Source organism: Sanguibacter gelidistatuariae (genome assembly GCF_900096585.1).
Classification (GTDB): domain Bacteria; phylum Actinomycetota; class Actinomycetes; order Actinomycetales; family Cellulomonadaceae; genus Sanguibacter; species Sanguibacter gelidistatuariae.
In genome coordinates this window covers 1-57,671 of record NZ_FMYH01000004.1, presented here as the reverse complement: position 1 = coordinate 57,671, position 57,671 = coordinate 1, and the positions used below count along the sequence as shown (strand labels likewise).

The 57,671-nt window shown below is 70.6% G+C and carries 44 protein-coding genes and 1 tRNA gene; 20 read left to right on the top strand and 25 right to left on the bottom strand.

From position 1 onward, the window contains the following. Positions 1-33: 33 nt before the first annotated feature. Entirely contained in the window at positions 34-1,272 is a 1,239-nt protein-coding gene (locus tag BLQ50_RS10240; RefSeq protein ID WP_093183435.1) for an EAL and HDOD domain-containing protein, read from the top strand. 5 nt (positions 1,273-1,277) lie between these two features. On the opposite strand, the gene BLQ50_RS10235 is transcribed toward BLQ50_RS10240, so the two are convergent. From BLQ50_RS10235 to BLQ50_RS10220, 4 genes are all read right to left on the bottom strand, one after another. Beyond that, complete coding sequence (locus tag BLQ50_RS10235) at positions 1,278-4,460, bottom strand: hypothetical protein (RefSeq protein WP_093183433.1); 3,183 nt, start codon at positions 4,458-4,460, stop codon at positions 1,278-1,280. After that, positions 4,457-5,350 (bottom strand): DUF3027 domain-containing protein, encoded by an 894-nt coding sequence (locus tag BLQ50_RS10230; RefSeq protein ID WP_093183432.1) that lies wholly within the window; start codon positions 5,348-5,350, stop codon positions 4,457-4,459. The genes BLQ50_RS10235 and BLQ50_RS10230 overlap by 4 nt, the downstream gene beginning before the upstream one ends. A 5-nt stretch (positions 5,351-5,355) precedes the next feature. Further along, positions 5,356-5,739 carry a cold-shock protein gene (locus BLQ50_RS10225; RefSeq protein ID WP_093183430.1) on the bottom strand — a complete coding sequence of 128 codons (384 nt, stop codon included), beginning with the start codon at positions 5,737-5,739 and terminating at the stop codon, positions 5,356-5,358. Between the two features lie 158 nt (positions 5,740-5,897). Beyond that, positions 5,898-7,214 (bottom strand): UDP-glucose dehydrogenase family protein, encoded by a 1,317-nt coding sequence (locus tag BLQ50_RS10220; RefSeq protein ID WP_093183788.1) that lies wholly within the window; start codon positions 7,212-7,214, stop codon positions 5,898-5,900. Positions 7,215-7,299: 85 nt separating this feature from the next. On the opposite strand from BLQ50_RS10220, the gene BLQ50_RS19215 reads away from it, so the two are divergent. From BLQ50_RS19215 to BLQ50_RS10200, 4 genes are all read left to right on the top strand, one after another. Next, positions 7,300-9,660, top strand: a complete 2,361-nt coding sequence (locus BLQ50_RS19215; protein ID WP_093183428.1) for a helicase-associated domain-containing protein — start codon at positions 7,300-7,302, stop codon at positions 9,658-9,660. A 20-nt stretch (positions 9,661-9,680) separates the two neighbouring features. Beyond that, positions 9,681-11,345 carry a DNA repair helicase XPB gene (locus tag BLQ50_RS10210; RefSeq protein WP_093183426.1) on the top strand — a complete coding sequence of 555 codons (1,665 nt, stop codon included), beginning with the start codon at positions 9,681-9,683 and terminating at the stop codon, positions 11,343-11,345. A 295-nt stretch (positions 11,346-11,640) separates the two neighbouring features. Further along, the gene (locus BLQ50_RS19210) at positions 11,641-13,632 is read left to right on the top strand and encodes a TPM domain-containing protein (RefSeq protein ID WP_093183424.1); all 1,992 of its coding nucleotides are present in this window, start codon (positions 11,641-11,643) and stop codon (positions 13,630-13,632) included. A gap of 130 nt (positions 13,633-13,762) precedes the next feature. After that, positions 13,763-14,536: a PspA/IM30 family protein gene (locus BLQ50_RS10200; RefSeq protein WP_093183423.1), complete on the top strand. Its 774-nt coding sequence runs from the start codon at positions 13,763-13,765 to the stop codon at positions 14,534-14,536. 185 nt (positions 14,537-14,721) lie between these two features. Here the strand turns inward: BLQ50_RS10200 and BLQ50_RS10195 are convergent, their stop codons facing one another. Next, positions 14,722-15,447: a type 1 glutamine amidotransferase gene (locus BLQ50_RS10195; protein ID WP_093183421.1), complete on the bottom strand. Its 726-nt coding sequence runs from the start codon at positions 15,445-15,447 to the stop codon at positions 14,722-14,724. Positions 15,448-15,639: 192 nt separating this feature from the next. Here BLQ50_RS10195 and BLQ50_RS10190 point away from each other — a divergent pair, with 192 nt between their 5' ends. The 5 genes from BLQ50_RS10190 (at position 15,640) to BLQ50_RS10170 (ending at position 20,042) form a co-directional block, all read left to right on the top strand. Continuing rightward, entirely contained in the window at positions 15,640-16,221 is a 582-nt protein-coding gene (locus BLQ50_RS10190) for an NYN domain-containing protein (RefSeq protein WP_093183419.1), read from the top strand. A 119-nt stretch (positions 16,222-16,340) separates the two neighbouring features. Further along, positions 16,341-17,069 (top strand): response regulator transcription factor, encoded by a 729-nt coding sequence (locus tag BLQ50_RS10185; RefSeq protein WP_093183417.1) that lies wholly within the window; start codon positions 16,341-16,343, stop codon positions 17,067-17,069. Then, complete coding sequence (locus BLQ50_RS10180; protein WP_245701088.1) at positions 17,066-18,772, top strand: sensor histidine kinase; 1,707 nt, start codon at positions 17,066-17,068, stop codon at positions 18,770-18,772. The genes BLQ50_RS10185 and BLQ50_RS10180 overlap by 4 nt, the downstream gene beginning before the upstream one ends. 43 nt (positions 18,773-18,815) lie before the next feature. Next, the gene (locus BLQ50_RS10175; protein ID WP_093183416.1) at positions 18,816-19,532 is read left to right on the top strand and encodes an HD domain-containing protein; all 717 of its coding nucleotides are present in this window, start codon (positions 18,816-18,818) and stop codon (positions 19,530-19,532) included. Positions 19,533-19,754: 222 nt separating this feature from the next. Further along, on the top strand, positions 19,755-20,042 hold the full coding sequence (locus tag BLQ50_RS10170; RefSeq protein WP_093183414.1) for a WXG100 family type VII secretion target: 288 nt from the start codon (positions 19,755-19,757) through the stop codon (positions 20,040-20,042). 87 nt (positions 20,043-20,129) lie between these two features. Here BLQ50_RS10170 and BLQ50_RS10165 read toward each other — a convergent pair whose 3' ends face one another. Further along, positions 20,130-21,875: a glycoside hydrolase family 13 protein gene (locus BLQ50_RS10165; protein ID WP_093183413.1), complete on the bottom strand. Its 1,746-nt coding sequence runs from the start codon at positions 21,873-21,875 to the stop codon at positions 20,130-20,132. A 316-nt stretch (positions 21,876-22,191) separates the two neighbouring features. Further along, positions 22,192-23,826, bottom strand: a complete 1,635-nt coding sequence (gene groL, locus BLQ50_RS10160; protein ID WP_093183411.1) for a chaperonin GroEL — start codon at positions 23,824-23,826, stop codon at positions 22,192-22,194. Between the two features lie 259 nt (positions 23,827-24,085). On the opposite strand from groL, the gene BLQ50_RS10155 reads away from it, so the two are divergent. After that, positions 24,086-25,528: a glycoside hydrolase family 15 gene (locus BLQ50_RS10155; protein ID WP_139185797.1), complete on the top strand. Its 1,443-nt coding sequence runs from the start codon at positions 24,086-24,088 to the stop codon at positions 25,526-25,528. A 287-nt stretch (positions 25,529-25,815) separates the two neighbouring features. On the opposite strand, the gene BLQ50_RS10150 is transcribed toward BLQ50_RS10155, so the two are convergent. The 3 genes from BLQ50_RS10150 to BLQ50_RS10140 are packed head-to-tail and all read right to left on the bottom strand — an operon-like array spanning position 25,816 to position 28,437. After that, complete coding sequence (locus BLQ50_RS10150; protein WP_093183408.1) at positions 25,816-27,387, bottom strand: phytoene desaturase family protein; 1,572 nt, start codon at positions 27,385-27,387, stop codon at positions 25,816-25,818. A gap of 7 nt (positions 27,388-27,394) precedes the next feature. Next, positions 27,395-28,042: a LytR C-terminal domain-containing protein gene (locus BLQ50_RS10145; protein WP_093183407.1), complete on the bottom strand. Its 648-nt coding sequence runs from the start codon at positions 28,040-28,042 to the stop codon at positions 27,395-27,397. Positions 28,043-28,092: 50 nt separating this feature from the next. After that, complete coding sequence (locus BLQ50_RS10140) at positions 28,093-28,437, bottom strand: DUF3263 domain-containing protein (RefSeq protein WP_093183785.1); 345 nt, start codon at positions 28,435-28,437, stop codon at positions 28,093-28,095. 237 nt (positions 28,438-28,674) lie between these two features. Between BLQ50_RS10140 and BLQ50_RS10135 the strand changes: the two genes are divergently transcribed. Next, entirely contained in the window at positions 28,675-29,442 is a 768-nt protein-coding gene (locus tag BLQ50_RS10135; RefSeq protein ID WP_093183405.1) for a uracil-DNA glycosylase, read from the top strand. 33 nt (positions 29,443-29,475) lie between these two features. Next, positions 29,476-30,342 (top strand): SGNH/GDSL hydrolase family protein, encoded by an 867-nt coding sequence (locus BLQ50_RS10130; protein ID WP_425424094.1) that lies wholly within the window; start codon positions 29,476-29,478, stop codon positions 30,340-30,342. 109 nt (positions 30,343-30,451) lie between these two features. Here the strand turns inward: BLQ50_RS10130 and BLQ50_RS10125 are convergent, their stop codons facing one another. From BLQ50_RS10125 to BLQ50_RS10100, 6 genes are all read right to left on the bottom strand, one after another. Then, positions 30,452-31,528, bottom strand: coding sequence for an ABC transporter ATP-binding protein (locus BLQ50_RS10125; protein ID WP_093183404.1), 1,077 nt, complete (start codon positions 31,526-31,528; stop codon positions 30,452-30,454). After that, positions 31,525-32,640 carry an ABC transporter permease gene (locus BLQ50_RS10120; RefSeq protein WP_093183402.1) on the bottom strand — a complete coding sequence of 372 codons (1,116 nt, stop codon included), beginning with the start codon at positions 32,638-32,640 and terminating at the stop codon, positions 31,525-31,527. The genes BLQ50_RS10125 and BLQ50_RS10120 overlap by 4 nt, the downstream gene beginning before the upstream one ends. Positions 32,641-32,643: 3 nt before the next feature. Next, entirely contained in the window at positions 32,644-33,624 is a 981-nt protein-coding gene (locus tag BLQ50_RS10115; RefSeq protein WP_093183400.1) for an ABC transporter permease, read from the bottom strand. Further along, a complete protein-coding gene (locus tag BLQ50_RS10110; protein ID WP_093183398.1) occupies positions 33,621-34,739 on the bottom strand; it encodes an ABC transporter ATP-binding protein in 1,119 nt (372 codons plus the stop codon). The genes BLQ50_RS10115 and BLQ50_RS10110 overlap by 4 nt, the downstream gene beginning before the upstream one ends. A 157-nt stretch (positions 34,740-34,896) precedes the next feature. Next, complete coding sequence (locus BLQ50_RS10105) at positions 34,897-36,579, bottom strand: ABC transporter substrate-binding protein (RefSeq protein WP_093183396.1); 1,683 nt, start codon at positions 36,577-36,579, stop codon at positions 34,897-34,899. An 80-nt stretch (positions 36,580-36,659) separates the two neighbouring features. Continuing rightward, on the bottom strand, positions 36,660-39,197 hold the full coding sequence (locus tag BLQ50_RS10100; protein ID WP_245701086.1) for a beta-glucosidase family protein: 2,538 nt from the start codon (positions 39,195-39,197) through the stop codon (positions 36,660-36,662). Positions 39,198-39,295: 98 nt separating this feature from the next. Between BLQ50_RS10100 and BLQ50_RS10095 the strand changes: the two genes are divergently transcribed. After that, positions 39,296-39,991, top strand: coding sequence for a TetR/AcrR family transcriptional regulator (locus BLQ50_RS10095; protein WP_093183395.1), 696 nt, complete (start codon positions 39,296-39,298; stop codon positions 39,989-39,991). A 12-nt stretch (positions 39,992-40,003) separates the two neighbouring features. On the opposite strand, the gene BLQ50_RS10090 is transcribed toward BLQ50_RS10095, so the two are convergent. Further along, complete coding sequence (locus BLQ50_RS10090; RefSeq protein ID WP_245701084.1) at positions 40,004-40,591, bottom strand: NUDIX hydrolase; 588 nt, start codon at positions 40,589-40,591, stop codon at positions 40,004-40,006. A gap of 118 nt (positions 40,592-40,709) precedes the next feature. Here BLQ50_RS10090 and BLQ50_RS10085 point away from each other — a divergent pair, with 118 nt between their 5' ends. After that, positions 40,710-41,129: a GIY-YIG nuclease family protein gene (locus BLQ50_RS10085; RefSeq protein ID WP_093183393.1), complete on the top strand. Its 420-nt coding sequence runs from the start codon at positions 40,710-40,712 to the stop codon at positions 41,127-41,129. Positions 41,130-41,159: 30 nt separating this feature from the next. Here BLQ50_RS10085 and BLQ50_RS10080 read toward each other — a convergent pair whose 3' ends face one another. The 4 genes from BLQ50_RS10080 to BLQ50_RS10065 all read right to left on the bottom strand — a co-directional run bounded on the left by BLQ50_RS10080 (position 41,160) and on the right by BLQ50_RS10065 (position 46,146). Next, positions 41,160-43,022 (bottom strand): KUP/HAK/KT family potassium transporter, encoded by a 1,863-nt coding sequence (locus tag BLQ50_RS10080; protein ID WP_175559099.1) that lies wholly within the window; start codon positions 43,020-43,022, stop codon positions 41,160-41,162. 256 nt (positions 43,023-43,278) lie between these two features. Continuing rightward, positions 43,279-43,354 (bottom strand) — tRNA-Thr (locus BLQ50_RS10075). Positions 43,355-43,474: 120 nt separating this feature from the next. Beyond that, positions 43,475-44,323, bottom strand: a complete 849-nt coding sequence (locus BLQ50_RS10070; RefSeq protein ID WP_093183390.1) for a DsbA family protein — start codon at positions 44,321-44,323, stop codon at positions 43,475-43,477. A gap of 44 nt (positions 44,324-44,367) precedes the next feature. Continuing rightward, entirely contained in the window at positions 44,368-46,146 is a 1,779-nt protein-coding gene (locus BLQ50_RS10065) for a protein kinase domain-containing protein (protein ID WP_093183389.1), read from the bottom strand. A 98-nt stretch (positions 46,147-46,244) separates the two neighbouring features. Between BLQ50_RS10065 and otsA the strand changes: the two genes are divergently transcribed. The 4 genes from otsA (at position 46,245) to BLQ50_RS10045 (ending at position 51,208) form a co-directional block, all read left to right on the top strand. Next, positions 46,245-47,711 (top strand): alpha,alpha-trehalose-phosphate synthase (UDP-forming), encoded by a 1,467-nt coding sequence (otsA, locus tag BLQ50_RS10060; RefSeq protein ID WP_093183387.1) that lies wholly within the window; start codon positions 46,245-46,247, stop codon positions 47,709-47,711. Continuing rightward, positions 47,708-48,547, top strand: a complete 840-nt coding sequence (gene otsB, locus BLQ50_RS10055) for a trehalose-phosphatase (RefSeq protein WP_093183385.1) — start codon at positions 47,708-47,710, stop codon at positions 48,545-48,547. The genes otsA and otsB overlap by 4 nt, the downstream gene beginning before the upstream one ends. Before the next feature lie 151 nt (positions 48,548-48,698). Further along, on the top strand, positions 48,699-49,829 hold the full coding sequence (locus tag BLQ50_RS10050) for an ABC transporter ATP-binding protein (RefSeq protein ID WP_093183383.1): 1,131 nt from the start codon (positions 48,699-48,701) through the stop codon (positions 49,827-49,829). Between the two features lie 137 nt (positions 49,830-49,966). Beyond that, positions 49,967-51,208, top strand: a complete 1,242-nt coding sequence (locus BLQ50_RS10045) for a DUF4032 domain-containing protein (protein ID WP_093183381.1) — start codon at positions 49,967-49,969, stop codon at positions 51,206-51,208. A gap of 170 nt (positions 51,209-51,378) precedes the next feature. Here the strand turns inward: BLQ50_RS10045 and rlmB are convergent, their stop codons facing one another. The 4 genes from rlmB to BLQ50_RS10025 form a co-directional block, all read right to left on the bottom strand. Beyond that, positions 51,379-52,416, bottom strand: coding sequence for a 23S rRNA (guanosine(2251)-2'-O)-methyltransferase RlmB (rlmB, locus tag BLQ50_RS10040; RefSeq protein ID WP_093183379.1), 1,038 nt, complete (start codon positions 52,414-52,416; stop codon positions 51,379-51,381). Continuing rightward, positions 52,416-53,849 carry a cysteine--tRNA ligase gene (gene cysS / locus BLQ50_RS10035; protein ID WP_093183378.1) on the bottom strand — a complete coding sequence of 478 codons (1,434 nt, stop codon included), beginning with the start codon at positions 53,847-53,849 and terminating at the stop codon, positions 52,416-52,418. The genes rlmB and cysS overlap by 1 nt, the downstream gene beginning before the upstream one ends. Before the next feature lie 116 nt (positions 53,850-53,965). Beyond that, positions 53,966-55,258 carry an alanine racemase gene (locus BLQ50_RS10030; protein WP_093183376.1) on the bottom strand — a complete coding sequence of 431 codons (1,293 nt, stop codon included), beginning with the start codon at positions 55,256-55,258 and terminating at the stop codon, positions 53,966-53,968. Next, positions 55,255-55,848, bottom strand: coding sequence for a TetR/AcrR family transcriptional regulator (locus BLQ50_RS10025; protein WP_093183374.1), 594 nt, complete (start codon positions 55,846-55,848; stop codon positions 55,255-55,257). The genes BLQ50_RS10030 and BLQ50_RS10025 overlap by 4 nt, the downstream gene beginning before the upstream one ends. Before the next feature lie 132 nt (positions 55,849-55,980). On the opposite strand from BLQ50_RS10025, the gene BLQ50_RS10020 reads away from it, so the two are divergent. Beyond that, positions 55,981-57,363 carry a D-arabinono-1,4-lactone oxidase gene (locus BLQ50_RS10020; protein ID WP_093183373.1) on the top strand — a complete coding sequence of 461 codons (1,383 nt, stop codon included), beginning with the start codon at positions 55,981-55,983 and terminating at the stop codon, positions 57,361-57,363. Positions 57,364-57,671: the final 308 nt, after the last annotated feature.

Here is a 57,671-nt window from a genome sequence, read left to right as displayed (position 1 = left end):
CGCCGGCCCGGCGCCACATCACCCGAGGAAATCATGGACCACACGAGATCGCTGCCACAGTCCCCGACCATCGACCTGGGAACCCGGCCCGCACAGCACGCCGCCGCATCCGCCCCGGTCTTCAGTCGGTTGGCGATCGTCGACCGACGGCGTCAGGTGCTCGCGTATGCCCTGCCCATCGTCAACAGCCTCGATGCCTCCCCCAAGGAGATGACTGAGGCGCTGCACCTGGCCTATCGCACGGTCGATCTCGCGAAGTATGTCGCCGACCGCCCGGCCTTCATCTGGGCCACGGTCGACATGCTCTCCGGCGAGGCCTCCATCCCGCCCAGCGGCGGCGGCGTCGGACTCCTCATCCACCCGAGCGAAGCCCTTCGAGCGGACGGTGCGGAGAACATCATCGCGCTGTCCGAACGCTCGATCCGCACGATCCTTGTCGACTTCACCGACCAGCCAGGCCAGCGCGCCCTGCTGCCCTTCGTGTCCCACGTCATGATCGACATCGGAGTCAAGGGCCTGGACGTCGCCACCCTCGTCGAGATCGCCCACAACGCCGGTGTGTCCGTCATCGCCGAGAACGTTCATGGCAAGTTGGGCCCTGCCCGCGCCTGGGACCTCGGCGTCGACTACATCATGGGGTCGATCTACCAGCACGAGAAGCCTCAGCAGAAGCGCAACCTCGACGCCGGAGAGATCCAGTGCCTCGAGACCGTCCGACTGCTCGCCGCCTCCGACGTCGACACCGGCCGGATCGCCGAGGTGCTCTCGAGCGACCCCGAGATGACCGTCCGGGTGCTGCACCTGGTGAACTCGGTCGCGATCGGCCTGCCACAGCGGGTGGACTCGCTGCACCGCGCGATCATCATGCTCGGACCCACCCGCCTGACCACCCTGGTCATGGCGTCGCTGATCAGCTCGCGCGTGCAGCAGATGGACGCGTTGTGGTACCTGCTCGCCCGCGCGGCAGCCTGCCGGGAGCTCATCGGGGACGACACCGGGTACACCGTGGGCCTGCTCTCGGCCTTCTCCGAGGAGACGGGGATCCCGGTGGGCGTGCTCGTGGAGAAGTCTCTCGTCTCGGCCGAGGTCGCCGACGCGCTCGAGAACTACGAGGGGCCCCTCGGCGCGGCTCTGGCTGCCGTCATCGCTCACGAGCAGGGCGACATCGCCGCCATCGTCGAGACCGCCTGGACCCCTGACCAGGTGGCGCGTGCCTACCTCACGGCCCTGCCGTGGGCGCTCGAGACGGTGCGCCAGCTCAACCTCACCTGAGCGGGTCAGCGCCTCTCGTCCCAGACCCGCTCAGCCATGAGCTCGGCGCTGCGCGTCACGTCGCGCAGCGCCAGCTCGATCAGGTATCGATCGCCCCACCGTCCTGCTGCCTGAGCGAATGCCTGGGCCCGGGCAGCGGGCGGGGCGCCGGCTCGCACGTGCACGGCCGAGTCCGGGCTGACCCACCAGTCGACGTCACGGCCGTCCACGCTCAGCTCGGTGTGCTCGGTCCAGGTCGCCGGGAGCCCGGGCACCAACGCAGGGATCCACGCCGGGACCGGGTGCTCCGTCGAGGGTGCCTGCGGGTCGAGATCGCCGTGCACGGTGACGGTCGACGAGTCCGCGACCGCGCAGTCGAGCGCGGCGGCCACCGCCGCGACGGACTCGGGGTCGACGACCGGGACGACGGCTCGGACCTGCACCCACATCGGCCCGTCCGTCACGAGGACGTCCTCGGCCGCGACGATCCGCGCGGACAGTCCCTGCACGGCGACGACAAGCTCAGGCAGCGGATCAAGCTCGAGCCCCGCGCGGCACGACCGCTCGAACGCGGCCCATACGATCCGTGCGACAGGCATCGGCACCACGCGACCTACGCCACGCTCGTGCGCCCCACCCTGATACTCCTCCCCGTCGCGCAGTCCGTCGAAGAAGCCGAACCAGGTGGCGGGGTCCGCCGTGGTGAGGAGCTGGGCGAGGTCGTGCAGGCTCGCCACCCCCCCGAGCGCACGGACCAGGTCCGCGTCGGCGACCTCCGCCAGCTCGTCGGGGACGGGGGGCAGCACCGACCGGAGCCCCACGTCGTCCGCCGCGGACGCAGTCGCTGCCCAGGGCGCTCCGAACAGGTCACGCAGGTACCAGGCCGTGTAGGACAACGCCTGCCCGGGCAGGCCCTCCTCCTCGCGGGGCACCGGACCCGGCGCGGCGTCGTGCACGGCTCGCACGGGAGCCAGCACGGCCCGGCGCAGCCCGCTGTCCCGGGTGAAGGCATCGAGCACCGCGCCCCAGGAGTCGTCGGCCACGACGTCGAGGTCGGCGACGATGCTCATCTGGTCGATCCTGCGGTGCTCGCCGAGCACCGCGCACAGATAGTCGTCGTAGTCGGCCCAGCCGGGGTACGTCTCGTCCTCATCCAGCCGGCCGGTCTCGTGGGACACCTCCCGGACGGCGAGGTCAAACCGCACCCCGACCACCCGGGCCACCTCAGCCGTCAGAACGTCGATCCCGTGGGCGTCGACCGCCGCCAGGTCCAGGTGCTCGTCGGCCCAGCTGCCCGGCCAGGACAGCTCAGAGGCCCGCTGCCACACGCCCTCGTCGCTGGGCAGCGGCAGGTCACCGAGCCAGCCCGGCATCCCGTCTGGACCGACCCGGTTCTCCCGCGCGACGCCGGCGACGAGCCCGTACAGGGCCTCGACCTCCTCGGGTGCGTCCCGCGCATCGACGTCGGAGTCGAGCAGCTCGTCGCCGACGCGCCGCGCGGCCAGCTCGACCGCCGCGAGCCCCAGCACGGCCGGGTCGTCGTCCGGCACGGCGCCCAGGCGGAGCAACAGCGGGTGCGCGGCGTCGGGATGGACGCGGTGCACCCCCTCGATCCGGCCCGCGCGCAGGGCAGGGCCCATGACCAACCCGCGCGGCCCGCGCGCGGTGCCGCCGCCCTCGAGAGGGACGAGGATCGCGGTGAGCGCCTCTCGCACGGCGCGGTCAGCGACGTAGGGCGCGAGGGCGTCGTACAGGTCGTGCCACTGGCGCGGACGCAGCCCGTCGGGGAGCGCGTCGACGACGTCAGCCAGGCTCATCATCTGGGCGCCGAGTCGGCGGATGGCTGCGCGTCGGCTCCGGTCCACCTGCACGACGCCGAGCCCCGTCGGCTCGAGGGCGGTCACCAGCGCGTGGCTCACCTCGTCCTCGATGACGACCGTGTCCTGGGCCAACTGGCCCGCGACGACCGGCGCGCGCCGCAGCGCGTCCTCGGCAGCCGCGCACAGCTCGCCGTCCAGACGCCCCCGCGGCAGCCCCGTGGGCACGAGGTCGAGCGGCTCGGGGACCCCCAGCGCGAGCACGGCGTAGGCCTCACCGGCCTCCCGAACCAGGAGCCGGGTGAGCTCAGCGTCAGCCACGTGGCGGCGGGAGGGGTCGAGCGGGAACGTGGCGAGCAGGATGGCGGGGAGGGACAGCGGCTCGTCGGTGGGCGTCGGGGCGCGGACCACCTGGTCGACCAGCGGTCTGCCCGGGTGGTCGAGGTCGCGCGGGTAGGCCCAGGTCAACGTCCAGCCGGCACGGCTCCGCTCTTCGACGGGCCGGTCGCGCAGCATCTCAGCCGGCGCGACGCCGCTGCGGGTCACCGCGATCCACCGCGCCCCGACATCGCTGAGCTCGCGGTGGCCGCGGTCGTCGTCGACGTGCACCGAAGCCAGGGCGGGCAGCGCGAGCAGGAGGGTGTCGTCGATCGCCGCGAGCTGGTCCCGGACGGCGGCGATCGCCGCAGCGTCGCGCAGCTCGAGGATGACGACGGTGTCGTAGGAAGCGAGGTCGACGTCAGAGGAGGCAGCAGGCGCGGTGTCGAGCTGCCCCGTGTGGGCGGGCGCCGGGAAGGGGACCCGGAGGATCGGCACGGTGCCGGCGCGGGCCGCGACGTGCTCGGTGAGCACCCCGAGCGGGGCGAGGGCGGCCGTCGTTGCCGCCAGGGAGAAGCGCACCCCGCCGCTGCGGGAGGACACCGTCACCTCGTCGGACACCGCGCGCACCGCCGCGAACCCGACGCCGAACCGGCCCACCGTCTCGACCTGTGCCGTGGGGGGTGCGGTGGCTGATGCAGTGAGGGACGCGGTGGGCGACGAGGCGACGGACGACGGCGCGAGCGTGGCGGCCGGGGCCGTCTTGGCCGAGGCGCGCAACGAGGCGAGGGAGGCGACTCCGTCCGCATCGAGCCAGGCGCCGGTGTTCGCCGCCACGAGCCGGGTGCCGCTGTCATCCTCGACGAGCCGCAGCGCAAGGCGTCCGGGGACACCGGCCCGGGCTGCGGCGTCGGCGGCGTTCTGGGCGAGCTCGACGATCACCCGGTCGCGGTAGTAGCCGGTCGCGTGGTCCTCTTCGGTGTTCGCGTCCTCGCGGAACCGTGCCGGTGACCTCTCCCAGGCGTTCAGGACCGCCGAGCGCAGCTCAGCGGTCCTGAACGGGTCGGTCGTCACTGCTCGGGCGCCGGGCCCTGCTCGGCTGCGGGGGCCTGCTCGGCTGCGACCGCGTCGTCGGCTCCGTCGGTGTCGACAACAGCGTCGGTCTCCGGCGGAAGCGGCTCGACGATCTCGAGCTTCATCTCGTTGATCACCGGGTCGGAGTCCGGCCAGTCCGTGGGGTGGGCGGGCACGTCGGTCTCGGAGTGGGCGCCGCAACCATGGTCGAGGGAGACCACGCGGCCGTCGTCGGGCGACCACTCGTTGACGCACACGCCGAAGACCTGGCCCAGCGCGCCCTGCAGCGGGACGATGAAGCCACAGGATCCGCAGCCGGCTGCGGCCTGGATGGCCCCCGGCGTGGTCGGGCCGTGGGAGCCTTCGTACCAGCGTTGTGCGGCCGCCTCGCGCCCCTCAGGAGAGAGCACGCGGACGCGGGCCAGGGCCAGCTCCTCGATCGCGACGCGGTCCTGCTCCTCGTCGCCGGTCGGCGTGTAGCCGGGCTCCAGGCGCGGGTCGTCGGCCTGGAAGGGCAGCACGTCGCCGGGGCCGATGTCGCCGGGGCGCAGGCGCTCCGACCACGGCAGCCACTCGGGGGCGAGGATCGCGTCGTCGCCGGGGAGCAGCGCGACCTCGCACACCGTGGCGTTCTTGGCCCGGGGGGCCCGGGCGAGGGTGACCGTCCAGTGCCAGCCTCGGTAGCCGCGCATCGTGCACGCGAAGCTGTGCGAGACGAGACGCTCGGCGTCGGTCGTGGCACCGAGGTGCTCACCGACGTCGGAGGCGTGCTCGGCCGATTCCTGGGCAGCGTGGAGTGCAACCTCGACCGCCCCCAGGAGGACGGCGTCCGGCTTCGGCCGGGACACCCGCGTGCGCGGGGCCGGACCGGTGGCAGTTGCTGCTGACATGTGTTCTAAGCCTCGATGTCGTCCGCGACAGCTCGGAGAACGGTTGCGACCATCGACGCTGCCGTCTTCTCCGGGTAGCGCCCCCGTCGCAACGAGTTCCCCAAGCCGTCCAAGAGTTTGATGAGATCCTCGACGATGACCGCCATGTCGTCAGCGGATTTGCGCTGCGCCTTGGCGACCGAGGGCACGGGGTCCAGGAACTTCACGGAGAGGGCCTGCGGGCCCTTGCGTCCGTCAGCGACGCCGAATTCGACCTTGGCTCCAGGCTTGGGCGCCGTGATGCCCTCGGGCAGCGCGGAGGCGTGCAGGAACACCTGCTCGCCGTCGTCGCCAGCGATGAAACCGAAACCGCGTTCTACATCGAAGAACTTGACCTTGCCGGTGGGCACGTGAGACCTCGGAGTGCTCGTCGGGATGTGACTTCACAGGGTATCGGGCCTACGCCCGACAGTGAGTCTCGCTCATTATCCGTGCCGAACGGTCCAGTCGCCTAACCGGCGCCTCCAACGGCGCGGCGCGGCGGCCGTCGAGGCGCGCCGACGACCGGTCAGGGACGCCCCAGACCGAGGTAGGTCCACCCGGCCCGGCGCCACCTCGCCGGGTTGAGCACGTTGCGTCCGTCGATGACTACGGGGGTCCGCACGAGCTCGGCGGCATCGTAGGGATCCATGACCACGTACTCACGCCACTCCGTCGCCAGGACGACCAGGTCCGCGTCGCGCAGGGCATCCTCGGCCTGCTCGGCCTGGCTGAGGGCTGGGTGCAGGCGGGCGAGCAGCGGCAGCGCCGCCGGATCGGTCACGACCACATCCGCCCCGAGCCCCTGCAACCGGGTCGCGATGTCGACAGCGGGCGAGTCGCGCAGATCGTCGGAGTGCGGCTTGAAGGCCGCGCCCAGCACGGCGACCCTCGCCCCGACCAGGCGCTCCCCCAGCACCTGCTTGGCCAGGTCGACCACCCGGTCCCGCCGGCGCAGGTTGATCTTGTCGACCTCACGCAGGAATCCCACGCTTTCGTGGGCGCCCAGCTCCTCGGCGCGGGCGGTGAACGCCCGGATGTCCTTGGGCAGGCACCCGCCACCAAAGCCGATCCCGGCCTGCAGGAACTTCTTGCCGATGCGGTCGTCCATCCCGATCGCGCCGGCAAGCTGGGTGACGTCGGCGCCGGTCAGCTCGCAGATCTCCGCCATCGCGTTGATGAAGGAGATCTTCGTGGCGAGGAAGGAGTTGGCGGCCACCTTGACCAGCTCGGCCGTGGCATAGTCGGTGGTCAGTCGCGGGATCTGTCGGCGGAGCTGGTCGGCGTAGACGTCGTCGAGGATCTCCTGCGCGGCAGCTCCGTCCTCGCCGTCGGGCAGCCCGTAGACGATACGGTTCGGCGTCAGGGTGTCCCGTACCGCGTAGCCCTCCCGCAGGAACTCAGGGTTCCAGATCAAGGTGGCACCGACGGCCTCGACCAGCGGGGCGAGACGCGCGGCCGTCCCCACGGGCACGGTCGACTTCCCCACGACCACGGCGGTGCGGCCGCTCGCGGCCACGAGCGCCGCCACCGAGCGGACCGCGTCGTCGACAAAAGACAGGTCTGCGGCGTTGCTGCCGGGCAGCTGGGGGGTTCCGACGCAGAGGAAGAAGACGCGGACCCGCGCCGCTTCCTCGAGGTCCGTGGTGAAGGTCAGCCGCCCCGAGGACAGGGCACGGCCCAGGAGCTCGGGGAAGCCTGGTTCGTGGAAGGGCGCCCGTCCAGCCGCCAGGGCAGCGATCCGCCCGGGGTCCAGGTCCACCCCGACGACGTCGTGCCCGAGGTCGGCCATGCAGGCCGCGTGAACCGCACCAAGATACCCACAACCGATCACGGCAATTCTCACGAGCACACCGTAACCCAGGCATTGCTGGCGCACCGGAGGAACGCCCCTACCGCCGGAGGGCGATCGAGGACGTAGGGTCACTGACGTGGTGACGTTCAGCGACTGGCTCTGTGCGCGCTCCGACGCGGAGCTCGTGGCGCTGCTGTCCCACCGCGCGGATCTCGCTTCGCCGTCGCCGTCCACCCTGCTCTCCCTCGCGGCTCGGGCGACCAGCCGCGCGAGCCTGCAGCGCGCGACGACCGCGCTCGACGCCGCCCACCTCATGGTCCTGGAGTCCGTGGCCGTGCTCGACTCCCTCGGGGAGATCGTCACGACCGAGCGCGTCGTCGCCGCGATCGCCGCAGAACCCGCGATCGCCAACGACGCCACCACCATCCCCACCCTCCTCGAAGACCTCACCGACACGGCCCTCCTCTGGCAGAGCCACCCCGGGATCTACCGTCCCGCTCCAGGTATCGAGGAGACCCTCGACGCCTACCCCGCCGGCCTCGGCCCCGCGCTGCTACCCCGCGACGGCCGCCCAGACACCGCGATCCTGCAGGCGCCCGACGCCCCGGCCGGTGCCCGCGCCATCCTCGCCGCCCTGCAGTGGGGGCCCCCGGTCGGGCGGATCCCGTCCGCCTCCGACAGCCCGACCGCCGCCGCCATCGGGTGGCTGATCGACCGGGGCTTCGTCCGCCAGGTCGATGCCCACCACGTGATGCTGCCCCGCGAGATCGCGCTGGACCTGCGCTCGGGGCGCACCCACCGGGGGCTACCCCCCGCGCCCGCGCTTCCGGAACCGACCCTGACTCAGGCCACGATCGACGCCGAGTCCGCCCGCGCCGCCCAGGAGATCGTCCGGAGGGTCGCCGAGGTCATCTCCACCTGGCAGGTCGCGCCGGCTCCGGCTCTCAAGGCCGGCGGCCTGGGGGTCCGCGAGCTACGCCGCCTCGCCCAGCAGCTTGAGGTCGACGAGCTGACGACGGCCTTCGTCGTCGAGCTGGCCCTGATGACCGGCCTGGTCACGAGCGACGGCGCCGACCCCGCTTCCTTCGCGCCGACCGTCGAGGCCGACGAGTGGCTCGCGGCCGACCTCCCCGCCCGGTGGGCCGCACTCGCATCTGCCTGGTGTCCCTCGGCCCGGGCACCCTGGCTGGTCGGATCGCGCGACGACCGCGGCGCCCTGCGCAGCGCCCTGGAACCGGAGCTGCACCGGATGTGGGTCCCGCGGCTGCGCTCCGAGCTGCTCCGGGTCCTCGCCCAGGCACCCCGTGCCGCGGTCCACGCCGACGCGGTCGTCGCCGTCCTCACCTGGCGGTCCCCTCGTTCGGTCCCCCCGCACGCGGCCGTGGTCGCGCTGCTCCGCGAGGCGAACCTGCTCGGTATCACCGGCGCCCATTCGCTCGCCATCGGCGGCCACGTGTTGGCCGCAGCCCCGCCGCTCACCGTGCCCGACGACGCCACGCGCCTCGCCCTCGCCGGCTCGCTCACCCAGACCCTGCCCGAGGCCGTCGACGAGCTCCTGCTGCAGGGCGACCTCACCGGGATCGTGCCGGGCCGTCCGACCCCGGAGCTGGAGGCGTTGCTCACCGAGTCCACCGAGGTGGAGTCCCGCGGCGCGGGAGTCACGGTGCGGTTCACGGCGGCATCCGTCACCCGTGCGCTCGACGCGGGGCGCACGGCCGACGAGCTCCTCACCGAGCTGACCCAGCACTCCCGGGCCGCGATCCCCCAACCCCTCGACTACCTCGTCCACGACGCCGCGCGCCGGCACGGCCAGGTGCGTCTGGGCGTCGCCGCGAGCTACGTCCGCGTCGACGACCCGGTCCTCCTGGCCGGCCTGGTCGACGACCCGAAGCTCGCCTCCCTCGGCCTGTTCTCCCTCGCCCCCACCGTCCTGGCGGCCACGGCCCCGGCCGCGCAGCTGCTCACCGCGCTCCGCGAGCGCGGCCTGGCGCCCGCGATGGAAGACCCCGACGGGAACGTCGTCTACGCCGACCTCCGGGCCGCGTACGTCCGCCTCCCCACGCGGCGCGGGCGGCGCGCCGGTCAGCACTCCCGGTCGGTCGACGGCTCCCCCGAGCGTGCTTTGAGCGCCCCCGAACGGACCGAGCGTCTCCGGGGCCTCGTCGCCCGGCTGCGGGAGCAGAGCCACCTCACCCAGGCACGGCGCACCCAGGGTGCGCCGTCTCTCGCGGCCATCCCTGCGGCGTCGGGCACGGGGGGTGGTCCGGGAACATCCGACCCGCTCGTCGCGTTGGGACTGCTGCGCGAGGCGGCGGCCGACGGTCGTGAGGTGTGGCTTGACATGGTCGGGCCCGCGGGAGGCATCACCCGGCGCCGGGTCCGCCCGCTGCGGATCGATGCCGGACGGCTGCGCGCCGTCGACGTGGCGCGTGAGTCGGAGATCACCGTCGCGGTGCACCGCGTGGCCGGCGTCGAGCATGTCGCCGAATCCGACTAGTAGTACGGAGCGTTTCCTAGATGTCTGACGGCCCGCTGATCGTCCAGAGCGACAAGACCCTGCTCCTCGAGGTCGACCACCCCCTGGCCGACGCCGCGCGGCGTGCGATCGCGCCCTTCGCCGAGCTTGAGCGCGCTCCCGAGCACGTTCATACGTATCGGTTGACCCCGCTCGGACTATGGAATGCCCGCGCCGCCGGGCACGACGCCGAGCAGGTCGTCAACGTGCTGCTCGCCTTCAGCCGGTATTCCGTGCCGCACGCGCTGCTGGTCGACGTCGCCGAGACGATGTCCCGGTACGGGCGGCTGCAGCTGTCCAAGCACCCCGTCCACGGGCTCGTGCTCACCTCGACGGACCGCGCCGTGCTCGCCGAGGTGCTCAAGTCCAAGCGCACAGCCGGGCTGGTCGGTGACCGCATCGACGAGGACACGGTCGTCGTGCACGCCTCCGAGCGCGGGCATCTCAAGCAGGTGCTGCTCAAGCTCGGCTGGCCGGCCGAGGACCTCGCCGGGTACGTCGACGGCGAGAAGCACCCCATCGCGCTCAGCCCGACCGACCCCGCCCACGGGGACTCCCCGTGGGAGATGCGGCCCTACCAGGAGCACGCGGTGGACGGGTTCTGGCATGGCGGGAGCGGCGTCGTCGTGCTGCCGTGCGGGGCCGGGAAGACGATCGTCGGCGCGGGCGCGATGGCGAGGTCAGGGACCACGACGCTCATCCTCGTGACCAACACGGTCTCGGCCCGGCAGTGGCGCGACGAGCTGCTGCGCCGCACGACGCTGACTTCGGATGAAATTGGGGAGTATTCCGGGGCGCGCAAGGAGGTGCGCCCCGTGACGATCGCGACGTACCAGGTGCTCACGACGAAGCGGAAGGGCGTCTACACCCACCTCGAGCTGCTCGACGCACGCGACTGGGGCCTGGTCATCTACGACGAGGTGCACCTGCTGCCCGCGCCGATCTTCCGGATGACCGCCAATCTGCAGGCCCGCCGCCGGCTCGGGCTGACCGCGACGCTGGTCCGCGAGGACGGGCGCGAGGACGAGGTGTTCTCGCTCATCGGGCCCAAGCGCTACGACGCGCCGTGGAAGGACATCGAGGCGCAGGGGTACATCGCCCCGGCCGACTGCGTCGAGGTCCGCCTGACTCTGCCCGAGCGCGACCGCATGCTCTACGCGACCGCTGAGCCGGAAGACAAGTACCGCCTGGCTGCGTGCGCGCCGGGCAAGAACGCTCTCGTCTCCCAGCTGGTGGCCCAGCACGAGGGCGAGCCGACGCTCGTGATCGGGCAGTACATCGACCAGCTCGAGGAGCTGGCCGACCACCTCGGCGCGGACATCATCACCGGCGCGACCCCGGTCCGCGAGCGCCAGCGGCTCTTCGACGCCTTCCGCACCGGGGAGATCACCAAGCTCGTGGTGAGCAAGGTCGCGAACTTCTCGATCGACCTGCCCGAGGCCTCGGTCGCCATCCAGGTGTCGGGGTCCTTCGGCTCGCGCCAGGAAGAAGCCCAGCGGCTGGGGCGGATCATGCGCCCCAAGACCGACGGGCGCACGGCCCACTTCTACGCGATCGTCTCCCGGGACACGGTCGACCAGGACTTCGCCGCCCACCGCCAGCGCTTCCTCGCCGAGCAGGGGTATGCGTACCGCATCGTCGACGCGGACGACCTCACGGTGGGGTGACGGCGGCGCGAGCTCCGCCGGCACTGCCCCCTCTGCACCCCTCCCCCCTCCCCTCTTGCGGTCCCCCTCCCCTCGCCCCCTCCCCCCTCGAACTCGTGAACGGACCGTCGAACTCGTGAGCTAGGGCGCTCGCGCGGTGAGAGACGGCCGTGGCTCACGAGTTCGCGGGGCGATTCACGAGTTCGGCGACGGGACCGGCGTCGGGCACTCGCTGCCGGCACCGTACGGGCGGGACCGGGCGGGTGAAACGTCCGTGCGGGTGGCGCTTTGGACCGGGGTGGTTGAGGATCGCAGTGTGCTCATTCGCTCGTCCCCGACAAAGAAGTCCCTGCTCATGCGCCTGTTCGCAGGGGCACTGCTGAGTTGCGCGCTGCTCGTCGGCCTCCTTGCGGCTGGCGCCCCGTCCGCCCACGCGCAGGCCCCGATGAACGTCCCGGGTGAGATCACCGACCCGGCCGGCGCGCTCACCGACACCTCCGCTGTCCAGGCCGCGCTGGACAAGCTGCGCGGGAACACGGACATGCAGCTCTTTGTCGTCTACGTCGACACCTTCGACGGGCTCAGCGGCGAAGACTGGGCCAACCAGACCTACAAGCTCTCCGGCATGGGGGTCGACGACGCCCTCCTCGCCGTCGCGACCGACGACCACCGCTACGGGCTCGTGATCGACCTCGACGCCCCGATCACCGACGCCCAGTTCGACTCCATCTCCCGCGCCGTGGAGGAGAAGCTTGCCGTCAAGGACTGGGACGGCGCGGCGATCGCCGGCGCGGACTCCATGCGCGGCGCTCTCGGCGGCGGGGGCGGCACGAGCGCCTTCACCGTCCTGCTGATCGGCGGTCTGGTCGTCCTCGTGATCGTGGCCGTCATCCTGTGGCGGTCGAGCCGCAGGCGCGCCTCGGCAGGCAACCCGGCCGAAGGCCAGCTCTCGACCCTCTCGACCGTCGACCTCAACCGCCGCGCGAGCAGCGCGCTCGTCGCGATCGACGACGAGCTCAAGACCGCGGAGCAGGAGCTCGGCTTCGCCCAGGCCCAGTTCGGTGATGAGGCGACGAAGGACTTCGCCGCCACGCTCGAGCAGTCCAAACAGCGCGTGACCAGGGCATTCAGCCTTCGCCAGCAGCTCGACGACGAGACCCCCGAGGCCGAGCCCCAGGCCCGGCTGATGATGGCCGAGATCATCACGATCTGCTCCGACGTCGACGCCGCCCTGGCCACCAGCTCCAAACCCTTCGACGACCTGCGCGACCTCCAGGCCAAGGCCCCGGACCTGCTGGCCGCGGCCGGGCGCGACATACCGACCGTCCGCGCCCGCATCGAGGGGGCCCGCGCCGCGCTGACCGGCCTCGCCCTCACCTACCCGGCCACCGCGCTCGCGTCCGTCTCGACCAATCCCGACCAGGCGACCCAGCTGCTCGACGCCGCGGCTCAGGCCGTGGCTGCCGGCGAGGCGGACGTCGCCTCCGGTGACCGCGCGTCCGCCGTCGCCCAGCTACGGGCCGCGACCCACGCCGTCGGGCAGGCGGTCACGCTGCTCGACGCCGTGGACCGCGCCAGCAGCGACCTCGCCACGGCCGCACCGCGCCTCGACGCCGCACTCGCCTCGATCCAGTCCGACCTCGCCGACGCGCGCACGATCGGTGCGGGGGACCCTGCTGTGACCGATGCCGCGGCCCGGGCGCAACAGGTCATCGCGGCAGCCCAGGGCGCCCGCACCGGAGGCGATCCACTCGCGGCTCTCGCCGCCCTGGCCGACGCCGAGGCGAGCCTGGACTCCGCCCTCGCACCCTCGCGAGAGGTCGCCGAGCAGCAGACCCGGGCTGCGGCGCTGCTGCGGGAGGGCCTGGGCCGGGCCGAGTCGCAGATCCGTGCGGTCAACGACTTCATCGACACACGCAAAGGGGCCGTCGGACCCGAAGCACGCACCCGGCTGTCCGAGGCGATTCGCCTGCTCGGGGATGCGCGTTCGCTCGAGGCCTCCGACCCGGTCGCGGCGCTAGACGCCACCCGCCGCTGCGAGCAGCTCGTCCAGTCCGCCCAGCAGCTGGCCCAGTCAGACGTGCAGAACTGGGAGAACCAGCAGCGCGGCGGCGGTGGTGGAGGCGGGTCGAATATCGGCGGCATGGTGCTCGGCGGCATCCTCATCGACTCGATCCTGCGCGGAGGGGGCGGCTTCGGCGGGGGCGGCGGCTTCGGCGGCGGGTCTCGTGGTGGCGGCTTCGGCGGGGGCGGCGGCGGCCGGAGCGGTGGCAGCCGAGGAACCCGCAGCCGAGGTGGCAGGTTCTGACCGCGACCTAGGTGCGACAGCACCAGCTCCAGACACGAGGTCCCGGCCTCGACCACTTCTCGATCCACGTGAAACAGCCCACACGCGGATCGTCAGCTCGACGGGCGCACACCAGAAGAAAGGCACTCCCATGGCACAGAAGCAGAGCATCTTCGGACGCGTCGCCCAGCTCGCGAAGGCGAACATCAACGCCCTCCTCGACGGCGCCGAAGACCCGCAGAAGATGCTGGACCAGCTCATCCGCGACTACACCAACAACATCGCCGAGGCCGAGGACGCCGTCGCGCTGACCATCGGCAACCTGCGCCTCGCCGAGCAGGACTACAACGAGGATGTCACGGCGGTCCAGGACTGGGGCACCAAGGCGGTGGCCGCCTCCCAGCGCGCCGACCAGCTGCGGGAGGCGGGAAACACGGCCGACGCCGACAAGTTCGACAACCTCGCCAAGATCGCGCTCCAGAAGCAGATCGGCGCCGAGACCGAGGTGCGTCAGGCCGAGCCGCTCATCACCTCCCAGCGAGAGACGGTCGACAAGCTCAAGTCCGGTCTCGCGCAGATGAAGGACAAGCTGGGCGACCTCAAGTCGCGTCGCGACTCCCTCGTCGCCCGGTCCAAGACCGCCGAGGCGCAGCAGTCCGTGCAGGGTGCGCTCAACTCGATCAACGTCCTGGACCCCACGAGCGAGATCTCCCGCTTCGAGGACAAGGTGCGCCGCGAGGAGGCCAAGGCGATCGGCCAGGCCGAGGTCGCGGCGTCGTCCCTCGACGCCCAGTTCGAGGACCTCGAGGCGAGCAGCGCACAGATCGAGATCGAGGCGCGCCTCGCCGCGCTCAAGACGGGCAGCTCCGCGGGCGCCCCGCAGATCACCCCGACCCCGGTCACCCCCGCGATCGAGCAGGCCTGACTCCGCCAGGCCGCCATCCCGCCGCCAGGCCGGCATCCGCCCGCCGGGCTCAAGCTCCCGCCGAGCAAGCTCAAAACCGCTGAGTGCGGTCGAATGGCTGCCAGATGTCCGATCTGTCCAGCCATTCGACCGCACTCAGCGGTGTTTTTGAGGCCGTGTTTTGGTGCGGTGTTTTTGAGGCCGGGCTACACCAGGGCGAGGGGCGCGCGGACGGCGGCGACGAGGCCGGCCACGACCGCCTGGCCGGTCCGGGCCATCCGTTCGGCGGTCTCGCGCACGTCGGCGCCACCGGCCAGGTCCTCGACCTCGAGCCAGCTCGCCAGCACGTCGGCGGACGTCTCAGCGCGGAACTGGACGCCGAGCGCCGAGCCGACCCGGAAGGCATGGAAGGGATACATGTTCGACGACGCGAGCCAGAGCGCGCCGTCGGGCAGCTCACTGACCGCGTGGGCGTGCATCGAGGGGACGAGGCTCGCCCGTTCTCCGGCCTGCGCCACGGACCGGGCGAGGTCGCCCAGGACCGGGTCGGTCATCGCCTCCGGGCGCCAGAAGACGCGAACCGGTCCGGTCTCGGGCCCGGGCGGGGCGTCGACCGTGACCTGTCCGCCGCCGGCGACGGCGAGGAGCTGGGCACCCAGGCCGATGGCCAGGGTGGGCACGCCCGCCGTCGCGGCTGCGAGCACGAGCTCACGCAGCGGGGCCAGCCAGGGGGTGGCCGCGTCGTCGTAGGGCGACATCCGGCCGTCGAGCACGATCAGAGCGGCGCCGAGGCCATCGGCTGCGGGGAGCGGCTCGTCCTGGTCGGCGCGCACGACGCGCACGCGCAGCCCGGCGTCGGCGAGCTGGTCACCGAGCGAACCGAGCGGGAGGTCAGCAGAGCTCTGGATCACCGTCACGTCAGTTGACGTCATCTCATCGTCCTTGGAGTGCTTGGAGGGAGGGAGAATCGACGGTCAACGACGGTGGCGACCGCTCGCCTCACGGCGAGTTCATCTCCGAACGGTACGTCCCCGCGGCCACAACGCCCAAATACCGACCGGACATATCCCCGTGGGCGGCCGCGGTCTGGGCTCCACACGGCGGATACACCCTAGAGTGGAGCCATGTCCGGCTCAGATTCACGCGCTCAGCGCCCCACGTACCTGCTCGTCGACGGTGAGAACATCGACGCGACCCTCGGGATGAACGTCCTGGGCCACCGGCCCAGCCCCGAGGAACGACCCCGGTGGGACCGCATCGCAGAGTTCGCCAGTGCGGTCTGGGACAACCAGCCCGTCAACCCGCTCTTCTTCCTCAACGCGTCCTCCGGCCAGATGCCCATGCCCTTCGTGCAGGCGCTGCTCGCCATGGGCTACCGCCCGATCCCGCTCGCCGGTGCCAGCCACGAGAAGGTCGTGGACATGGGTATCCAGCGCACCCTCGAGGCCATCGCCGACGTCGACGGCGACGTGCTGCTCGCGAGCCACGACGGCGACTTCCTGCCCCAGGTCGAGGCACTGCTGGACGGCACGCGCCGGGTCGGCATCCTGTGCTTCCGGGAGTTCGTCAACAGCAAGCTCGCCGAGCTCAGCGGGCGCGGGCTGCAGTTCTACGACCTCGAAGAGGCCGTCGGGGCGTTCACGACGGCGCTGCCGCGCGTGCGCATCATCCCGATCGAAGAGTTCAACCCGCTGCGCTACATCTGACCACCGAGCCACAGTGGCACCGCGGCCGGTCCGGCCGCCTCCTGGGTCGACGCTGCTCACGCAGCGCCGACCCAGCCGCCTCTCAGGCGATCCTCAGAAATACGCCGCACACTGGATCCATGACCGAACCCGAAGCGCGCCTCGTTGTTGTCGATGACGAGCCGAACATCCGAGAACTCCTCGCGACCTCGCTGCGCTTCGCGGGGTTCGAGGTCTTCGCGGCCGAGGACGGCATGAGCGCCCTCAAGCTTGTCCGCGACACGAAGCCCGACCTCATCGTGCTCGACGTCATGCTGCCTGACATGGACGGGTTCACCGTGACCCGGAGACTGCGCGAGAAGGGCCTGCACATGCCCGTGCTGTTCCTCACCGCGCGCGACGACACCCAGGACAAGATCACCGGACTGACCGTGGGCGGCGACGACTACGTCACCAAGCCGTTCAGCCTCGAAGAGGTCGTCGCCCGGATCCGGGCGGTGCTGCGCCGCACCCACCCCACGCCGGTCGACGACGCCGTGCTGCGCTTCGCCGACCTCGAGCTCGACGACGACTCCCACGAGGTGCGCCGAGCCGGACAGGTCATCGACCTGTCCCCGACCGAGTTCAAGCTGCTGCGCTACCTCATGCTCAACCCCGGCCGGGTGCTGTCCAAGGCCCAGATCCTCGACCACGTGTGGCAGTACAACTGGGGTGGGGACGCGAACATCGTCGAGTCTTACATCTCCTACCTGCGCCGCAAGATCGACAACGCGCCGCTCCCCGACGGCACGCTGCCCGAACCTCTCATCGCGACCAAGCGCGGCGTGGGCTACATGCTGCGGCAACCGGCGGCGAAGAAGTCCACGTGAGCAGCTCCTCCCGACACCTGCCACCCGTCCCGCCGCCCCCAGAACCGGCTCCTTCAGAACTGGCTCCGTCAGAACTAGGTGCGACGACGCCGCAGGGCGCCTGGGAGGCCAGCGCGGGCGCCGGCCTCCCTGCAGTCCCGCCACCGCCGCAGCCGCCCACGACGGGGGACGCCGGCGGCCAGCACGTCGGACCGATCCGGTCGTTCTGGGTCCGCACCCCGCTGCGGGTGCGGCTCGTGGGGATCGTCACGCTCGTGCTGCTCGCGGGTCTGGGCATCTCCGTCGTACTGACCACGACGGTCCTCTCACGCTTCCTCGTCGACCAGCTGGACACGCAGCTGACGACCGCCGCGCAGCAGCGCTTCAACCAGACGCTGACCCAGTACACCGACTCTGAACAGCTCCTTCAGCTCCTGCCGAGCGACTTCTACATCGCGATCTACCCGGTCAACGACGAGCCGCGCGTCGAGGTGCAGGCCCAGACGATCGAGAAGTACGGCATCCCGAAGATCACCGCGTACACCTTCACCGACGCCAACCGCCCCACGAGACCCTTCACGACCTCCTCGGTCGATGTGCACGGCGCCGGCGACGCCGGGACGCAGTGGCGGGTGCTCGCCGGGTCGGTCGAGGTGAACCGGACCAAGGTGGCGGACGTCTACGTCGCGCTGCCCCTGACCACGGTCGAGAGCACGGTCGGACAGATCAAGCAGATCCTGCTGCTCAGCGCCCTCGCGATCACGGTGGTCGGGGCCGCCGTCGGGCTCCTCGCGGTGCGACGTTCGCTGCGCCCGCTCGGGGACATCGAGCGCACTGCCGCGGCGATCGCCGAGGGCGATCTGAGCCGTCGCATCCCGCAGGGGCCCCTGTCGACCGAGGTCGGCAGCCTCGCCCACTCCCTCAACGTCATGCTGTCCCAGATCGAGCAGGGCTTCGCGGCCCGCGAGGCATCCGAGGCGCGCATGCGCCGCTTCGTCTCGGATGCGAGCCACGAGCTGCGCACCCCGCTGGCAACCGTCCGCGGGTACGGCGAGCTCTACCGGATGGGGGCGCTGACCACACCCGAGGCGATGGACGACACCATGCGCCGGATCGAGGACTCCGCCAAGCGCATGGGCACCCTCGTGGAGGACCTGCTCCACCTGGCTCGCCTCGACGAAGGACGCGCCATCCAACGGGTCCCCGTCGACCTGACCGTGCTGGCTGCCGACGCCGTGAGCGACCTGCACGCCCTCGACCCCTCCCGCCCGGTCCGCCTGGCGCCGCTCACCCCCGGTGCGCCGATGGGGCCGTGCCTGGTGATCGGCGACGACGATCGTCTCCGCCAGGTATTCGCCAACCTCGTGGGCAACGTCGCGATGCACACCCCGACCGGCTCCCCGGTCGAGGTCGCACTCGGTGAGGTCACCACGGACGGCCGTCGGTGCGCCGTGCTCGAGGTCCGTGACCACGGGCCGGGCATCTCCGACGCCGACGCTGAGCGCATCTTCGAGCGGTTCTACCGGGTGGACTCCTCCCGCAACCGCACCTCGGGGGGATCGGGCCTCGGGCTGGCGATCGTCGCCGCGATCGTGGGCAGCCTCGAGGGGACCGTGAGCACCGCGTCGACCCCCGGCGGCGGCCTGACCGTGCGCATCTGCCTGCCCGCCGCCACCCCGGGCAGCGCTTCCGTCGCCGAAGAGTTACCATTGCCGGTCGTCTGAGAATCACCGTGGAGGTTCGCCTCCACACGTCGAAAGCTGGTTCATGCCTCCTGTCAGCGCAGATGCGCCTCAGTGGCTGTTGTCCTCGTGGATCCGCAGCACGCAAGCTGCCGGAGCCACCGCACCAGAGAGCGAGATCCGCGCCACAGGGCTCTCCCTCCTCGACCGGTGGAGCGAGACCGGACGCATCTATCACAACGTCCGTCACCTCGCCGACGTCCTGAGCAGGGTCGATGAGCTGGCTGAGGAGGCGCACGAGGCGGACCTGGTCCGGTTGGCCGCCTGGTACCACGGGGCCGTGTTCTCCGCGGCGTCGTCCGCCGCATACGCCACCCAGGGCGGGGAGGACGAGGTCGCCAGCGCCGCGCTCGCCCGCACCGAGCTCATCGAGCTGGGTGTACCCGAGCGCAAGGCGGACCGCGTCAGGGACCTCGTCACCGCGCTCTCCCGACACAAGTCGCTCACCAACGACGAGGACTGCGCCGTCCTCTGCGATGCCGACATGGGCATCCTGGCGGCCGAGCCGCAGCGCTACAAGGCGTACCTGATCGACATCCGCAAGGAGTACGAGCACATCCCCGTGCGCGACTACATCGAGGCGCGTCATCGCATCCTCACCAAGCTGCTCAGCCGGAAGGCGCTCTACACGAGCCCGCTCGCGACCGGCTGGGAGGACGCCGCCCGCCAGAACCTCGCGGGCGAGGTCGCCCGGCTCGAGAAGGAGCTCAGCAAGCTCGATGTGTCCTCGACGCCCGCCTAGCGCGTCGAAGACTCCTTTGCAGACCCAGTCGACCTAGGCAAGCTGGCGGTATAGCCCGAAGAGCCCGTCCACACGTCCGTGCGCCGGTTCCTGGGGCACAGCCCGCCCCGCCTAGCCGGCGGCCGGGTGCGGCGGCGCCCTAGCGTCGTGCTCAGGCGATGGACGTCCACCGACGGAGTCCGGGCCAGGCATCGTCCGGTGCCGCCGACTCCAGGAGGAACCATGAGCAAGTTCGGCGTAGACGTCACCCAGGTCTCCAGCGCGAGCGGGGTGGTCTCCACGTCTGTGACGACCATCCGGTCGGAGGTCACGGCCATGATGCGCCACCTCACCGACCTGCAGGGCTCGTGGACGGGGGCCGCCGCGATCGCGTTCTCCGGCGTGGTCGCACAGTGGCAGGTCACCCAGGTCCAGGTGGAGAACGGGCTCGACGCGATCACGGCAGCGCTGGGCCGCACCGCGACCACGTACGACGAGGCCGAGGCCTCAGCCCGGACCAACTTCCTGTAACCGGGCCTTCAGGTAGCCGGGCGCAGCGCCCTGTGCCTGAACCGGCGGGGATCCTGCCCGGAGGCCATCCGGGCGGGATCACGGGAACTATCCGGGCGAGTTCTGGCCCGTCGCCCGGCGGTACACCCGGGCCTCCCACGGGGCGAGCGTGGAGGCGGGTGCCCCCGCGACCGGATAGTTCGTCACGAGGAGCTCCTCGTCGAGCCAGCCCTCGACCAGCGGCACAGACAGCGGCGAGCCGGAGACGTTGGCCACGACGAGCAGCTGTTCGTCGTCCCCGTCCCGGGTGAAGGCATACAGGGTCGGGTGCTCGGGCTCGAGCAGCTGGAAACGGCCTAGGGCCACCGTGGCGGACGCGTGCCGCAGCGCGATCAGCCGGCGGTAGAACTCGAAGACCGACCGCTCGGCCGCCCGGTCCGCCTCGGCGTTGACCGTGACGTAGTTCGGGTTGACCGGGATCCACGGCTGGCCGGTCGTGAAGCCGGCGTGGGCGGTCGAGTCCCACTGGACCGGGGTCCGGGCGTTGTCCCGGCTCATCTTGCGCAGCCCCGCCAGGACCGGGCCGGGCTCCCTGCCCTGCTCGAGGACGGCCTCACGGTAGTAGTTGATCGACTCGATGTCGCGGAACTCGGCGATGTCGGCGAAGGGGACGTTGGTCATCCCCAGCTCTTCGCCCTGGTAGACGTACGGGGTCCCGCGGTGCAGGTGCAGCACGGTCGCCCACAGCGTCGCGGACTCGTAGCGGAATTGTCCGTCGTCGCCGAACCGGGAGACCAGCCGCGGCTGGTCGTGGTTGTTGAGGTACAGGCTGTTCCACCCGACGTCGGCCAGGCCGTCCTGCCAGCGGCTCAAGGACGCCTTGAGCGCGACGAGGTCGAGCGGGAGCGGGTCGAACTTGTCCGCGCCCTGGTCGAGCCAGACGTGCTCGAACTGGAAGACCATGTCCAGCTCGCGGCGCGCAGGGTCGGTGAACAGCCGGGCCTCCGCCACGCTCACCCCGGGCATCTCCCCCACCGTGAGCAGCTGCGCGTCCCGGCCAGCGAAGACCGCCTCGTGCATCTCGTGCATGAACTCGTGCAACCGGGGGCCCATGGAGAAGCCGAGGCCGCCGACCGCGGAGCCGCCGTCGATGTCCTCGAGCTGCTTGGACACGAGGTTGATGACGTCCATCCGGAAGCCGTCCACCCCGCGGTCGAGCCACCGGTTCATCATCGCGTAGACGGCCGCGCGGACCTGCGGATTCTCCCAGTTGAGGTCGGGCTGCTGGGAGGCGAACAGGTGCAGGTAGTACTGGCCCGTGCTCTCGTCCAAGGTCCACGCCGGCCCGCTGAACGCCGAGCGCCAGCCGTTCGGCTCGACGGGCACGTCAGAGGCCGCCACAGCTCGCGGCGAGCGCCACCAGTACCAGTCCCGCTTGGGGTTGGTCAGGGACGCCCGTGACTCGACGAACCACGGGTGCTCGTCACTCGTGTGGTTGACCACGAGGTCCATCACGAGCCTCATACCGCGGGCGTGGGTCTCGGCGAGCAGCTCGTCGAACTCGGCCAGCGACCCGAAGAGCGGATCGATGTCCTCGTAGTCGCTGATGTCGTACCCGTTGTCGTGCTGCGGGGACGGGTAGATCGGCGAGAGCCACAGGACATCTACGCCGAGGTCGGCGAGGTAGTCCAGCTTGGACCGGATCCCGGCGAGGTCGCCGACCCCGTCCCCGTTCCCGTCCGCAAAGCTGCGGGGGTAGATCTGATAGACGACCGCGGACGTCCACCACGCCGGAGCCATGGGTCCAGCCGATCCGGCGGCGGACGACGCGGCATCTTCGGCGAAAGTGGTCATGTGATCGGGCCTCTCATCACTGCGGAGTTCACCCGCCGTCGGGCGATCTGGTGTACTGCCAGCAACCATGCCACCACCCGTCGACGGAAGGCGACCGCACGCGCCCACGAACTCGTGAGCCACCAGCCGAACTCGTGAGCGACGACCGTCCGGAGCCGGGGAACGGACGTGGCTCACGAGTTCGGCGTCTGGCTCACGAGGTCGGCGGCGGCGTCGGGCATGGTGCGACTCGGGGAACGCAAGAGGCTGGTCCCCCCGGGAAGATCCCGGGAGAACCAGCCTCTCTAGCGCTGACGCGCGGTGGTGCGGGGTGGACTCAGAAGTCCATGCCGCCCATGCCGCCGTCGCCGCCCGGCATTCCGCCGGACTTCTCGGGCTTGTCCGCGACGACTGCCTCGGTGGTGAGGAAGAGGGCCGCGATCGAGGCCGCGTTCTGCAGAGCAGAGCGGGTCACCTTGACCGGGTCGTTCACACCAGCCGCGAGCAGGTCCTCGTACACGCCGGTTGCGGCGTTGAGGCCGTGGCCGGAGGGGAGGTTGCGGACCTTCTCGGCCACAACTCCACCCTCGAGGCCAGCGTTGATCGCGATCTGCTTGAGCGGAGCGTCGATCGCGGCACGCACGATCTGCGCGCCGGTCGCCTCGTCGCCCTCGAGGGCGAGGATGGCAGCAGTCTCGAAGGCGAGCTTGCCGGCCTGGATGAGAGCGACGCCACCACCGGCGACGATGCCCTCTTCGACGGCAGCCTTCGCGTTGCGGACAGCGTCCTCGATGCGGTGCTTGCGCTCCTTGAGCTCGACCTCGGTTGCCGCACCGGCCTTGATGACCGCGACACCGCCGGCGAGCTTGGCGAGGCGCTCCTGGAGCTTCTCGCGGTCGTAGTCGGAGTCCGACTTCTCGATCTCGGCACGGATCTGCTTGACGCGGCCAGCGATCTGGTCGACGTCGCCGGAGCCTTCGACGATCGTGGTCTCGTCCTTGGTGACAACAACCTTACGAGCCTGACCAAGCAGGTCGAGGGTCGCGGTCTCCAGCTTGAGGCCGACGGTCTCGGAGATGACCTGTCCACCGGTGAGGATGGCGATGTCCTGGAGGATCGCCTTGCGGCGGTCTCCGAAGCCCGGAGCCTTGACGGCGACGGACTTGAAGGTGCCACGGATCTTGTTGAGCACGAGGGTCGCAAGAGCCTCGCCCTCGACGTCCTCGGCGATGATGAGCAGCGAGCGACCGGCCTTCATGACCTGGTCGAGCAGCGGCAGCAGGTCCTTGACGTTCGAGATCTTCGACTCGACGATGAGGACGTACGGGTCTTCGAGGACCGCTTCCTGACGCTCGGCGTCAGTCTCGAAGTAGCGGGCCAGGAAGCCCTTGTCGAAGCGCATGCCCTCGGTGAGCTCGAGCTCGAGGCCGAAGGTGTTCGACTCCTCGACGGTGATGACACCTTCCTTGCCGACCTTGTCCAGCGCCTCGGCGATGAGCTCGCCGATCGCGGTGTCCCCGGCCGAGATCGCTGCGGTGGCGGCGATCTCTTCCTTGGTCTCGATGTCCTTGGCAGCGATCAGCAGCTGCTCGATGACACCCTCGACGGCCTTCTCGATGCCGCGCTTGAGGGCGATCGGGTTCGAGCCGGCTGCCACGTTGCGCAGTCCCTCGCGCACGAGCGCCTGGGCCAGCACGGTCGCCGTGGTGGTTCCGTCGCCAGCGACGTCGTCAGTCTTCTTGGCGACCTCCTTGACGAGCTCGGCACCGATGCGCTCGAACGGGTCTTCGAGGTCGATCTCCTTGGCGATGCTCACACCATCGTTCGTGATGGTGGGCGCTCCCCACTTCTTGTCGAGGACGACGTTGCGGCCCTTCGGGCCGAGCGTGACCTTCACGGTGTCGGCGAGGATGTTGAGTCCACGCTCCATACCGCGACGGGCCTCCTCGTTGAAGGCGATGATTTTTGCCATTGGGGTGTGATCCTCCGCTGGTGGCGTGTGAAGGTCGGCTCGTGCCCGCGACGGACGGCGTGGATCGGTGGCGTTCATGTCACGCCACCGGGTCCGCGCCTCACTGGTCGACCCATGTTTCTGTCACTCTCGGCATGAGAGTGCTAACGCCATTATTGGCACTCGACCCCCGAGAGTGCAAGGCCGATCGACCGTTTTCTGGGATCGGCGGTACGCCGACGGCGGAAAGCAGGCAGACCGCGCAAGATACTGTTCTTCCGTGACCATCACCACACCCGACACCGCAGTCGATGTGGCTCCCGCGCCTCAGCCGGGACCGCCGGGGCCCCTGCGCGCCGGTGGCCTGCGCCGACGCCCCCTGCGCCACCCCCAGAAGCGACGTCGTCGTCGCGTGGTCGTGGCGGTCACCCTTGTCACCACACTCACCCTGGGCGCCACGGCGGGAGCCTGGCTCACTCATCGCGGCCCCTTCACCCCGAAGCCGACGGAAGCGTTTGTCGCACTCGCCTCGACCGGGCTCGCCGTCGCCCCCGACGGCACACGCGCCGAGCTCGCCCCGGGCAGCGATCTCGTCTTCCTCGAGGGCAGCCGGGTCGCGGTCGCCGACCCAGCGACGGCGACCGCGGCCGAGCTCGCCACCGCGCAGGACATGCGCGACTGGCTCGCCGCGGGCACCGTCCCGGGCGCCGGGACCGAGTTCGAGGACATGTCTACGAACGCGCTGCTCGACCTGTACGCGCTGACGCTCGACGACGGCGCCGTGGTCGCCGGGTGGACCCCGCACTGGCGCTACGCCTGGCCGCGGGACAACGCCTTCGTCGCGACCGCGCTCGCGACGACCGGGCACACCGACGACGCGCTGAAGATCCTGGAGTTCCTGCAGGGGGTCCAGTCCGCCGACGGTTCCTTCGAGGCCCGCTACCTCCCCGACGCCTCCGGGCCGCCCGACGACCGCGGAGTGCAGACCGACGCGACCGGGTGGGCGTTGTGGAGCGCCTCGACCGTGCTCGCCGAGATCGACGACCCCGTGGCCCGCGCCGCGGCCGCCGCCGCGCTCAAACCGCTCATCGAGCGCAGCACGACCCGCATCCTCGCCCTGACCAAGGACGGCACCGCCCTGCCGCCGGCCTCCCCCGACTACTGGGAGAAGCGCACCCGCAAGGCCACGCTCGGCACGTCGACGCCGCTGCTCATGGCCCTGCAGGGAGCCGACGACCTCTTTGCGCTGCTCGGCAAGCCGTACCGGGCGTCGACGGTGGCGCAGGCCGCGACGACCTTCGACCACGTCGTGCGGACGAAGTTCGGCCCCAACTTCCCCCGAGACCTGGGCGGCTCCAAGGTCGACACCGCCGTCGCCTTCCTGCTCCCGCCCTTCGCCGAGACGGCCGACGACGACGTGCTCGCCGCCTGGGCGGCTGCGCCGGAGGCGATGGCACGCGCCGGCGGAGGTCTGGCACCCGGGGCCGGGTGGAAGCAGGACGGCATCTCCTGGACCCCGACCACGACCGTCTTCGCGCTGACCGCGGCCGCGCTCGGCGAGGACGACAAGGCCATCGGCTGGCTGCGCTGGGTCGATGCGCACCGCACCACGACCGGGTCCATCCCGGAGAAGGTCCTCTTCGACGGCTCCCCCGCCCAGCTCGCCCCCCTCGCCTGGAGCAGCGCGAACGTCCTCCTCGCCCTGACCTACCTCGGCGACTGACGCCTCCCTCTCCGCCACCCGCGTCCTCACACCCCAGCTCGCCCTGCCGACCCGCTCACCCTCCCGTAGGTGTACGAATTCCGCCCTGTTCTGAGCGAAAACAGGGCGAAATTCGGACACCTACGGCTGGACAGTCGGGGGCCCCCGCTGAGTGCGGTCAAACGGCTGCCCGGCGCCCGGTTTGTCCAGCCAAACGACCGCACTCAGCGAGTCGGTCAGCGAGTCGGTCAGCGAGTTGGTCAGCGAGTCGGTCAGCGAGTTGGTCAGCGGGTCGGTCAGCGGGTCGGTCAGGGGGCGAGGGAGGGGAGATCCCGGATGCCGAAGTGGTTGCGGAGGACTCTGCGGGCGGCGTACCAGCCGCCCAGCCCGTGCACTCCGGGGCCCGGCGGGGTCGACGCCGAGCACAGGTAGGCCCCCTCCACGCCCGTGCCATAGGGCGGGAGCCACGGGGTGGGCCGGGCGACCATCTGCCACGGGGTCACCGCGCCGGCCGCGATGTCACCGCCGACGTAGTTCGCGTTGTGGGCGGCCATCCCCTGGGCGGTGACCGCCCGGGAGGCGACGACCACGTCGCGGAAGCCGGGGGCGAACCGTTCGATCTGCGCGGTGATCGCCTCGGTCGGGTCGACGTCGGAGCCCGCCGGAACGTGCGCGTAGGTCCACAGCGGTCGCAACCCGCCGCTGGCCCGGCCGGGGTCGACGACCGTGGGGTCGCTCGCGAGGACCATCGGCCGGTGGGCGTGCCGGCCGCGGGCGACGTCGTGCTCGGCGCGGGCCATGTCCGCCCGGCTGCCGCCGACGTGCACGGTCCCGGCCAGCCCGACCTCGGCGTGCGCCCAGGGCACCGGGCCGGAGAGCACGAAGTCGACCTTGGCCGCCGCGTTGCCATTGCGGAAACGTCCCAGCGCCCAGCGCGCCGCCGCAGGCATCCGGTCGCCGAGGATCTGGGCGGCCATCCGCGCGGAGGTGTCGAAGACGTAGGCCCGCGCCGGGGGCAGGTCTCCCCCGCGGACCGCCGTGCCCGTGCGGACCTGCCCGCCGTGCGCCTCGAGATCGGCCAGGAGCGCAGCAGTGATGGCTCCGGAGCCGCCGCGCGGGATCGGCCAGCCGGAGGCGTGAGCGAGCGAACCGAGCAGCAGCGCAGTCCCCGCGGCCGCGAGCGAGGGCAACCGCGTGATCGCGTGCGCGGCGACGCCGGTCAGCAGGGCCGGGGCGGTCTCGCCGGAGAATCTTGCCCCCCACGCGGCGCTCCCCTGCTCGGCGACGGCGAAACCGAGGTGACTGGCGACGCGCGCCGTCCGGGCGATCTCCCGTGCGACGTCACGCCAGTTCCGCTGGGCGGCGGATTCGGCGGCGGCTCCGGCATCGGCTCCGGCGGCGGCAGGTCCGGCGGCATCGGCAGGCACGATCGCCGCAGACGGCCACCCCGGCCGCCGGTCCCCGAGCGCCAGAGAGACCACCGCGGCGGGCGCCGAGGCGAGCGGCCCCAGGAGCGCACGCCACGCGCCGGCGTCGACCCCGAGGCCCCGCGCGGTGCGCTCGATGTCCCGGTAGGCGATCCCCCCGCGTCCCCCGTCGAGCGGGTGCGCGTACGCCACCTCCGGCTGGAGCAGCTCGACGCCGCGACCGGCCAGGTCGAATGCTTGGAAGAACGGTGAGGCGAGCGCGAGCGGATGGACGGCCGAGCAGAGGTCGTGCGTCATGCCGTCGGCCAGGCCGAGCGGCTCGGTCCGGGCACCTCCGCCGGGGGTGGGCTGCGCCTCCAGGACGAGGACGGCCAGCCCGGCCCGGGCCAGGGTGACAGCGGCGGCGAGCCCGTTCGGACCAGAGCCGACGACGACGACGTCGCATCTGGTCACCTCCGGGCTACTTCCCGAACGATCCCGCGAGGACGACCGAGACGGGGCCGACGAGCTTGGGAGCCTCGATGACCTCGGTGATGCCGAGCAGCTGGGCGACCTCGCGCGCGGCGGCCTCGCTCTCGGAGCTCTTGAAGTACACGAGCGAGCTGGTCGGCTTGGTGCCCGTGAAGTTGTCGGCGACGACGTCGCTCCAGCCCGCATCGGTCAGGGTCGTGGCCGCACCTGCGGCCACCCCGGACCGGGCGGTCGCGTTGAGCACGCGGACGGAGGTCGTGGTGTCGACCGCGTCTGGGATCGGCGCGACTGGGGTGTCGACCGGGTCCTCGGTCGTGGCCTCGCCGTCAGGGGTGGCCTCGTCCGTGGCGTCAGGGGTCGCGGCGTCCGTAGCGGCATCCGTAGCGGCGTCCGTCGCGGCGTCCGTCGGTTCGGCAGATGCGCTGGGCGTCGCGGAGGCGTTCAGCCGCGAGGTCGGTGACTGCGCGAGGTAGTAGACCGTTCCCACCGCGAGCACCGCGCAGGTCACCACGACGATGACAAAGGGCGCGACACGGCTCCAGGCGGACCGTGGGGCCCGGTGCACCCCGGAGGGGGCTGCGTCGGGGGCCAAGACATCGAACTCGTCCTCGGGGTACTTCGTAGTCGGCTTGCTCACGGGCCAAGGTTAGCGGGTGCGACTGCAAACATTCGACGAAGACGCGCGGCTCAGAGCTGGCTGCGACGCTGCACTCGCTCGCGCTGGCGGCTCGCACGCATCCGCCGCAGCCGCTTGACGAGCATGGGTTCTGCCGCGAGCGCAGCCGGGGAGTCGAGCAGCGTGTTGAGCACCTGGTAGTACTGGGTCGCGGACAGGTCGAAGAGCTCGCGAACGGCCTGTTCCTTGGCGCCCGCGTACTTCCACCACTGCTTCTCGAAGGCCAGGACCGCACCGTCGCGCTCGCTCAGCGTCGGCTCCTCGGGCGGGGCGTCCGGCGGAACCTCGTTCTGGTCGCCGGTCTGGTCGCCGGTCTGGTCCTGCGACCGGGGCGTGTTGGCGGCTGCCTCGAACATGCTGACTCCCACCTGCACTTGTCCTCTCCCGCACGGTCCAGTTTCTGGCGGCGCAAACCTGCACCCCCGCTCCCTGCGGCCCGCACAGCGCGGGCACCACATCCACCGAGGATCTCCCCGACCCGCGGCGGGGATACGTCACCTCGCCGACCGACCGGGAAACCGGGAACCTGGCGGCTCATCCCTGCATCTTACGTGCGAATGACATGGGAGTCATTCGTCTGGGACCCTCGAGGGATGCTCCTCCTCGACTCCGTCGCACCCGACTGGGCGGCTGCCCTCGCCCCGGTCGCCTCCCTCATCGACGACCTCGACGCCCGGCTGCTGCGCCCCGCCGACAACACCGACAGTTCCGCCGCCGTCGCCGCGCACGTCGCCGCGCAGGCCGCCGGGCGGACCGCGACCGCGCCCACCGTGCTGCCCGAGCGCGCGGCGGTGCTGCGCGCCTTCCGGGAGCCGCTCGCCCGGGTGCGAGTGCTCGTCGTCGGGCAGGATCCCTACCCCACGCCGGGGCACGCGATGGGGCTGTCCTTCTCGGTCCAGCCGCACGTCCGGCCGCTGCCACGGTCGTTGCAGAACATCTTCACCGAGCTGCGCGACGACGTCGGGGCCCCTGCGCCCGCGACCGGAGACCTGACGGCCTGGGCGGACCAGGGCGTCATGCTGTGCAACAGGGTGCTGACCGTCGCCGCCGGGGACGCCGGATCGCACCGGGGCCTCGGGTGGGAGGCCGTGACCGACCACGCCATCGCGGCGCTCGTCGCGCGGGGCGGCCCGCTCGTGGCGGTCCTGTGGGGGCGGGACGCCCAGTCCCTGGCCCCGGCGCTGGCCGGCGTCCCGATCATCGCGAGCGCCCACCCCAGCCCGCTCTCCGCCCGCCGCGGGTTCTTCGGTTCGCGCCCCTTCTCCCGGGTCAACGAGCTGCTCGTCGCCCAGGGCGCCGCACCGGTCGACTGGACGCTCCCCGCCGCGCCCCGCGTCGAACCCGCCGACCTGCTCTTCTGAGCCAGGTCTGCCGACCTGGGCCAGAATGAAGCAGTGAGCGACGCCAAAACCACCCAGAGCCCCGAGTCCACCGCCACCGCACATCCGTCGACCGACGGGGTGCGCCTCCCGGCCCCGGGGCCGTGGTCGCGCTACGTGGCGATCGGCGACTCCTTCACCGAGGGCCTCTGGGACGTGCATCCCGACGACGACACCCAGTGTCGCGGCTGGGCAGACCTGCTCGCCCAGAACCTCTCCCACCGGCGCATCGACGCCGGTCAGGACCCGTTGCTCTACGCGAACCTCGCGATCCGCGGCAGGCTCATGCGCTCGATCATCGTCGACCAGCTGCCGGCCGCCCTGGAGATGAAGCCCGACCTGGTGAGCCTCGTCGGCGGCGGCAACGACATCTTGCGCCCGACGGTCGACATCGACTGGATCGCCCGCAACCTCGAGGACGCCGTCGTGACGATCCGCGAGAGCGGCGCGGACGTCCTGCTGTGCACGGGCTTCGACACGGCCGAGAGCCCGCTGGTGTCGATGACCCGGGGGCGGGTGGGCATCTACAACTCGCTCATCTGGTCGATCGCCCACCGGCACGGGGCGTACGTCATGGACATGTGGGGCATGCGGTCCCTCAAGGACTGGCGAATGTGGTCCGAGGATCGCATCCACCTCACCCCGGAAGGTCACCGCCGGGTGTCCCAGGCGGCTCTGCTCGGCCTCGACCAGGTGCCCGACGACGAGGCGTGGGACGACCCGTTGACCCCGCTCCCGCCGGTCCCCCGGATCGAGTGGGTGCGCGAGAACGCGCACTGGCTGCGCGAGCACGTCTATCCGTGGGCGACCCGCCGGCTGCGCCGGCAGTCCTCCGGGGACGCCAGGACGGCGAAGTACCCCGAGCTCACGCCCTTCGGGTGAACCTGCCCCCACCACCGCCTCCGCTGAGTGCGTGAACATGTACGCGACACGCCGACATGTTGCGTACATGTCCACGCACTCAGCGGGGGGCAGGGCGGGGCGGGGACGGTCACCGGCTGAGCGACTCCGGCAGCGTCGGCGCCAGTGCGGCATCGTGCAGCAGGCAGGCCACCTGCCGGCCGGGCTCGTTGAGCCGAGTCGGCCCGAGGACAGGCTGGATCTGCGAGCAGGCGTCCATCACGTGGTCGCAGCGCACCCGGAACGGGCAGCCGCTGGGCAGCGCCTGCAGGTCCGGCGGGGATCCCGGGATGCCCGCGAGCGGACGCTTGGGTCCGTGCAACGGCGGGAAGGAGTGCAGCAGACCGTGCGCGTAGGGGTGGCGCGGTCGGCGGTAGACGTCGCTCGCGCTCGCCTCCTCGATGATCTCCCCGGCGTACATGATCGCGATCCGGTCCGCGACCTCGATGAGCAGCGACACGTCATGGGTGATGAAGATGACCGAGAAGCCCAGCCGGTCGCGCAGGTCGATGACCTGCTCGAGGATCTGGCGCTGCATGACGACGTCGAGCGCCGTCGTCGGCTCGTCCATGATGAGGACCTTGGGCTCGAGGGCGAGCGCCATCGCGATCATCACACGCTGACGCATGCCCCCGGAGAGCTCATGCGGGAAGGCCGAGACCCGGTCCGGCGCGATGCCCACCATGGAGAGCAGCTCGCGGGCCCGCTCGGCGCGTTCGGCCTTGGTCGAGTCCTTGCGGTGCGCGGCGATCGCGTCCATGAGCTGCCGCCCGATCCGGTAGACCGGGTTGAGCGAGTTCATCGCCCCCTGGAAGACGATGGCGACGTCCTCCCAGCGAGAGGCACGCAGCTCCTTGTCGGTCATCGAGAGGATGTCGACCGGCGGCTCACCGCTGCCCTGGGCGCCGTGATAGAGCACCTCTCCGCCCATGATGAGGCCGGGGGGCGGGAGCAGCCGCGTCGCGGCATAGGCGAGCGTCGACTTTCCGCAGCCCGACTCTCCGGCCAGCCCCAGCACCTCTCCGCGGTGCAGAGTGAGGTTGACTCCGCGCAATGCTCGGACCGGGCTCTCGCCGTAGCCGTAGCCGACGTGCAGGTCACGGATCTCCAGGATGGGCTCCCGGGCCGCGGTGGGGGTCCCGCTCAGCGCGGTGATCGTCTCGGTCATCGCTTCGGCTCCTTCGTGGGTGGGGATTTCGGCGACGGCGTGGTCTCGGGCGCCCAGGCGTCCGGGTGCGCGGGCGGCGCGACGGCGCGACGACGCGACGTCGCCATGGCGGACCGGTCGATCGCGGTGAAGCCGATGCGCGGGCGGATGCCCCGTCGGCGCATGTCCTTCGCGCTGGTGCCCGCGGACCGAAGGCGCGGGTTGACGAACTCGTCGATGCCGAAGTTGATGAACGTCAGTGCCATGCCCACGAGCGCGATGCACAGGCCGGCCGGCACGAACCACCACCAGGCGCCGCGGTGCAGCGCCTGCCCGGACTGCGCCCAGTACAGGACGGTCCCCCAGCTCCAGCTCTTGATGCTCGTGACTCCGATGAAGGCGAGCGTCGTCTGCGACAGGATCGCGAACGTCACGGTGCCGATGAAGCTCGAGGCGATGATCGCGGTGAGGTTCGGCAGGGTCTCGAACCAGACGATGCGCCAGGTCGACTCGCCGTTCGCGCGGGCCGCCTCGACGAAGTCCCGGCGCCGCAGGGACAGCGTCTGGGCGCGGAGCACCCGTGCGCCCCAGGCCCAGCCGGTGGCCGCCAGGATCAGCGCGATGGTCATACCACCGGCGTCGGGCAGCTGGCCGGCGATGATGATGATCAGCGGGAGTGCGGGGATGACCAGGAAGATGTTGGACAACGCCGAGAGGATCTCGTCGCTGACACCTCCCAGGAATCCGGCGCTGACGCCCACGATCACGGAGAGCACCGTCGCGATGACGCCCGTGACCAGCCCGACCAGCATGACGCTGCGGGTCCCCACGATGATCTGGGACAAGACGTCCTGGCCCAGGTGCGACGTCCCGAACCAGTGCGTGGCGCTCGGCCCCTGCAAGATGTCCTTGGAGATGGCATTCGGGTCGAAGGGTGCGATCCACGGGCCGATCAGTGCCAGGAGCGTGAAGAAGCCGAGGATCACCAGGCCGGTGACGGCCTTCTTGTTCCGCAGGAACGGGAACCGCTGCTGGGCCGTGCCGCGAGGCTTGCGGCGGGGACCGGCGGCGGTCGGTGCGGGGTTTGTGCCGGTCAAGGCCGTGGCGTCGGTCTGGACGGGGATGGCGGTCATGTCTCAGCCCTCCTGTCGGGTGCGCGGATCGAGGAAGACGTAGGCGACGTCGGCGAGGATGTTCGCGGCCAGCACGGAGAGCGTGATGACCAGGAAGGCGCCCTGCATGAGCGGGAAGTCCTTCGCGCCGATCGCCTGGAACAGCGTGAAGCCGATGCCCTGGTAGGAGAAGACCATCTCGGTGACCAGTGTCCCCGAGACGATGAACCCCAACGACAGGGCGAAGCTGGACACCTGCGGCAGGACCGCGTTGCGGGCGGCGTAGCCGAACATCACGTTGGACTCGGACAGGCCCTTGGCCTGGGCGACCGTGACGTAGTCCTCCGACGTCACGGTCACCATCATGTTGCGCATCCCGAGGATCCAGCCGGCCACCGAGGACAGCACGATCGTCAGTGCGGGCAGCGCACCGTGCTGGAGCACCGAGACGATGAAGTCCAGGTCCCAGCCTGGGATGAGTCCGCCGTCGTAGGCGCCACCCGTCGGGAAGATCTTCCAGGTGATCGAGAAGAGCATGATGGCGATCAGACCGAGCCAGAAGTACGGGACGGAGGAGAAGAACGTCGCGACGGGCAGGATCCCGTCCGCCCACGTCCCCCGCCGCCACCCGATCAGCACGCCGATCAGCGATCCGAGCACGAAGCTGATGATGGTCGCGATACCCACGAGACCGATCGTCCACGGCAGGGACTGGGCGAGAACTTCGCTCACCGGCGTGGGGAAGTTCGCGAAGGACAGGCCGAGGTCGCCGCGCAGCAGCTGTTGCCAGTAGGCGATGTACTGCTCCAGCATGTTGGTGTTCTTGTCCAGGCCGAAGAGCACGTAGAGCGACTGCGCGGCGTCCGCGCTGATCTGCCCTTGCTTCCGGTTGATGAGGGACTGCACCGGGTCGCCGGGCATCAACCTCGGGATGAAGAAGTTGATGGTGACGGCCGCCCAAGCGGTGAGCACGTAGATGAAGATTCGCCGGGCAAAGTACTTCATGACGTGACCTCCACCTTGTTCTCGCCGAGCACGGGGAGCGCGCTCAGATCCGTGCCGGCGGCAGCAGCCTGCTCGGCGTCGGCGTAGCCCCAGCACGCCACCCGGTGACCGTCGGCCAGCTCGGCGAGCACGGGCACCTGCTCGCGGCAGATGTCGGTCGCGAAGGGACAACGCGGGTTGAACCGGCAGCCGGTCGGCGGACGGACCATGTTGGGTGGCTCGGCGCCTCGACCCTGGGTGACGTTGCCGCCCATGTGCTCGGGGTCGGGAGCCGACCGCACCAGCAGCTGGGTATAGGGGTGCGCGGGCTGCTGGGTGACGGACTCGCTGTCCCCGCTCTCGACGATCCGACCGGCGTACATCACGTGGGTCTCGTCCGCGAAGTACCGCGCCGAGGCGATGTCGTGGGTGATGTACAAGATCGCGATGCCCAGGCGGTCGCGCAGGTCCTGCAGCAGGTTGAGGATCCCGATCCGGATGGAGACGTCGAGCATGGAGATCGGCTCGTCGGCGAGCAGCACCTCGGGGTCGGCGGCCAGGGCGCGGGCGATGGCCACGCGTTGGCGCTGGCCACCGGAGAGCTCGTGGGGGAACTTGTCGACGTAGCGCTCGGGCTGCAGCTGGACGCGTTCGAGCAGCGCGTACAACGCTGCCTCGAGCTTCGCTCCGCGCAGCTTCGGCTGGTGGATGCGCAAGGACCGGGTGAGGGTGTACCGGACGCTCTTGGCCGGGTTCAACGAGGCGAAGGGATCCTGGAAGATCATCTGCACCCGGTGGCAGTAGGCGCGGAACGCGCGACCGCGCAGCGCCGTGACGGGTGCGTCGTGCAGCAACACCTCTCCCCCGGTCTGCGGGTACAGCCGGGCCAGCAGGCGCGCAACCGTGGACTTTCCCGATCCCGACTCGCCGACGAGGGCGATGACCTGGCCACCGCGGAGGCTCAGGTCGATCCCGTCGACCGCGTGGACGACCGACTTGGACCGCATGCCACCGACCGGGAAGTGCTTGGTCAGTCCGCGGGCCTGAAGGACGGGATCGGTCGTGGGGGGGAGGGCAGTCGCGCGCAGGGGTGGTGCTGCGGCTGCCGTTTCTGATTCGTGGGCCGGGTGACTCATCGGATACCTGCTTGCTTGAACGTGCGCCGGAGCGCGGAGAAGAGGAGAAGAGGAGACGCGGAGAAGAAAGAGGGCGGTGCGAGCGCCAAGACCCGTCTGCCGGTGACCGAGACCTGGTCTAGGTCAGGTCTCGGTCACCGGCAGACGGGAAGGGGAATCAGTCAGAAGCGGGCTTGAGCTTCGTCAGGATGAGCGAAGCCTGGACCAGGGTCGGCTGCGGCGGTGCGTAGGGGTTGGTCGCGTCGGGCCATCCGACGTAGTTCTTGGTCGTGTACTGGGCCGAGTACGGACGGGTCAGCACAGTGATCGCGGGAACCTCGTCCACGAAGACCTGCTGGATCGTGGCGAGGGCCTCGTCGCGGACGGCCTTGTCGGGGCTGGCGGCGAAGGTCGCCAGCGCCTCGGTGGCTGTCGGGTTGTCGAAGCGACCGAAGTTCCACGCGGCGCTCTCGCCGACCGGCTTGATCTGTGCGCCGTCCATGATGTTGGAGTAGATGTCCCACGGCGTGGCACCCGTGTCGGTCCAGTGCATCGAGGCCTGGAAGTCGCCCTCGGCGATCGCGGTGAACCATGCGTCCTGGTTCATCGCGTCGACCGACGTGTCGATCCCGATCTCCTTGACGGCGGCGGAGATCAGTTCAAGACCAGTCAGGTAGTCGCTCCAGCCTGCAGGGTTGCTCAGGGTGAAGAAGACCGGTGCGCCCGAGGGGTCGAGCAGCGTGTCGCCGGAGTAGGTGTACCCGGCGTCGGTGAGGACCTTCTTGGCGCCCTCGACGTCGACCTTGAACTCCTTGCCGGTGAAGTCCGCGGAGATGAACGGCGTACCGGCCGGCTCGGGGAGGCCCACGACGGAGTTGATCGCGGGGACCTGGCCGGTCGTGGCGAGCTCCGACGTCTGGTCACGGTCGATGACCATGCTCACGGCCTTGCGCACAGCCACGTCGTTGAATGGCGCGACGGTGGTGTTGAGGTAGAGCACGTCCGCACCGAGGCCGGCTGCTGCCCAGAACTTGTTGTGCTCCTTGTCCGCCGAGATGAAGATGTTCTCGATGTCGGGGATGAAGGTCCATCCCCACTGGACCTCACCGGAGATGAGGGCGTTGGTCAGCGCGGCGTTGTCGGTGTAGGAGCTGTAGCGGAGCTCCGGAACCGCAAGGTCGCCGCCCCAGTAGTCGGTGCGGGCCTTGAGCGTTGCGGCCTGCGGGGTCCATGACTCCAGGGTGTACGGGCCGGTGCCGATCGGGTTCTTGTTGACGTCCTCACCCGGGTCGGTCACCTTCTCCCAGATGTGCTTGGGGACGATGAGCAGCTTGAGGAGCTTCGTCTGGTTGGTGTACTGGCCGTTGGTGAAGTTGACGACAACCTTCCCGTCCTCGACGGAGATGTCGCCGTAGGGCAGTGCGTCGGCGTTGATGGCCGGGTTGTCCCGGCGCATCGAGTACGAGTACGCGATGTCGTCGGCCGTCAGCTTCTGGCCGTCAGACCACAGGACTCCATCACGCGGGGTGATGGTGATCTGGGTGAAGTCGTCGTTCCAGGTCCACTCGCTCGCCAGCCACGGGACGGGGTCCTCGGCCGGGTTGATGTCGTTGACCTGGGCGATCGGCTCGTAGAGCACGTTGGCGTAGCCGAGCGACTTCGCCGACGACGTCGCACCGAAGGGGTTGTGGTTGTCGGTCTGGGTGCCGTTGGGCATACCGATGGTCAGGACTGCGCCCTTCTCACCGCTTCCCTTGGTGGTGCTCGAGCCATCGCTCGAACCGCCGCCGCAACCGGTCATGAGCATGACCGCTGCCGCCAGACCGGCGACCGCCGAGAGGGCCTTCTTGTGATTACGCATGTGTGCCTCCTTGCACGTTGGGAACTTCTTGTTAGAGAGGTGGAAAGGTGTGGTGCAGGCCGGCGCACCGACCCGCGGGGTCAGAGCGGAGCGTCGAGCTCGATCCACAGGTCGCCGACCGATCGCCCGATCCGCAGGTGGTGCGGGCCGGGTGGCAGCACCCACCCGTGGGAGGTGGTGTCCCAGATCTCGAAGGCGCGCCGAGGCACGTCTACTGCGACCGTGGCCGGCGAACCCGCCGCGACCTCGGCCACCGCGAACCCGCCGAGCCAGCGCACAGGCCGCGCGGCGTCGACTGATCCGGTGGGGGGCTCGACGTAGACCTGGACGACCTCGCGGCTGGACCGCGGGCCGACGTTCGTGAGCTCCACGGTCACGACCACGCCGCCCTCGGGGGCGAGGTCGGCCCGGGCGTCGTCGTAACGCCACCGGGACCACCCGAGACCGTGGCCGAAGGGCGCGGCCGGCACGCGGCAGGCACGCTCCCAGCCGCGGTAACCGACGTCGGCGCCCTCTGAGTAGTCGATCCGACCGTCCTGCGGCAGCGCGTGAGGGACGGGGACGTCTTCTTCGGCGCCGGGCAGCGTCCACGGCAACCGGCCCGCGGGCTCGGTGACCCCCAGCAGCACATCGGCCAGGCCAGTCCCGGTCTCCTGTCCGGCGAGCCAGCCCCACAGCACCGTCCCGGCATCGGCGAACCATGGCAGGACGACGGGTGCTCCCGCGTTGACGACGACGATCGTCGCCGGGTTTGCCGCGAGCACCCGGGCGACAAGCTCGTCCTGGTTGCCTGGCAGCGCCAGGGTGGTCCGGTCGTAGCCTTCGGACTCGACCTCCTCGGTCGTGCCGACGACGACGATCGCGATGTCTGCCTCGGCCGCGGCGGCCACCGCAGCGTCGAGCTCCTCGGCTGCGCTGAGCCCGGGCAGGCGGTGCACGAGCGATCCCCGGACGAAGGAGTCGTATCCGACCGAGTGGACCACCTGGAGCTCGGCGTCGACCAGCACGGTGCGCGGCTGGCCGATCTCCACGGCCGCGCAGAACGCCAGCGGGTTGTTGTGGCTGGAGTCGAGGATCACCTCGGCCGCGACGATCCGACCGGCGGTCGAGACGAGCTGGCCGTCGACCACGATGCGGTGCCGTCCCACGGTTCCGATGCCGATCTCGTGGACACCCGGCTCGGTCAGTGTGAATGCGCCGGACACGTGCGCAGTCACGGCGTCGGCGCGGACGTCTTGGAGCCATCCGTCCCAGGTGGTCGTGGTCCAGGTCTCGAGCTCGGCGCCGTCGGCACCGGTGAGGGTGACCCGGATGCCGGGTTCGCCGGTGGTCAGATCCCGGGCCCGCGCCACGATGTCGAGGGCGGGCGGGTTGAGCCGCGCCCGCGCGCCGGCGGAGACCAAGAGGGTGACGTCGTCGGGCAGGGCCTCGCTCATCGCAGAGGCGAGGGAGGTCGTCCGGTCCGGTGCCACGTAGGAGGACCCGCCGCCCTGGCGGAAGGGCTCGGTCACGGCGGGGCCCAGCAGCGCGATCGTCGCCGGCGAGCTGCCGGCCCCGAAGGTGAGGGGGATCAGGTCGTCGTCGTCGGCGAGCACGACAGTCGAACGGGCCACGAGCAGACGCAGGAAGTCCGCGGCCTCCTCGGGGGTGGGCGCTGTGGTCTCGCGCAGGTCCGTGCTGAGTGAGGCGGTCGCCTTGAGCGCGCCCACCCGATGGGCGAGCCGCAGCAGCCGGAGCACCTTGTCATCGAGATCGAGCTCGGTGACGGTCCCGGCGCGCACGGCGTCGAGCAGTCCATCGCCCCAGGGCCCGTCCGGTCCAGGCATCTGCAGGTCGAGGCCTCCGTGGACGGCCGCCGCCACGGACTTCGTGGCGAGCCAGTCGCTGACCACGACCCCGTCGAAGCCCCACTCCTCCTTGAGGACACCGGTGAGCAGGGGGCGGTGCTCGACGATCGGGGCGGCGACGTCGCCGTCGTCGACCCCGCTGTATGCGGCCATGACGCTCCACGCGCCGACGTCGGCGACCAGGCGTTCGAAGGGTGCGAGGTAGACCTCGCGCATGGTGCGCTCGTCGACGCAGGCGAGGTAGCTCGTGCGCTCTGTCTCGGAGTCGTTGGCCACGAAGTGCTTGACGGACATGCCCACGCCGTCGGCCTGGGCCTGCCCGACGACGGCGCACGCGATCTGCGAGGTCAGGTGCGGGTCCTCGGAGTAGCACTCGAAGTGACGACCGCCGACGGGAGTCCGTTGCAGGTTGACCTGCGGGGCGAGCACGACGTCGACGCCGTGACGGCGAGCCTCGGAGGCGAAGAGCGCCCCGGTGCGCGCCGCCAGCTCCACGTCCCAGGTGGCCGAGAGGGCGCTGGGCGCTGGGAAGGATGCTGACGTCTGGGGCGCCTGTGCGGTCGTGCCTCGCACTCCCGCAGGACCATCAGAGAGGACCATGGCGCGCAGGCCGATCCGCTCGATCGCCACGGTGCTCCACATGTCCGCCCCGACGACCATCCGGACCTTCTCTTCAAGCGTGAGCTGGGCGAGAAGATCGGCGATCACCGCCTCGAGGGACGGCCGGCCGGCACCGGATCCGGTGCTGGTGGGGGCTGTCTGGAAGTGCACTCAACTCTCCACTCTTGACGTCGCTGTCTGCGTGGATGCAATACAACCACACTTACTTACACGTTAGTAAGTGAAGCAGATCACAGTATGGTTGCGGTATGGAACAGCAGAGCAAGCCCGTCCCAGCCCGCCGCCCGCGCGCGCAGACGGCCGCGCGCCGCGAGGAGATCCTCAAGGCGGCGATGCACACTTTCGGGTCGAAGGGCTACCACAACGGGTCGCTCACTGAGGTCGCCGAACAGGTCGGTATCACCCATGCGGGGGTCCTGCACCACTTCGGTTCCAAGGACAAGCTGCTCACCGCCGTGCTCGAGTACCGCGACAAGGTCGACGTCGCGCACCTCGAGGGGCAGCACATCCCCGACGGCATGGCGCTGTTCCGCCACCTCGTGCTCACCGCGCGCATGAACGCCGAGCGGCGCGGGATCGTCCAGGCCTACACGGTTCTGGCCGGGGAGTCGGTCACCGACGGGCACCCCGCGGGCCCCTGGGTCACGAGCCGTTTCGAGGTGCTGCGCGCGGAGATCGCGGCCGCGCTGCGACAGATCGTCGAGGAGCGCGCCGCCTCCGAGGGCTCACCGATCTCCCTCACCGACGCCGCGGCCAGCACGGGCGCAAGCTGCATCATCGGGACCATGGACGGCCTGCAGGTGCAGTGGCTGCTCGACCCGGACGCGGTCGACCTCGCCGAGACCACGGCCTTCGCGATCGAGGCGATCCTCGCCGCGACGCTCGCCGGCAGCCGGCTGCCGCGCCCCTTGGACCAGGCCGATGTTCTGCCGTCACACGGCTAGGACCTCGACCCCCTAGGCTCCCGCCACGGCACCCAGCTCGCGCAGCACCCCAGCCACCCGGCCCGCGAAGCCGTCCGGGGTGTCTGCTGGCAGGGACGCGACCGGGAACCAGGCCAGCGCCTCGCTCTCCTCGCTGACCGACGTCTTGAGGTCCCCGCCCGCGACGACGGCGTACCCCACGTCCCAGTGGACCGCGCACCGCCCGAAGCCGTCACCGAGGCCGTGCCGGTCGAGGTCGACCGGCGTGGGCCGCAGCAGCACCAGGTCGTCGAGCCCGCTCTCCTCGTGGGCCTCCCGCAGCGCCCCGTGCGCGACCGAGGCGTCCCCGGGCTCGACGTGACCGCCGAGCTGGACCCAGAACTGTCCCTTGCGGTGGAAGCACAGCAACACCTGGGTCAGGTCGGGGGTGAAGACGAAGGCGCTGCCGGTCACGTGCTCGGGGCCACCGTCTCGCTCGAGCCCGCGCGCCGGCCGGGCGGCGAGGAATTCCGCGTAGTCGTCGCGGAGCATCCGCTGGGCCGCGTCAGCCGGCGACCATGCGGCCAGCACCTCCAGGAGGTCGGAGGTCCTGTGGTCCTGGGGCTCTACGGCGTCATCCATCCGGGAACCTTAACAACACGCCGGTCGCGCACGGCAGCGGGCGCGGGCCGCCGTAATCGTCGTGGTCGTCGCGGTCGTCGTGGTCGTCGCGTCAGGGCATCCGTGGCAGAGTCGAAGCATGACCGTCTCCTGGCCCTGGGCCTCCGTCCCCGCACCGACCTTCACGCCCGCCACATCGATCGCGGCCCACGAGATCCCGTCCTCCCCCGGCGTCTACGCCTGGGTCCACGACGACGAGGTCGTCTACCTCGGCGTCGCAGCCTCAGGGCTGCGCTCCCGAATCCGCACGCACCTGGGGACGGCCGCCGACCTGTCCCGGTCCGCCTTCCGCCGCAGCGTCGCCGGGCACGTCCTGACGACCCCGGCGGCCTCCTCGCGCAAGCGGCTCAGCACGCTCGACGTCAAAGACCTCGCGGTGGTCAACGCTTGGGTGCGCGAGTGCTCTCTCGGCTGGATCGAGACCACCAACGCCGACGAGGCCCGCGAGCTCGAGGACACGCTGCTCTCGAAGCATCGTCCGCCGCTCAACAAGCAGTAGGTCGAGCCCGCTGGGCCCGATCCCGGGCGCCTAGAGGGGGATGTCGCGGCCGATGACGATCGTCCGCTGTCGGGGCAGGTCAAGGGTCTCGACGGGGTCGGGCACGAGCCGGAACAACCCGAGGAAGAGGCGCTGTGACCATCGGGGCATCCGGGAGCGCGAGCTGTACTGCGGGACGGACAGGGACACGAAGTACGTCGCTGTGCCTAGATTCACGCCTCGCATCACCTCGGGCTCCGCGCTCTTGACCTGGTCGAGCAACCGGCGGATCCGTGGCCGTTCGCGAAAACCGTAGGTCACGGTCACCAGCACCACGCCCTCGTCGCCCATGGCCGCCACCTCAAATCTCTCGTTCGCCGGTACGAGTGGTCGGTCGACCGTGGTCCAGCTGACGATGAGCACGTGACGCTGCAGGGCGTGGTTCTGCTCGACCATCGATCGCAGAGCGAGTGGCACGATCCCGCCGTGCCGGCTCAGGAAGATCGCCGTGCCTGGGGTCCTGGTCACCGAGTGGTGCGCCTCGAGGACATCCTCGACGCGCTGGACGGTGGTCTCCAGGGCCAGGCGTCCGCGGTTGACCTGCCGTTGCCCCATCCACCAGGTAGCCATCGTGACGAACACGACGACGCCGATCGTGAGGGGCAACCACCCTCCTGAGCCGACCTTTGCGAGGTTCGCCACGAGGAAGACCAGGACGACCACGAGGATCGACCCGGCGACGACCAGCCGGCCGGTGATGCGCCGTCGGGAGGTCCAGCCGTAGGCGAGGTACACGACCGTGGTGATCGAGATCGTCAGCGTCACGGCGATGCCGTACGCCGACGCGAGCGCGACCGAGGACCGAAACAGGAGGACGACAAGAAGAACCATCACAGCCAGGAGGGCGTTCACGGCCGGTAGGTAGATCTGCCGGCTGTTGGCGGCAGAGGTATGCACCGTCCGCAGCGTCGGGAGCACTCCGAGACGTCCACTCTGGTGGACGACGGAAAACGCTCCCGACACGACAGACTGCGAGGCGATGACGGTCGCAAGCGTCGCAAGAATGACGACGGGCACCTTCACCGGATCGGGAACCAAGGAGAAGAACGGGTTGCCCGCGGCGTCCTGCGCCACGAGCATGTGCCCGGCCTGACCCAGGTAGCTCAACGCGAGAGCGGGGAAGACGACGAACACCCACGCCCGCGCGATCGCGCGCCGACCGAAGTGGCCGAGGTCCGCGTACAGGGCCTCCGCCCCGGTCACGGCCAGCACCACGGCCCCCAGCGACAGGAACGCGGCTCCGGGATGGTCCAGGAAGAAGAGCACGACCCAGTGCGGGGAGAGGGATACCAAGACCTCTGGCGTCTCGACCACCCCCCGGACGCCGCACGCAGCGATCACGGCGAACCAGAGCACCATGACTGGCCCGAAGAACCGGCCGATCGCCCCGGTCCCGAGCCGCTCGACGAGGAACAGGCCCGCCAGGATCACCAGGGCCGCAGGCACCACGAGCCGCGCCAGCGACGGCTCGACGACCTCGAGCCCCTCGACGGCCGACAGGACGGAGATGGCCGGGGTGATCACGCTGTCGCCGAGGAACATCGCGGCACCGAGCATCCCGAGCACGGTGAACGCGGTCGCCGCTCCACGTCGACCGATCTGCCGGCGCAACAGCCCGAGCAGGGCCAGCAGTCCCCCTTCGCCCTCGTTGTCAGCACGCAGGAAGAAGCGGACGTACAGGACACTGACCACCAAGGTCAGGGACCACAGGATCGTCGACGTCATCCCGAACACAAACGTCCGGTCCACCCCGACCCCAGCCTTCTTGGCCGTAGCGACCACGGCGGCCGCCGCGTAGAGCGGACTCGTCCCGATATCACCGAAGACGACCCCGAGCGCTCCCACGACCGCCACGGCGCCGACCGTCGGGGCGCGTCCCGCTGGCACCTCCACCGTGGGTGAGATGACGCCTCCTCGCTGACCCGTTCGCGAGGCACGATCGACCTCCAGCCTCGACAGACTCAGTCTTGCGCCCGTTCTCGGCGACGGCCATGTGAGATCTGTGCCGGCGGAACGCCTCCTGCGCGAATCGCACCCGGATGAACCAGGGTGCTGGAGGCATGCAGAGACGACTGCAGGCCAGCCCGTAGAACGGTCTGACCTGCATCGATGGAGCCGCCTGTCGGATTCGAACCGACGACCTTCGCTTTACAAGAGCGGAGCTCTACCAGCTGAGCTAAGGCGGCACGCACGGACGAGTCCGTGCGGTGAGAACCTTACCGCCACTTCCTCGACCGTGGTAGTTCGCCGGCTCCGACCGGTCGACCGCAGTCAGGCGGCGGTCGACCGGTCGTCCCGGATCACGATCAGGGGGCGACGGCCGCTCCCGGCGCGGCCTTGATCTCCGCGGTGAGGGCGCCAGGCTGGCGCCAGTCGCTCGTGACCTTCTCCCCGTTGATGAGGATCGTCGGCGTGCCGAATCCGCCGCTCTCGTTGAGCAGCTTCTTGTTGTTGAAGGCGATCTCGGTGAGGGCCTCGACGAACTTGTTGTACGTCCCGGTGGCGATCCCCTTGGCCACGTCGTCGGGCACGCCGGCGCTCGTGGCGATCGCCGCGATCTCGTCGTTGGTCAGCCCCGTGGTGGCCTCGGCCGGCTGGTTGGCGAACATCGCGGTGTTGAAGGCGAGCGCCTGGGCGGGCGCCTTCTCCGAGACGTAGGCGAAGGCCTGTGCGGCCCGCGTCGAGAACGAGGAGCCCTTGGACTGTGCGTCGAGGATGGAGACCGGGTGCACAACCATGGTGATGTCACCACTCGCGCGGAGCGCGTCGAGGTCGGCGCCGTTGGTCTCCTCGAACTGACCGCAGATCGGGCACATGTAGTCGAGGTAGACGTCGACGCGGACGGCGTCGGCACCCGAGGTCGACCCGGCCTCGCCCGACTTGCCGAAGCTGATCCCGCCGGCTGCGTCCGAGACGCTCGGAATCGCAAGCCCGTCGGGGAACGCGGTGATCCCCGAGGACACGGTGGGCCCGGCGCTCTTGATGATCGCGTAGCCCACACCGACGACCACCAGCAACCCGGCAAGGACCGAGGCGATGATCACGTTCCGGGTGCGCTTCTCCCGCCGGATCTGCTCCTGCTGCAACTTGAGGGCCTGCGCGCGTGCGGCGTCGCGGCGGTCACCCTTCGAGAGCTGAGGTTCCTTGGTAACCATTGCGATCTACTGCCTTTGTGAGAAGGGCCTGTGCCCGGCAAAGTTTACTGTCCGAAACTGGGCGGTTCCTGAATGGGTGCCCAGTCGATCGGATGCCCCGACTGGATCAGGTCGAGAAAGTACCAGGACACGAGCACAGCGAGAACCACGACGACCAGGGTGCCGACCCAGCCGGGCGCCACCCTGTTGAGCACCACCCGTCCCCCGTGCCGCACGAGCGAGGTGACCGGCCCGAACCACAGGAGTACTGCCGCGATCGCCGTCACAGCGGCCAGCACGACCGCGTAGACCCAGGGTTCGTTCTCGCCCGAGCCGATCACCACCCGGTCGGTAGTCAGTGCCCACCACGCGACGCCGCCGACGATGATGACCGTGCTCGCCGCGACCAGGAGCGAGGGAACCTCCGCGACCACGGCCCGCACCGCGTGCCACGGGCTGCGCACCACGGCACGCAGCCCGTCGCCGCCGCGCGCGCCTCGGACCTCCCGGCGCGAGTGGAAGGAGGAGTGCACGATGCCAACGACGCGGGCGAAGACCGTGAGCGCGAGCAGCACCACGAGCGTCTTGCCCGGGTAGGTGGCGCCGGCCAGCACGAGCGGGACGGCGAGCGCAAGGACCGCGAAGGGCCGACGCCGCACCGGCGGTGCGAGGTAGCCCTGCGGCGCGGGGAACCCGGGACCGGGGCCGTGCTGCGCCGGGTCGGGGTTTGCCATGTCGTAGGGGTAGGGATCCAGCCCGGGCGCGTATGACGCCGGGGCTCCCATCCCCGGGGCCACCGGTGGCACGAGCTCGGTCGCTGCCGCCGTTGCCGGCAGAACCGACGTGTGCGTGAGGTTGACGGCGTCGGCGAAGGGCTCGTGCCGCCCCACCCGCCCGTCGAAGACCTCGGTCTGGTCCAGACCCGCACCCACGACCTCGGTGAGCGGCTGGCCGGCGCCGAGGACCTCCGTCCGGCCGTCCCCGCCGCCGTAGGCGCCGATACCACCGGCCGCTACCCCGACCACGGGAGCGTCCCCGACCTCGGCGGCCTCGCGCAGCGCGGCAACCACCCTGTCGGGCGACCAGCGCAGCGCCGGGTCGGCCGCGAGCGCGCCCCGCAGCGCTCCGGCGGTGAGCGGCCCGAGCCCTGCGACGTCCGGGTCCCCGGACCGGGCCCGGGTGATGACGGCCTCGAGCGGGCGCACGCCGAACGGCGCCCGTCCGGTCGCGGCGTAGACGAGCATCGCGGCCCAGCCCCACCAGTCCGTGGCCGCCGAGGGATCCATCCGGTCGAGGAGCTCGGGCGCGAGGTAGCCCGGGGTGCCCATGACAAACCCGACCGAGGTGACCCGGGCGTCCTCCATCCCGTGCGCGATACCGAAGTCGATGAGGACCGGACCTGCGTCGCTGATGAGCACGTTGCCGGGCTTGAGGTCACGGTGGATCACGCCGGCAGCGTGGACCGCGTCGAGGGCGTCGCGGAGCTGGTCAGCCAGCTCGAAGAGGTCGAGGGCGTCGAGCGGCCCCCTGCCGGCGATCTCCTCCTCGAGGGTGAGACCGTCCACGAGCGCGGTGACGATGAACATCTCCGAGGAGTCGGCCTCCGCGTCGAGCAGGTGCGCCACGGCCGGGTGGTTCACCTTCTGCAGTGCGCTGATCTCACGCCCCAGCCGCCGTCGGGTCTCGGCGTCGGCGGAGACCTGAGCGTGCAGCAGCTTGAAGGCGACGAGGCTCCCCCCGCCGTCGACGGCCTTGTACACCGCGCCCATCGCGCCTGTGCCCAGGGGCGAGACGATGCGGTACCCGCCTATCTCAGTTCCGGGCTCGAGTCCGATCCGCTCCATGACGCTTACCGTAGCTGGCGATGACCGCTCGAGCGTTCTGCGCGGCGCGTTTCCCCGGGTGTCGATACCCTAGGGGTACTACAAGGAGTTGATCATGTATGGGTAAAGATGGGTTCAACCTCGTCGTTGTTGCCAACCGCCTGCCAGTTGACATGTCCATCACCGAGGACGGGACGGTGGACTGGCAACGGTCCCCCGGCGGCCTGGTCACGGCCCTCGAGCCGGTCATGCAGGGCGCCGACGGCGCGTGGGTCGGCTGGTCCGGCGCGCCCGACCTGACGGCCGACCCCTTCGACGTGGACGGCATGCGCCTCGTCCCGGTCAGCCTGAACCAGACCGAGATCGAGCGTTACTACGAGGGCTTCTCCAACGACACCCTCTGGCCGCTCTATCACGACGTCATCGCCCCGCCCGCCTTCCACCGCCAGTGGTGGGACAGCTACCGCAAGGTCAACCAGCGCTTCGCCGAGGCAGCCGCGAGCCAGGCCGCCCACGGCGCGATCGTCTGGGTCCAGGACTACCAGCTCCAGCTCGTCCCCAAGCTGCTCCGTAATCTCCGCCCGGACCTGCGCATCGGGTTCTTCAACCACATCCCGTTCCCCCCGCTGGAGATCTTCCAGCAGCTGCCCTGGCGCCGTCAGGTTCTCGAGGGACTGCTCGGCGCGGACCTCATCGGCTTCCAGCGCGGCGGCGACGCCTCGAACTTCGTCCGTGCGGTCCGCCGGCTCACTGACCTGACCACCCGCGGTCAGCACGTCATGATCGAGGCGACCGACGACGCACCCGCCCGGACCGTGCGGGCCGCGCCCTTCCCGATCTCGATCGACTCCCACCACTTCGACGAGCTGGCCCGCTCCCCGCAGGTCCAGGCCCGCGCACGGGAGATCCGCACAGACCTCGGCGACCCGGAGATCGTCATGCTCGGGGTGGACCGTCTCGACTACACCAAGGGCATCCGGCACCGGATCAAGGCCTACGGCGAGCTGCTCCAGGACGGCCGTCTGGACCCGGCCAAGTGCACCCTGGTCCAGGTCGCCAGCCCCAGCCGGGAGAACGTCGGCGCCTATCAGGAGCTGCGCGACCACGTGGAGACCCTCGTCGGGCGGATCAACGGCGAGTACGGGGAGATCGGCCACAGCGCGATCCACTACCTGCACCACTCCTATCCGCCCGAGGAGATGGCAGCGCTCTACCTCGCCGCCGACGTCATGCTCGTCACGTCCCTGCGCGACGGCATGAACCTCGTGGCCAAGGAATACGTCGCGGCCCGCTCGGACACCGCCGGGGTGCTCGTGCTCTCGGAGTTCACCGGGGCCGCCGACGAGCTCGCGGGCGCGATCATGGTCAACCCGCACGACATCGACGGCATGAAGGACGCGATCTACCGTGCGGCCACGATGGACTCCCGCGAGCAGCGCAAGCGGATGCGCCGGCTGCGGCGCAAGGTCCTCACCGACGACGTCGCGAAGTGGTCCGCAAGCTTCCTGACCACCCTCGGTGGCATACCGGACCCCGCCCACTCCCCGGCCCCCACCACGCTGGCCATGACGCAGGAGTACTCGTGACAGGCGCATCCCACCCCCTCGATGCGGACCTGCTCGACGCCGTCGCCCAGTTCGCGGCCCTCGCCGCCCCAGGGCACCCGCTGCTCGTGGCGAGCGACTTCGACGGGGTGCTCTCCCCGCTCGTCGACGACCCGTCCGCCTCGCGCATGACGCCGACCGCCGCTGCCGCGCTCACCCGGCTGGCCGAGGTGCCCGACGACCGGCTCCGCCTCGCCCTGGTCTCGGGCCGCACCCTGGACTCCCTCGGTGCGCTCGCGCTCGCGCCGCCAGGAACGGTGCTCGTCGGCAGCCACGGCGCCGAGCGCGGCGAGATGCTGCCCACCGCGCCTGGCATTGCGCGCACGCCCTTCGAGCTCAGCGCACGGGAGGCAGACCTGCTCGCCCGGGTGACGTCGGGCCTCGCGGAGATCGCCTCCGGCGTCGAAGGCGCCTGGGTCGAGCACAAGCCGTCTGCGGCGGTCCTGCACACCCGGCTGGCCGCCCCCGCGGACGGCGAGCGGGCCGCCGAGGCCGGGCACTCCCTCGGAACCGAGCTCGGCGCGCACACCATGCGCGGCCAGGACGTCGTCGAGATCGCCGTGGTCGCGGCGTCCAAGGGCCAGGCGCTCACCGTGCTGCGCCTCGAGCTCGCCGCGGCCGCCGTCTTCTACATGGGCGACGACGTCACCGACGAGCGCGCCTTCGAGGTCCTCGGACCTGGGGACCTCACGGTCAAGGTTGGTCCGGCCGCCACGGCGGCCCGGTTCCGGGTGGCCACGACTGACGACGCGGTGGCCGTCCTGGTGGCGCTCGCGGACGCGCTGTCGACCGAAGCGTCGCAGGGAGGTCACGACTAGGCCACAGTCCAGACGTCCACGAAAGGATGTGTGGCAGTATGAGTCCTGGCTCACACCATCGCTGGTAGGAGCTGTGTCAGCGACGACGCTTCTGACACCTTTCACAACGGATCGTCCGGCACGTACCTGCCGGTGAAGGGCTGTAATTACCATGGCAACAGTTACTTACGACCACGCAAGCCGGATCTACCCCGGGACCGAGCGTCCCGCCGTCGACCAGCTCAACCTCCACGTGGAAGACGGCGAGTTCCTCGTCCTCGTCGGCCCGTCCGGTTGTGGTAAGTCCACCTCGCTGCGCATGCTCGCCGGCCTCGAGGACGTCAACGCCGGCCGCATCCTCATCGGTGACCGTGACGTCACTGACGTGCAGCCCAAGGACCGCGACATCGCGATGGTGTTCCAGAACTACGCGCTGTACCCGCACATGTCCGTCGCCGACAACATGGGCTTCGCCCTGAAGATCGCCGGCAAGCCGAAGTCAGAGATCCGCAGCCGTGTCGAAGAGGCAGCCAAGATCCTCGACCTCACCGAGTACCTCGACCGCAAGCCGAAGGCCCTCTCCGGTGGCCAGCGTCAGCGTGTCGCCATGGGCCGCGCGATCGTGCGTAACCCGCAGGTGTTCCTCATGGACGAGCCGCTGTCCAACCTTGACGCCAAGCTCCGCGTCCAGACCCGTACGCAGATCGCGTCGCTCACACGTCGCCTCGAGGTCACGACCGTGTACGTCACGCACGACCAGGTCGAGGCGCTGACCATGGGTGACCGCATCGCGGTCCTCAAGGACGGCGTGCTCCAGCAGGTCGACACCCCCCGCGCGCTGTACGACTCCCCGAAGAACGTGTTCGTCGCCGGCTTCATCGGTTCGCCGGCTATGAACATCGGGACCTTCTCCGTGACGAACGGCGTGGCCAAGATCGGCCAGGCCCAGATCCCTCTCACGCGTGACGCCGTCGCCGGCCTCACCGCCGAGGACAACGGCAAGGTCACCCTGGGCTTCCGCCCCGAGGCCCTGGACATCGTCCCCGAGAGCGACCCGTCCGCGATCGAGATCGAGGTCAACATCGTCGAGGAGCTCGGCTCCGACGCCTACGTCTACGGAACCCTCAAGGGCGACGCCGCCGGGGCCGACCTGGCCTCCGCCGGAGCCGGTGACCACGAGGTCATCGTGCGCATCAACCCGCGCACCGCGCCGGCCAAGGGCGAGCGCATCCACGTCGCGATCCGCCCCGGCCAGGAGCACGTGTTCTCCCCGACCACGGGTCTGCGTCTCTCCAGCCAGTGACGTAGGTTGAGGGGCGGGTGCCGGCGTCGAGCCGCACCCGCCCTTTTTCTGTCTCCGCTCCCCCCACCCGCCGGCCTCGCGACGGCTCCCCCCGACGGGGTCGTCGTTGCGTCCTCCACCACGGAAAGGATGTTCCCGTGGCGCAGAACCTCCAGATCACCGCCTCTTCCCCCGACCCAGCGCTCCTCGACCTCCCCTGGGACATCCCGCTCGAGGACTGGCCCGCCGAGGTCCTTGCAGCCCTCCCACGGGGCCTGTCCCGGCACGTCGTCCGCTTCGTGCGGATGTCCGGCGGGGTGATCGCCGTGAAGGAGATCGGTGAGTCGGTCGCCTACCGGGAGTACGAGCTGCTGCGTCAGCTGAGCCGGATCAACGTGCCCAGCGTCGAGCCGGTCGGGGTGATCACCGGCCGCACGGACAAGAACGGCGAACGGCTCGAGGCGGTGCTCATCACCAAGCACCTGCAGTTCTCCCTGCCCTACCGGTCCCTGTTCAGCCAGGCCCTGCGTCCGGACACCGCGACCCGCCTCATCGACGCGCTGGCCGTGCTGCTCGTCCGGCTCCATCTCATCGGGTTCTACTGGGGTGACGTGTCGCTGTCGAACACCTTGTTCCGCCGTGACGCGGAGACCTTCGCCGCCTACCTCGTCGACGCCGAGACCGGGGACCTGCACCACAAGCTCAGCCCCGGCCAGCGCACCTACGACGTGGACCTGGCCCGCACGAACATCATCGGCGAGCTCATGGACCTCGTCGCGGGCGAGCTGCTCGACGAGGACACCGACACGATCGCCATCGGCGACGCGCTCGTCGAGCGGTACAACGAGCTGTGGAGCGCGCTGACCGACGAGGAGTCCTTCGGCGCCGACGAGCGGTGGCGCGTGGCGGCCCGCATCGACCGGCTCAACCACCTGGGCTTCGACGTGGGCGAGCTCGAGATCACGACCGACATCGACGGGACGAGCGTCCAGATCCAGCCCAAGGTGGTCGACGCCGGGCACCACTCTCGCCGCCTCATGCGCCTGACCGGGCTCGACGTCCAGGAGAATCAGGCTCGCCGCCTGCTCAACGACCTCGACTCCTATCGCGCCGCGATGGACCGCCAGAACGACGACGAGGAGTTCGTCGCCCACGACTGGCTCTCCGGGGTGTTCGAACCCACCGTCCGGGCGGTCCCCCGGGACCAGCGTCGCAAGCTCGAGCCCGCCCAGCTCTTCCACGAGGTGCTCGACCACCGCTGGTTCATCTCCGAGCAGCAGAAGCGAGACGTCCCCATGCCCGAGGCCGTGGAGAGCTACGTCGAGAACGTCCTGCGCGACCGCCCCGACGAGATGGCCATCCTCGGCCTCCCCCCAGACGCAGCCGACCAACAGGAGTAACCCCACCCGCTGAGTGCGGTCGAATGGCTGCCCGATGCCCGATTTGCCCAGCCGTTCGCCCGCACTCAGCGGCCCTGCCCGGCGGGAGCGGGCGCGCGGGCGGGCGGGCGGATGCGTGAGAGGGCGGTGCACCTGGTGGTGCACCGCCCTCTTGGGTCGAGCTGGGTGGGTCAGGCCTGGGCGGCGCGGACCTTGGCGACCTCGTAGAGCGCGATGCCCGCGGCGACGCCGGCGTTGAGCGATTCCACGGTCGAGGCGATCGGGATGGAGACGATGACGTCGCAGGTCTCGCGGACCAGTCGGGACAGGCCCTTGCCCTCGGAGCCCACCACGAGCACGATCGGGTCGACCGAGAATGCCAGGTCACCGACCGACACCTCGCCGCCGCCGTCGAGACCCACGATGAAGCAGCCAGCCGACTTGTACTCCACCAGCGTGCGCGTCAGGTTCGTCGCGCGAGCCACCGGCACCCGGGCCGCCGCACCCGCGGAGACCTTCCAGGCCGACGCCGTCACACCGGCCGAGCGACGCTCGGGCAGGAGCACCCCGTGCGCGCCGAAGGCACCCGCAGACCGCAGCACGGCGCCGAGGTTGCGCGGGTCGGTCACGCCGTCGAGGGCGATGATCAGCGCGGGCTTGCCAGACTCGGCGGCGATGTCGAGGAGGTCCTCGGCGTCCTTGTAGGCGTACGGCGGGACCTGGATCGCCACACCCTGGTGCACGGAGTCGTCCGTGAGCCGGTCGAGCTCGGGCTTGGTGACCTCGAGGAGGTTGTAGCCGCGCCCGGTGGCGATCTGCAGGATCTCCCGGGTCCGGTCGTCGGACTCGAGCCGGGACCCGATGTACACGTTCGTCACGGGGACCTGGGCACGCAGCGCCTCCAGGACCGCGTTGCGGCCCGAGAGGATCTCGTGCGTGGCCGACCCGCTGCGCTTGGCGGGCTTGGACCGTCCCGCGCCGGGGCGGGCGGAGCTGCGCCCGGGAGCCGGACGACCGGACTCGGGGCGACCAGACTCCGGACGACCGGCGCCTGATCGCTCGACGGACGCCTTGCGCTTGCCGGCCGGGTGGTGGGGTCGGTCCTCGGCCTTGGGGGTCGGGCCGCGGCCCTCGAGGGCCTGCTCGCCCCATCCGCCGGATCCCTTGCGGGCGCCCTTCTTCGAACCGGGCTTGCGCACCGCTCCGCGGCGCTGTGAGTTGCCTGCCATCAGTTCTGGTCCTCCGTAGTTGTGGCCGCGAGTGTCCATCGCGCACCGAGTGCTGAGTCCTCGACGATGATCCCGGCCCGCGCGAGGCGGTCCCGGATCGCGTCGGAAGTGGCGAAATCTCGGGCGGCGCGCGCATCGGCACGCGCCTCGAGCTCGCAAGTGATGACCGAGTCGAGGGCCGTGCGGTACCGGCTGTCGCCGGTCGCGGCTGTCCACTGGCGTGGGTCGAGCCCCAGCACGTCGAGCATCGAGCAGACCGCGAGCAGATCCGCCCGGGCCGCGACGTCGTCCCGGTCCGCGAGCGCGGTGTTGCCGGACTTGAGCCGCTCGTGCACGACGACGAGGGCCGCCGAGACGTTGAGGTCGTCGTCCATGGCCTCGACGAAGGCGTCAGGCAGAGCTGCCGTGCGCACCTCGTCGTCGGGCAGGGAGCCCACGCGCTCGGTGGCGCGCTCGACGAAGCCAGCGAAGCGGTCCCAGGTGGCGTCCGCCTCCCCGACCGTCTCGGGCGTCCACTCGAGCATGGAGCGGTAGTGCACCCCGGCGAGGGCGAACCGCAGCACGGCCGCACGGGTGTGGGAGAGCACCTCGGTGACTCCCAGCCCGTTGCCCAGGGACTTGCTCATCTTCGCGCCGCCCTGGGTGACCCATGCGGAGTGCATCCAGTGACGAGCAAAGTCATAGCCGGCCGCTCGTGACTGCGCCTGCTCGTTCTCGTGGTGCGGGAAGCGCAGGTCCAGGCCGCCGCCGTGGATGTCGAAGGACTGGCCGAGGTAGCGCTGGGCCATGGCCGAGCACTCCAGGTGCCAGCCCGGGCGACCACGACCGAAGGGCGTCGGCCAGGAGGCTGTATCGGGCTCACCCGGCTTGGCGGCCTTCCACAGGGCGAAGTCGCGGGGGTCGCGCTTGACGCTCACCTCGGCCTCGTCCGTGGCAGGGGTGAGATCCTCCAGGCGCTGGTTGGTCAGCGACCCGTAGGGCTCCCAGGAGCGCACGTCGAAGTACACGTCGCCGGGACCGGTCTGGTAGGCGTGCCCGGCCGCGACAAGGCGCTCCATGAGGTCGATCATGTCGGTCACGTGACCGGTCGCGCGCGGCTCGTAGGTGGGGGGCTGGTTGCCGAGCGCGTCGTAGGCCTCGGTGAAGGCCCGTTCGTTGATCGCCGCCCAGGCCCACCACTTCTCGCCCGCCGCAGCAGACTTGGCGAGGATCTTGTCGTCGATGTCCGTGACGTTGCGGATATGGGTGACCTTGTTGCCGGTCCGGCGCAGCCAGCGCACCAGGACGTCGAAGGCGACGGCCGAGCGCATGTGTCCGATATGCGGGGGACTCTGAACCGTCGCACCACACACATACACGCCGACCTCGCCCTCGATCAGAGGCTCGAAGTCACGCACGTCTCGCGTGGCGGTGTCGTACAGGCGAAGGGTCACAGAGGCAAGGTTACCGGCGGGCCTGCTCCTGCGTGGAATTGAGCGTGTGGCGCGCGGTTCCGGGCCGCTGCGCTCCCTCCCACGCGGCGCCTCCGCCGGGCGGGCGGGCGGCGCGCTCAGCCGAAGTTCTTGCCCTCGCCGCGGTACGTCGGGACCGTCTCGACCAGGTGCTCGCCGCGGACCAGGTGCACCTCGTCGAAGCGTTCGTACTGCTCCCCCGCCTTGGCGTGCCGCAACCAGACGCGGTCCCCGATCGCTGGCAGCACGGCGACGGTCGCCGAGCCCCGCCCACCGAGCCTCCCGCCGAACAGACCACCGAGCCGCCCATCGAGGAATGGCCGACGTCGCGCCCGGAGCGGGGTCTGCACCTCACCGGCGCCCTCGCGCGGCAGCAGGCCCAGTCCCGGCGGGGACACCACGAGCGGCTGGCGGCTCAGCGAGGGCGGGCCGGAGGCGATGTACCCCCCGCCGAAGGCTGTGGCGTGGTGGGGAGTGGGGTGCCGGACGACGTCCAGGCCGAAGAACGCCGACGGAATGGCGTCCAGCGTGCGGTACCCGTCGAAGAGGCCGGGCTTGTAGAGCCCGGAGCCCGCCGCCACCTCGGTCACGACCGAGTCGGCCGAGCTCGTCTCGAGCGACCCGGTCCCCCCGGAGTTGACGATCTCGAGCGGGCCGACGTGCGCCTCGATGGCCGCGACGACTGTGCCTCGACGGGAGGCCAGGTCCCGCACGGACAGCTTCTTGACCAACCGCACGGCCGCGCTCGTGTCCGGCATGCCGGCGACCTGCCCCTCGTAGAACATGGCGCCCACGAGACGGACACCGTCCGTCGCGGCGGCGCGGGCGGCGAAACGGCCCGCCTCCTGCGGGGTGTGCACGGGCGAGCGGCGTACCCCCAGGTGCACGGTCGCCACCGCCGCCGCGACATGGACCTCGAGCCGCAGCGACGCGTCGACGTCGAGGCACAGCCGAACCGGGAGCGCTGCGGTGTCGGCTGCGGCCGCACTGTCACGGAGGGCGCGGGCGCGGACGTCCGTGATCAGGTCCAGGTGCGCCACGTCGTCGACCATGATCGTGATCTGGGCGAGGGCCCGAGGGGAGATCGCCAACTCGGCGAGCGCGCCGCGGTCCACGCTGGGGTAGGCCACGAGCACGTCGTCGATGCCATTGCCCACAAGCCACAGCGCCTCGGCCAAGGAGTAGGCCATGACACCCCGGAACCCCGGACGGCCGAGGGCGTTCGTGAGCAGCGAGCGCACCCGGAGCGACTTGGAGGCCACCCGGATGGGAACGCCGGCGGCGCGGCGCACGAGCGCGTCGGCGTTGGCTTCGAAGGCGTCGAGGTCGACGACCGCGAGGGGGGCTGGCAGGCCCCGGGTCGCGGCGTCGAGACGCTGGCCGAGGGTCAACGCTCCTCGACCAGGGAGGCGAGGTACTGCGCCATCATGCGGACCTGTTCCTCGGCGGCCGCGTCATCGCGGTCGACGACCCAGGCCATCGACACGCCGTCGAGGAAGGCTGCCGTGAACCGGCCGATCTCCTCGATCGGCCGGGTCCACGTCACGCCGTGGTGCTCGGCGAAGGCGGTGAGGATCGCGGCGGCGAAGGCGCGCCCCTTGTCGTACTGCGCGGTGACCAGGGAGCGCAGCGCGGTGCGGCGCAACGAGACGAGAGCCAGCTCATAGCTGACCAGCTGATAGTCACGCCGGGCCGACAGTGCCTTCCACACCTGCGCCCCGACGGCTTCGAGGGCCTCGGCGACGGGCCCGTCGGCGTCGAGCACCAGCGTGTCCGGGGAGATGTTCTTGGTGGTCACAGACACGCTCATGGCCTGGAGGAGGTCCGTGTGGTCGTCGAAGATCTCCTGCGCGGCCTCCCAGGCGATCCCCGCACTGTGGGCCGCGGCTCGCAGGTTGACATGCTCGATCCCCTGGTCGGCTGCCAGCTGCAGGGCGGCGTCGACGATTCGGTCGCGGCGCTCTTCGAGCGTCCATCCCATTTTTTCTCCTCGGTCGTTTGCATCACATGCCCCCGCACCTCAGTTCATCATGACCTACATCACGCTGCCTGAGGCCAAAGGCCCCACCATCCGGACGTATTCACGCTGGTCCGAGATGACTAGAGTGCTGCCATGACGACCTCGACGCCGCGCGCTCAGGCGTGGACCAACTGGGCCCGCACGACGACGTGCACGCCCGCCCGGATCGTCGCGCCCCGGGACGAGGAGGCCGTCCGCGCGGCCGTGCTCGCCGCCGCCGGGCGCGGGGAGACGGTGCGCGCAGTCGGCGCGGGACACTCCTTCACCCCGGCGGCGGCCACGTCCGGGGTGATGCTCAGCCTGGACCACCTCACAGGCCTGGAACGTCTCGTGCCGCTGCCCGACGGCGGGTCGCTCGTCACGGTCGGCGCGGGTATCCGGCTGTACGCGCTCAACACGCTGCTCGCCGAGAACGGGCTCGCGATGGTCAACCTGGGCGACATCGACCGCCAGTCGTTGGCCGGCGCGCTGAGCACCGGGACCCACGGCACGGGTGGCCGGCTGACCGGCCTGGCCGCGCTCGTCCACGGAGTGCGGGTGCTCACCGCCGACGGGTCCGTGGTCGAGGCCGACGCCCAGAGGCGGCCAGCGCTCTTCCAGGCGGCCCGCCTGGGGCTGGGCGCGGTCGGGGTGCTGCTCGCGGTGACGCTGCGGACGACGGCGGCTTACACCCTCACCGCGCAGGAGGAGCCGTGGGCCCTCGACGCGGTCCTGGACGGGCTGACCGGTCCGGGCAACCTCGTCGACACGAACGACCACTTCGAGTTCTACTGGTTCCCGCACACCCGGCGCGCGCTCACCAAGCGGAACAACCGCGGGCCGGCGGATACAGGCTCCAGGCGGGGGCCCTTGCCCGGCGGCGCGAGTGGTGCCAGCGCCTCGCGCTGGTCGCGAGCCCGGCGCTGGATCGACGACGAGCTGCTCTCGAACGGACTGTTCACCGTCACGAACGAGGTCGGCGTCGTCGCGCCGGCCACCATCCCCTCCGTCAACAACATCGCCTCCCGCGCGCTCTCCGCCCGGACCTACACCGCGCCCTCGCACGAGGTCTTCGTGACCCCCCGCAGGGTGCGCTTCAGGGAGATGGAGTATGCCGTCCCTCGGGCCGACCTGCCCGAGGTGCTCGGTGAGGTCGACCGGTGGATCAAGTCCTCGGGGGAACGGGTGTCCTTTCCCGTCGAGGTGCGCTTCGCCGCGCCCGACGACGTCTGGCTGTCCACCGCGTACGGGCGTGAGCCCGCCTACATCGCCGTCCACCAGTACATCAAGACCCCGCACGAGCGGTACTTCGCCGGCGTCGAGACGATCCTGCGCCGCGCCGAGGGGCGCCCGCACTGGGGAAAGCTGCACACCCTGGGTGCGCGTGAGCTCCGCGAGCTCTACCCGCGGTTCGAGGACTTCCAGGCGGTGCGCACAGAGCTCGATCCCGCGGGGCTGTTCGCCAACGCGTACACGCGCCGAGTGTTCGGGGACTGACGGCTGGACCCTGTACGGGGATCGTACGGGGATACCGGCTACGGCAGGCCCCGGACCGAGTTCGGACCTCCCAACTCTCAAGATGGGAATTCCCCTGCCATTGTTTCCGGAGCTCAGAAGATAGTCATCCGGAGACCGGCGTCACATTCTTTCGTGGCATTGTGACGCCGTCGCTCGTCTAGAGTTGTCCGTCGGCGCCCGGCCCTCCTGCCAGGCCCAACGCCTCGAATGCGTCGGACCGGCTCGCGAGACCTTCGGCGTCGACTATACCGGCTCATCAGAGTTGCGGTGGGAGGAGCAGCCCGCCG

Excerpts from the sequence above, each read along its gene's own strand:
- BLQ50_RS10240 (WP_093183435.1), top strand. The coding sequence starts at position 34 with ATGGACCACACGAGATCGCTGCCACAGTCCCCGACCATCGACCTGGGA.
- BLQ50_RS10230 (WP_093183432.1), bottom strand. The coding sequence starts at position 5,350 with ATGTCAGCAGCAACTGCCACCGGTCCGGCCCCGCGCACGCGGGTGTCC.
- BLQ50_RS10210 (WP_093183426.1), top strand. The coding sequence starts at position 9,681 with ATGTCTGACGGCCCGCTGATCGTCCAGAGCGACAAGACCCTGCTCCTC.
- BLQ50_RS10200 (WP_093183423.1), top strand. The coding sequence starts at position 13,763 with ATGGCACAGAAGCAGAGCATCTTCGGACGCGTCGCCCAGCTCGCGAAG.
- BLQ50_RS10195 (WP_093183421.1), bottom strand. The coding sequence starts at position 15,447 with ATGACGTCAACTGACGTGACGGTGATCCAGAGCTCTGCTGACCTCCCG.
- BLQ50_RS10190 (WP_093183419.1), top strand. The coding sequence starts at position 15,640 with ATGTCCGGCTCAGATTCACGCGCTCAGCGCCCCACGTACCTGCTCGTC.
- BLQ50_RS10185 (WP_093183417.1), top strand. The coding sequence starts at position 16,341 with ATGACCGAACCCGAAGCGCGCCTCGTTGTTGTCGATGACGAGCCGAAC.
- BLQ50_RS10175 (WP_093183416.1), top strand. The coding sequence starts at position 18,816 with ATGCCTCCTGTCAGCGCAGATGCGCCTCAGTGGCTGTTGTCCTCGTGG.
- BLQ50_RS10170 (WP_093183414.1), top strand. The coding sequence starts at position 19,755 with ATGAGCAAGTTCGGCGTAGACGTCACCCAGGTCTCCAGCGCGAGCGGG.
- BLQ50_RS10165 (WP_093183413.1), bottom strand. The coding sequence starts at position 21,875 with ATGACCACTTTCGCCGAAGATGCCGCGTCGTCCGCCGCCGGATCGGCT.
- groL (WP_093183411.1), bottom strand. The coding sequence starts at position 23,826 with ATGGCAAAAATCATCGCCTTCAACGAGGAGGCCCGTCGCGGTATGGAG.
- BLQ50_RS10140 (WP_093183785.1), bottom strand. The coding sequence starts at position 28,437 with ATGTTCGAGGCAGCCGCCAACACGCCCCGGTCGCAGGACCAGACCGGC.
- BLQ50_RS10135 (WP_093183405.1), top strand. The coding sequence starts at position 28,675 with ATGCTCCTCCTCGACTCCGTCGCACCCGACTGGGCGGCTGCCCTCGCC.
- BLQ50_RS10125 (WP_093183404.1), bottom strand. The coding sequence starts at position 31,528 with ATGACCGAGACGATCACCGCGCTGAGCGGGACCCCCACCGCGGCCCGG.
- BLQ50_RS10120 (WP_093183402.1), bottom strand. The coding sequence starts at position 32,640 with ATGACCGCCATCCCCGTCCAGACCGACGCCACGGCCTTGACCGGCACA.
- BLQ50_RS10115 (WP_093183400.1), bottom strand. The coding sequence starts at position 33,624 with ATGAAGTACTTTGCCCGGCGAATCTTCATCTACGTGCTCACCGCTTGG.
- BLQ50_RS10110 (WP_093183398.1), bottom strand. The coding sequence starts at position 34,739 with ATGAGTCACCCGGCCCACGAATCAGAAACGGCAGCCGCAGCACCACCC.
- BLQ50_RS10105 (WP_093183396.1), bottom strand. The coding sequence starts at position 36,579 with ATGCGTAATCACAAGAAGGCCCTCTCGGCGGTCGCCGGTCTGGCGGCA.
- BLQ50_RS10095 (WP_093183395.1), top strand. The coding sequence starts at position 39,296 with ATGGAACAGCAGAGCAAGCCCGTCCCAGCCCGCCGCCCGCGCGCGCAG.
- BLQ50_RS10090 (WP_245701084.1), bottom strand. The coding sequence starts at position 40,591 with ATGGATGACGCCGTAGAGCCCCAGGACCACAGGACCTCCGACCTCCTG.
- BLQ50_RS10085 (WP_093183393.1), top strand. The coding sequence starts at position 40,710 with ATGACCGTCTCCTGGCCCTGGGCCTCCGTCCCCGCACCGACCTTCACG.
- BLQ50_RS10070 (WP_093183390.1), bottom strand. The coding sequence starts at position 44,323 with ATGGTTACCAAGGAACCTCAGCTCTCGAAGGGTGACCGCCGCGACGCC.
- BLQ50_RS10065 (WP_093183389.1), bottom strand. The coding sequence starts at position 46,146 with ATGGAGCGGATCGGACTCGAGCCCGGAACTGAGATAGGCGGGTACCGC.
- otsA (WP_093183387.1), top strand. The coding sequence starts at position 46,245 with ATGGGTAAAGATGGGTTCAACCTCGTCGTTGTTGCCAACCGCCTGCCA.
- BLQ50_RS10050 (WP_093183383.1), top strand. The coding sequence starts at position 48,699 with ATGGCAACAGTTACTTACGACCACGCAAGCCGGATCTACCCCGGGACC.
- rlmB (WP_093183379.1), bottom strand. The coding sequence starts at position 52,416 with ATGGCAGGCAACTCACAGCGCCGCGGAGCGGTGCGCAAGCCCGGTTCG.
- BLQ50_RS10025 (WP_093183374.1), bottom strand. The coding sequence starts at position 55,848 with ATGGGATGGACGCTCGAAGAGCGCCGCGACCGAATCGTCGACGCCGCC.
- BLQ50_RS10020 (WP_093183373.1), top strand. The coding sequence starts at position 55,981 with ATGACGACCTCGACGCCGCGCGCTCAGGCGTGGACCAACTGGGCCCGC.